51 protein-coding genes, 1 tRNA gene, 1 other RNA gene and 2 pseudogenes are annotated in these 52,384 nt (G+C 33.9%); 11 read left to right on the top strand and 44 right to left on the bottom strand.

Annotated features, from left to right (window positions below; translation table 11 throughout):
* Nucleotides 1-568: 568 nt before the first annotated feature.
* The 13 genes and pseudogenes from IDG63_RS11285 to gltB all read right to left on the bottom strand — a co-directional run bounded on the left by IDG63_RS11285 (nucleotide 569) and on the right by gltB (nucleotide 15,518).
* Nucleotides 569-674, bottom strand: a pseudogene (locus IDG63_RS11285) (hypothetical protein).
* A 204-nt stretch (nucleotides 675-878) separates the two neighbouring features.
* A complete protein-coding gene (recR, locus tag IDG63_RS11280) occupies nucleotides 879-1,475 on the bottom strand; it encodes a recombination mediator RecR (RefSeq protein ID WP_000559159.1) in 597 nt (198 codons plus the stop codon).
* A gap of 6 nt (nucleotides 1,476-1,481) precedes the next feature.
* The gene (locus IDG63_RS11275; RefSeq protein ID WP_001213992.1) at nucleotides 1,482-1,799 is read right to left on the bottom strand and encodes a YbaB/EbfC family nucleoid-associated protein; all 318 of its coding nucleotides are present in this window, start codon (nucleotides 1,797-1,799) and stop codon (nucleotides 1,482-1,484) included.
* Nucleotides 1,800-1,888: 89 nt separating this feature from the next.
* A complete protein-coding gene (gene dnaX, locus IDG63_RS11270) occupies nucleotides 1,889-3,586 on the bottom strand; it encodes a DNA polymerase III subunit gamma/tau (RefSeq protein ID WP_086095882.1) in 1,698 nt (565 codons plus the stop codon).
* 68 nt (nucleotides 3,587-3,654) lie between these two features.
* Nucleotides 3,655-4,179, bottom strand: coding sequence for a GNAT family N-acetyltransferase (locus IDG63_RS11265; RefSeq protein ID WP_001167828.1), 525 nt, complete (start codon nucleotides 4,177-4,179; stop codon nucleotides 3,655-3,657).
* A 137-nt stretch (nucleotides 4,180-4,316) separates the two neighbouring features.
* Nucleotides 4,317-4,418 carry a hypothetical protein gene (locus tag IDG63_RS11260; RefSeq protein ID WP_001790661.1) on the bottom strand — a complete coding sequence of 34 codons (102 nt, stop codon included), beginning with the start codon at nucleotides 4,416-4,418 and terminating at the stop codon, nucleotides 4,317-4,319.
* 72 nt (nucleotides 4,419-4,490) lie between these two features.
* An RNA gene (ffs, locus tag IDG63_RS11255) (signal recognition particle sRNA large type) lies at nucleotides 4,491-4,760 on the bottom strand.
* Between the two features lie 61 nt (nucleotides 4,761-4,821).
* Nucleotides 4,822-5,550: a trehalose operon repressor gene (treR, locus tag IDG63_RS11250; RefSeq protein ID WP_001118671.1), complete on the bottom strand. Its 729-nt coding sequence runs from the start codon at nucleotides 5,548-5,550 to the stop codon at nucleotides 4,822-4,824.
* 24 nt (nucleotides 5,551-5,574) lie between these two features.
* A complete protein-coding gene (treC, locus tag IDG63_RS11245; RefSeq protein WP_000031512.1) occupies nucleotides 5,575-7,215 on the bottom strand; it encodes an alpha,alpha-phosphotrehalase in 1,641 nt (546 codons plus the stop codon).
* A 63-nt stretch (nucleotides 7,216-7,278) separates the two neighbouring features.
* Nucleotides 7,279-8,706 carry a PTS system trehalose-specific EIIBC component gene (treP, locus tag IDG63_RS11240; RefSeq protein ID WP_000279374.1) on the bottom strand — a complete coding sequence of 476 codons (1,428 nt, stop codon included), beginning with the start codon at nucleotides 8,704-8,706 and terminating at the stop codon, nucleotides 7,279-7,281.
* Nucleotides 8,707-9,176: 470 nt separating this feature from the next.
* A tRNA-Ser gene (locus tag IDG63_RS11235) sits at nucleotides 9,177-9,269 on the bottom strand.
* 268 nt (nucleotides 9,270-9,537) lie between these two features.
* Nucleotides 9,538-11,001: a glutamate synthase subunit beta gene (locus tag IDG63_RS11230; protein ID WP_000503596.1), complete on the bottom strand. Its 1,464-nt coding sequence runs from the start codon at nucleotides 10,999-11,001 to the stop codon at nucleotides 9,538-9,540.
* A 17-nt stretch (nucleotides 11,002-11,018) separates the two neighbouring features.
* Complete coding sequence (gene gltB, locus IDG63_RS11225; protein ID WP_000551369.1) at nucleotides 11,019-15,518, bottom strand: glutamate synthase large subunit; 4,500 nt, start codon at nucleotides 15,516-15,518, stop codon at nucleotides 11,019-11,021.
* 180 nt (nucleotides 15,519-15,698) lie between these two features.
* On the opposite strand from gltB, the gene gltC reads away from it, so the two are divergent.
* From gltC to IDG63_RS11210, 3 genes are all read left to right on the top strand, one after another.
* Nucleotides 15,699-16,583 carry a glutamate biosynthesis transcriptional regulator GltC gene (gene gltC, locus IDG63_RS11220; protein ID WP_000403916.1) on the top strand — a complete coding sequence of 295 codons (885 nt, stop codon included), beginning with the start codon at nucleotides 15,699-15,701 and terminating at the stop codon, nucleotides 16,581-16,583.
* Nucleotides 16,584-16,697: 114 nt separating this feature from the next.
* Nucleotides 16,698-17,816 carry a YibE/F family protein gene (locus IDG63_RS11215; protein WP_001794550.1) on the top strand — a complete coding sequence of 373 codons (1,119 nt, stop codon included), beginning with the start codon at nucleotides 16,698-16,700 and terminating at the stop codon, nucleotides 17,814-17,816.
* The gene (locus IDG63_RS11210; RefSeq protein ID WP_000994683.1) at nucleotides 17,813-18,595 is read left to right on the top strand and encodes a YibE/F family protein; all 783 of its coding nucleotides are present in this window, start codon (nucleotides 17,813-17,815) and stop codon (nucleotides 18,593-18,595) included. Before IDG63_RS11215 ends, IDG63_RS11210 begins: the two co-directional genes overlap by 4 nt.
* Before the next feature lie 168 nt (nucleotides 18,596-18,763).
* Here IDG63_RS11210 and IDG63_RS11205 read toward each other — a convergent pair whose 3' ends face one another.
* Both IDG63_RS11205 and IDG63_RS11200 read right to left on the bottom strand, forming a co-directional pair.
* Nucleotides 18,764-19,249, bottom strand: a complete 486-nt coding sequence (locus IDG63_RS11205; protein ID WP_000183659.1) for a GNAT family N-acetyltransferase — start codon at nucleotides 19,247-19,249, stop codon at nucleotides 18,764-18,766.
* Nucleotides 19,239-19,634, bottom strand: a complete 396-nt coding sequence (locus IDG63_RS11200; protein WP_000588532.1) for an NUDIX hydrolase — start codon at nucleotides 19,632-19,634, stop codon at nucleotides 19,239-19,241. Before IDG63_RS11200 ends, IDG63_RS11205 begins: the two co-directional genes overlap by 11 nt.
* A 148-nt stretch (nucleotides 19,635-19,782) precedes the next feature.
* Here IDG63_RS11200 and IDG63_RS11195 point away from each other — a divergent pair, with 148 nt between their 5' ends.
* Nucleotides 19,783-20,052 carry a hypothetical protein gene (locus IDG63_RS11195; RefSeq protein WP_001129473.1) on the top strand — a complete coding sequence of 90 codons (270 nt, stop codon included), beginning with the start codon at nucleotides 19,783-19,785 and terminating at the stop codon, nucleotides 20,050-20,052.
* 184 nt (nucleotides 20,053-20,236) lie between these two features.
* On the opposite strand, the gene aaa is transcribed toward IDG63_RS11195, so the two are convergent.
* From aaa to IDG63_RS11145, 10 genes are all read right to left on the bottom strand, one after another.
* Nucleotides 20,237-21,241: an autolysin/adhesin Aaa gene (gene aaa, locus IDG63_RS11190; RefSeq protein WP_001170264.1), complete on the bottom strand. Its 1,005-nt coding sequence runs from the start codon at nucleotides 21,239-21,241 to the stop codon at nucleotides 20,237-20,239.
* Between the two features lie 331 nt (nucleotides 21,242-21,572).
* Complete coding sequence (gene gmpC, locus IDG63_RS11185) at nucleotides 21,573-22,415, bottom strand: dipeptide ABC transporter glycylmethionine-binding lipoprotein (RefSeq protein WP_000825541.1); 843 nt, start codon at nucleotides 22,413-22,415, stop codon at nucleotides 21,573-21,575.
* 36 nt (nucleotides 22,416-22,451) lie between these two features.
* Nucleotides 22,452-23,111 carry a methionine ABC transporter permease gene (locus IDG63_RS11180; protein WP_000467995.1) on the bottom strand — a complete coding sequence of 220 codons (660 nt, stop codon included), beginning with the start codon at nucleotides 23,109-23,111 and terminating at the stop codon, nucleotides 22,452-22,454.
* Between the two features lie 3 nt (nucleotides 23,112-23,114).
* Nucleotides 23,115-24,140 carry a methionine ABC transporter ATP-binding protein gene (locus IDG63_RS11175; protein ID WP_000569265.1) on the bottom strand — a complete coding sequence of 342 codons (1,026 nt, stop codon included), beginning with the start codon at nucleotides 24,138-24,140 and terminating at the stop codon, nucleotides 23,115-23,117.
* 293 nt (nucleotides 24,141-24,433) lie between these two features.
* The gene (locus tag IDG63_RS11170) at nucleotides 24,434-25,576 is read right to left on the bottom strand and encodes a bifunctional cystathionine gamma-lyase/homocysteine desulfhydrase (protein ID WP_001036646.1); all 1,143 of its coding nucleotides are present in this window, start codon (nucleotides 25,574-25,576) and stop codon (nucleotides 24,434-24,436) included.
* Complete coding sequence (locus IDG63_RS11165) at nucleotides 25,560-26,474, bottom strand: PLP-dependent cysteine synthase family protein (RefSeq protein WP_000634094.1); 915 nt, start codon at nucleotides 26,472-26,474, stop codon at nucleotides 25,560-25,562. The genes IDG63_RS11170 and IDG63_RS11165 overlap by 17 nt, the downstream gene beginning before the upstream one ends.
* A 216-nt stretch (nucleotides 26,475-26,690) precedes the next feature.
* Entirely contained in the window at nucleotides 26,691-28,028 is a 1,338-nt protein-coding gene (locus IDG63_RS11160) for a sodium-dependent transporter (protein WP_000828722.1), read from the bottom strand.
* Nucleotides 28,029-28,192: 164 nt separating this feature from the next.
* A complete protein-coding gene (locus tag IDG63_RS11155) occupies nucleotides 28,193-28,306 on the bottom strand; it encodes a hypothetical protein (RefSeq protein ID WP_000510432.1) in 114 nt (37 codons plus the stop codon).
* 177 nt (nucleotides 28,307-28,483) lie between these two features.
* Nucleotides 28,484-29,218, bottom strand: a complete 735-nt coding sequence (locus IDG63_RS11150; protein WP_001220812.1) for an alpha/beta hydrolase — start codon at nucleotides 29,216-29,218, stop codon at nucleotides 28,484-28,486.
* Nucleotides 29,219-29,254: 36 nt separating this feature from the next.
* Entirely contained in the window at nucleotides 29,255-29,929 is a 675-nt protein-coding gene (locus IDG63_RS11145) for a phosphatase PAP2 family protein (RefSeq protein ID WP_000565813.1), read from the bottom strand.
* Nucleotides 29,930-29,966: 37 nt separating this feature from the next.
* On the opposite strand from IDG63_RS11145, the gene IDG63_RS11140 reads away from it, so the two are divergent.
* Nucleotides 29,967-30,383, top strand: a complete 417-nt coding sequence (locus tag IDG63_RS11140) for a hypothetical protein (RefSeq protein ID WP_001789536.1) — start codon at nucleotides 29,967-29,969, stop codon at nucleotides 30,381-30,383.
* A 228-nt stretch (nucleotides 30,384-30,611) separates the two neighbouring features.
* Here IDG63_RS11140 and IDG63_RS11135 read toward each other — a convergent pair whose 3' ends face one another.
* The 3 genes from IDG63_RS11135 to IDG63_RS11125 form a co-directional block, all read right to left on the bottom strand.
* Nucleotides 30,612-30,974: a Na-translocating system protein MpsC family protein gene (locus IDG63_RS11135; protein ID WP_000831496.1), complete on the bottom strand. Its 363-nt coding sequence runs from the start codon at nucleotides 30,972-30,974 to the stop codon at nucleotides 30,612-30,614.
* 161 nt (nucleotides 30,975-31,135) lie between these two features.
* Nucleotides 31,136-33,841: a DUF2309 domain-containing protein gene (locus tag IDG63_RS11130; protein ID WP_000211531.1), complete on the bottom strand. Its 2,706-nt coding sequence runs from the start codon at nucleotides 33,839-33,841 to the stop codon at nucleotides 31,136-31,138.
* Between the two features lie 12 nt (nucleotides 33,842-33,853).
* Nucleotides 33,854-35,338, bottom strand: coding sequence for an NADH dehydrogenase subunit 5 (locus tag IDG63_RS11125; RefSeq protein WP_000948292.1), 1,485 nt, complete (start codon nucleotides 35,336-35,338; stop codon nucleotides 33,854-33,856).
* 520 nt (nucleotides 35,339-35,858) lie between these two features.
* Here IDG63_RS11125 and IDG63_RS11120 point away from each other — a divergent pair.
* The 4 genes from IDG63_RS11120 (at nucleotide 35,859) to IDG63_RS11105 (ending at nucleotide 36,267) form a co-directional block, all read left to right on the top strand.
* On the top strand, nucleotides 35,859-35,924 hold the full coding sequence (locus IDG63_RS11120) for a phenol-soluble modulin PSM-alpha-1 (protein ID WP_014373781.1): 66 nt from the start codon (nucleotides 35,859-35,861) through the stop codon (nucleotides 35,922-35,924).
* A gap of 31 nt (nucleotides 35,925-35,955) precedes the next feature.
* Nucleotides 35,956-36,021 (top strand): phenol-soluble modulin PSM-alpha-2, encoded by a 66-nt coding sequence (locus tag IDG63_RS11115; protein WP_014373780.1) that lies wholly within the window; start codon nucleotides 35,956-35,958, stop codon nucleotides 36,019-36,021.
* Between the two features lie 51 nt (nucleotides 36,022-36,072).
* Nucleotides 36,073-36,141: a phenol-soluble modulin PSM-alpha-3 gene (locus tag IDG63_RS11110; protein WP_014373779.1), complete on the top strand. Its 69-nt coding sequence runs from the start codon at nucleotides 36,073-36,075 to the stop codon at nucleotides 36,139-36,141.
* Nucleotides 36,142-36,204: 63 nt separating this feature from the next.
* On the top strand, nucleotides 36,205-36,267 hold the full coding sequence (locus tag IDG63_RS11105; protein ID WP_014532416.1) for a phenol-soluble modulin PSM-alpha-4: 63 nt from the start codon (nucleotides 36,205-36,207) through the stop codon (nucleotides 36,265-36,267).
* Nucleotides 36,268-36,925: 658 nt separating this feature from the next.
* Here IDG63_RS11105 and IDG63_RS11100 read toward each other — a convergent pair.
* Nucleotides 36,926-38,128, bottom strand: coding sequence for a GTP-binding protein (locus IDG63_RS11100; RefSeq protein WP_001062992.1), 1,203 nt, complete (start codon nucleotides 38,126-38,128; stop codon nucleotides 36,926-36,928).
* Between the two features lie 131 nt (nucleotides 38,129-38,259).
* Between IDG63_RS11100 and IDG63_RS11095 the strand changes: the two genes are divergently transcribed.
* Nucleotides 38,260-38,520, top strand: coding sequence for a hypothetical protein (locus tag IDG63_RS11095; RefSeq protein ID WP_072398156.1), 261 nt, complete (start codon nucleotides 38,260-38,262; stop codon nucleotides 38,518-38,520).
* 289 nt (nucleotides 38,521-38,809) lie between these two features.
* Here the strand turns inward: IDG63_RS11095 and IDG63_RS11090 are convergent, their stop codons facing one another.
* The 12 genes and pseudogenes from IDG63_RS11090 to lpl1 form a co-directional block, all read right to left on the bottom strand.
* The gene (locus IDG63_RS11090; RefSeq protein ID WP_029258562.1) at nucleotides 38,810-39,109 is read right to left on the bottom strand and encodes a hypothetical protein; all 300 of its coding nucleotides are present in this window, start codon (nucleotides 39,107-39,109) and stop codon (nucleotides 38,810-38,812) included.
* 27 nt (nucleotides 39,110-39,136) lie between these two features.
* The gene (locus IDG63_RS11085; RefSeq protein WP_000971504.1) at nucleotides 39,137-39,460 is read right to left on the bottom strand and encodes a hypothetical protein; all 324 of its coding nucleotides are present in this window, start codon (nucleotides 39,458-39,460) and stop codon (nucleotides 39,137-39,139) included.
* Nucleotides 39,457-40,779 (bottom strand): lipase family protein, encoded by a 1,323-nt coding sequence (locus tag IDG63_RS11080; RefSeq protein WP_000166024.1) that lies wholly within the window; start codon nucleotides 40,777-40,779, stop codon nucleotides 39,457-39,459. Before IDG63_RS11080 ends, IDG63_RS11085 begins: the two co-directional genes overlap by 4 nt.
* Nucleotides 40,772-41,584 carry a tandem-type lipoprotein gene (locus IDG63_RS11075; RefSeq protein ID WP_000455736.1) on the bottom strand — a complete coding sequence of 271 codons (813 nt, stop codon included), beginning with the start codon at nucleotides 41,582-41,584 and terminating at the stop codon, nucleotides 40,772-40,774. The genes IDG63_RS11080 and IDG63_RS11075 overlap by 8 nt, the downstream gene beginning before the upstream one ends.
* Nucleotides 41,585-41,765: 181 nt before the next feature.
* Nucleotides 41,766-42,548, bottom strand: coding sequence for a tandem-type lipoprotein (locus IDG63_RS11070; protein ID WP_001641316.1), 783 nt, complete (start codon nucleotides 42,546-42,548; stop codon nucleotides 41,766-41,768).
* An 18-nt stretch (nucleotides 42,549-42,566) separates the two neighbouring features.
* The gene (locus tag IDG63_RS11065) at nucleotides 42,567-43,346 is read right to left on the bottom strand and encodes a tandem-type lipoprotein (protein WP_000667960.1); all 780 of its coding nucleotides are present in this window, start codon (nucleotides 43,344-43,346) and stop codon (nucleotides 42,567-42,569) included.
* A gap of 69 nt (nucleotides 43,347-43,415) precedes the next feature.
* The gene (gene lpl6 / locus IDG63_RS11060) at nucleotides 43,416-44,207 is read right to left on the bottom strand and encodes a tandem-type lipoprotein Lpl6 (protein WP_000456134.1); all 792 of its coding nucleotides are present in this window, start codon (nucleotides 44,205-44,207) and stop codon (nucleotides 43,416-43,418) included.
* A 31-nt stretch (nucleotides 44,208-44,238) separates the two neighbouring features.
* The gene (lpl5, locus tag IDG63_RS11055) at nucleotides 44,239-45,009 is read right to left on the bottom strand and encodes a tandem-type lipoprotein Lpl5 (protein ID WP_000835990.1); all 771 of its coding nucleotides are present in this window, start codon (nucleotides 45,007-45,009) and stop codon (nucleotides 44,239-44,241) included.
* Nucleotides 45,010-45,027: 18 nt separating this feature from the next.
* Nucleotides 45,028-45,831 carry a tandem-type lipoprotein Lpl4 gene (lpl4, locus tag IDG63_RS11050; RefSeq protein WP_000971990.1) on the bottom strand — a complete coding sequence of 268 codons (804 nt, stop codon included), beginning with the start codon at nucleotides 45,829-45,831 and terminating at the stop codon, nucleotides 45,028-45,030.
* 45 nt (nucleotides 45,832-45,876) lie between these two features.
* Nucleotides 45,877-46,684 (bottom strand): annotated as a pseudogene (locus tag IDG63_RS11045) (tandem-type lipoprotein).
* An 18-nt stretch (nucleotides 46,685-46,702) separates the two neighbouring features.
* Nucleotides 46,703-47,503 carry a tandem-type lipoprotein Lpl2 gene (gene lpl2, locus IDG63_RS11040; protein ID WP_001269761.1) on the bottom strand — a complete coding sequence of 267 codons (801 nt, stop codon included), beginning with the start codon at nucleotides 47,501-47,503 and terminating at the stop codon, nucleotides 46,703-46,705.
* Between the two features lie 30 nt (nucleotides 47,504-47,533).
* Nucleotides 47,534-48,307, bottom strand: coding sequence for a tandem-type lipoprotein Lpl1 (gene lpl1 / locus IDG63_RS11035; protein WP_049873750.1), 774 nt, complete (start codon nucleotides 48,305-48,307; stop codon nucleotides 47,534-47,536).
* Nucleotides 48,308-48,674: 367 nt separating this feature from the next.
* Here lpl1 and spn point away from each other — a divergent pair, with 367 nt between their 5' ends.
* A complete protein-coding gene (gene spn / locus IDG63_RS11030) occupies nucleotides 48,675-48,983 on the top strand; it encodes a myeloperoxidase inhibitor SPIN (protein ID WP_000669519.1) in 309 nt (102 codons plus the stop codon).
* A gap of 103 nt (nucleotides 48,984-49,086) precedes the next feature.
* Here the strand turns inward: spn and IDG63_RS11025 are convergent, their stop codons facing one another.
* The 3 genes from IDG63_RS11025 to IDG63_RS11015 all read right to left on the bottom strand — a co-directional run.
* Nucleotides 49,087-50,574 (bottom strand): FKLRK protein, encoded by a 1,488-nt coding sequence (locus IDG63_RS11025; RefSeq protein ID WP_001208897.1) that lies wholly within the window; start codon nucleotides 50,572-50,574, stop codon nucleotides 49,087-49,089.
* 18 nt (nucleotides 50,575-50,592) lie between these two features.
* Nucleotides 50,593-51,294, bottom strand: a complete 702-nt coding sequence (locus tag IDG63_RS11020; RefSeq protein ID WP_000769139.1) for a superantigen-like protein SSL11 — start codon at nucleotides 51,292-51,294, stop codon at nucleotides 50,593-50,595.
* A 401-nt stretch (nucleotides 51,295-51,695) separates the two neighbouring features.
* The coding region (locus IDG63_RS11015; RefSeq protein WP_206154466.1) for a restriction endonuclease subunit S at nucleotides 51,696-52,384 on the bottom strand (689 nt) is incomplete at its 5' end.

Genomic DNA, 52,384 nt, shown 5'->3' with positions numbered 1-52,384 from the left:
GGATCAAACTCTCCATAAAAATTATGATGTTTGATTAGCTCATAAATACTAAATAATGTTTGTAACTTATAGTTACGTTTTTTGGAATTAACGTTGACATATTGTCATTCAGTTTTCAATGTTCATTTTTCTTACCGACAAGAATTAATTATACATTTTATTAACATTTAAGTCAACAACTTTTTAAAATTAATTTTCGTTAGTAATTCAAGTTATTTCTTAAGTTGAGTTGTTTTGTTTGCCTCAACAAATAAATACTATACAGGCTTTCAAACTGCTTAACAACAGTAAAAATTACACCTTTGTCATCTGTACTGAACGCCCTTATCCTAAAAATCGAACTTAAAAAATCCCCACTTATAAATAGTACGTTTTTTAGAACAAGAAACAGATTTTTCTCTAACCATATCAATCAAAAAAACCGCAAAACAGAACGTTATTTTTTTACCAGAAATTAAAAATAAATTTACAAGTTTTAAATAACCTCTCAAAACACCGCTATACAGGCTGATTTAATAAACTTTAGACCAAAGAAGTACAACTACTAAGCCAGCATCTATCATTTCAATTACAAAAGAATTTCATTTGCATAGTCATTAACCATCAACCGCATTTATCAAATTAATAGCACCAACACACCATAACCGTAGATCTAATTCGATAATCCAATTCACATCATTACTATTAGAAGTAACAAATCACAACCAACGGCTTGCTTCCTAAAGATTACCCATCCCTCAGTAAAACTAGGTAAACCATACCACCGCCACACCGCAAATAAAGTAGTACATCACACCACAGCATAAAAAAAGCCACAATGATTACACTGTGACTTTTCTTACTATAGTATTAAATTCAAAAATGTTTAATAGAAGACATTACATTTCTGTTCTACCTGCGATTGCTTTAGATAAAGTTACTTCGTCAGCATACTCTAAATCGCCACCTACCGATAACCCTTGTGCTAATCTCGTCACTTTGATACCTATAGGCTTAACTAATCTAGAAATATACATGGCTGTAGATTCCCCCTCTAAGTTCGGGTTCATAGCTAAGATTAATTCGCTAACTTCATCGCTTTTTAAGCGTTCAATCAATGAAGGAATATTAATATCTTCTGGTCCAATGCCATCCATAGGCGAAATAGACCCATGTAAAACGTGATATAAACCTTTGTATTCTCTCATTTTTTCCATAGCTATGACATCTTTGTCATCTTCCACAACACAAATAACTGAACGATCTCTTTGCTTATCTTCACAAATATAACATGGATCATTTTCAGTAATGTGACCACATACGCTACAATATGTTAATTCTCTCTTAACATCTACTAATGCTTTGGCAAACTGAACAACATCGTCTTCTTTCATATCTAAGGTATGAAAAGCCAGACGTTGGGCTGTCTTTGGACCAATGCCTGGCAATTTCATAAAGCTATCAATAAGTTTTGATATAGGTTCTGGATAATGCATCTATGATCACATTCCAGGGATGTTTAAGCCTTGAGTATGTTTACCTAAACGTTCTTGAGTAAGCTCATCAGCTTTATTCATCGCTTCATTAGTAGCTGCTAACACTAAGTCTTGTAGCATTTCAATATCATCTGGGTCTACAGCTTCTTCTTTGATTTCAACGTCGACAACTTCTTTATGACCAGTTACAGTAACTGCAACCATGCCACCGCCAGCTGTTCCTACAATACGCTCTTCTTTAAGTTTTTCTTGTTCTTGAGCCATTTTCTTTTGCATTTTTTGCATTTGTTTCATCATTTGTTGCATGTTTCCGCCACCGCGCATATTCCATTTCCTCCTTGAAAATCAATAAATATTTATCAATAAAATGATGTTTCTTTCATTATACATACGATTATATCGCTTGTCATGTATCACTCTTCATCTATCACATGTACAGTTTCTTCACCGAAAAGATCTTTTGCTTTTTGAGCAATATCTGTTTGTTGCGCTTGTTGCTTTGGCATATCATCACCTTCGTTTTTACGATTTTGTAAATACTCCGTTCGAACTCTTTGCCATTGATCTGATGGTACACCAACAACTTTAACGTTTTTATTAACGATATTACATACAACACTTTCTATGCTACTACGTTTCTCGTCGTCTTTATTGACGATTTCACAATGGATCTCTTCCTCAAATTTCACAAGTACGTGATCTTCACTTGCCGCCACAGGTTCCGAATTTTCCAATAAACTAACGAGTGATTTTTTATCATTGTTTTTGGCATGATCAATCACTTCTTGCCAATGATCTTTCAACAATTTGATATCTGCCTTATTCGCTTTATCTAGCACTTTTGCAATTTGTTGCATTGAAAATGCATTTTTAGATTTTTGTATGCCTCTCGCAGGCTTTTTCGAAGATTTTTGAGCAGGAGCGACACTCACTCCTTGTGCTTTTAGTGTTTTTAGTTCTTGCTCTAACTGTTCCATACGTTGCAACAATACATCTGTGTTTGGCGATGAAGCAATTTGTGCTGGTTCAGCTACATTCGCAATCACTTGTGGTTGACCCTTAATCTGCTCAGCTAATTTTACTAACAACACTTCAAAATGAACGTTTTGATTCACACTAAAACGAATCGACACTAATGTATCATTAATAAGATCAATCATTTGATATAACATATCTAATTCTAAGTTCATCAGTGCTCGATACTCAGTATCTTTCTCAGATGTTTTATTCATAATCGTATCTCTGACAAAATAAATCATATCATTTATTAGGCGATTCACTTCTTTACCCTCTGTTATAAACTGATGGTATTTTTTAAAAGATGCTTGTACGTCACCTTGTACAATATCATCAAACAAGTGATCCAACGCTTCATCATGTACGCTACCTGTGACATTCAACGCATCTTGCAATGTTAACGTACCATCACCAAATGCAATAGCCTGATCCATAATACTTAATGCATCACGCATACCCCCTTCAGACGCTTTAGCGATAAATGCCAAGGCTTCATCTTCACATTCAATTTGTTGTGCATCTGCTACAAATTTTAAACGTTCAACAATTTGATCTAGGCTAATTGCTTTAAAATCAAAACGTTGTGCCCTAGAAATGATTGTTGGAGGGATTTTATGTGGTTCTGTCGTTGCCAATATAAAAATAGCGTGTGCTGGAGGTTCTTCTAACGTCTTTAAAAGGGCATTAAAAGCACCTGTTGTTAGCATGTGCACCTCATCTATAATATAAACTTTATATTTCGATTCACTTGGTGCATATTTAACTTTGTCTCTAATATTTCTTATTTCATCAACGCCATTATTACTAGCAGCATCAATTTCTATCACATCTGAATTAGTCCCCTGCGTAATGCCTTTACAAATATGACATTCATTACAAGGTTCTCCATCAGTGCTATTTAGACAGTTGATTGCTTTAGCAAACACTTTGGCAATACTCGTTTTCCCCGTACCTCTCGGACCACTAAAAATATAAGCATGCGACTGTTTTTCTTTCGAAATCGCATTGCGCAATGTCTTCGTGACATGTTCTTGTCCGACGACATCCTCGAAACTTTGGGGTCTGTACATACGATATAAGGCTTGATAATTCAAGTTAGCACCTCCATAAACAATTACCTCTCATTATAGCATGATAATACCTTTACTTCTTAATTGAACAATTAATAAAAATGTTCTGGAAATTTTACGATTCCGTGTGGTGCATCCGTCAAATTATCCCATAAATATTTTACAAGTAACGGTGCATCACCAGATTCTAATTTAATGTCATGCTCAGCAGCATTTTGATAACCCAACTTTTCAAAGTAGTCAAAACAATGGTCTACAACAACCGTACTATACTCTTGTGCTTTGGCACGCTCTTCTACTGCTTGAACCAAGCCACGACCTAATTTTTGTCCACGTAATTCAGGATGAACTGATAAAGAGGCAATCGCCAAACCATAATACGTCTTATCATCACTATTAATTTCTACTTCAATTAATAAAACGTGTCCAACGACATCGTTATTTTCATTTTTCGCTATTACTTCTAATTCAAAATTATAGCAAGGAGATTTTCTTAAATGTTTTACTTTCGCACGTGCTTGCCAACTCGTTTCAGGATTATCATCAAAACTTTCTTCAATACTATTTAAAGATTTATCATAATCTAACTCTGTTAAAGTACTTAAATATATTTGCATATGTCCTCCGTAGGCATTTGATTGTCAATAATCATAACGTATCTCATTAATAATTCTATTGTAAGATACTCCCCCTCATTTCACCATCATTTCTTTATCATCAAATTATAACTTCTTACTTTTCATTGACACAAAAATCATTCAAACTGCACATCGAGTTCACTTGAATCAAACTTCACATATAAAAAAGCTACTTCCCACAAACATGTTCCACGTATAATACGCTGAATTGTCTTCAAGAAAGTAGCTTCTATAAATAAATATATATTTTCAACTCTTAATAATCGGTTTAATATTTAAAAAATAAAAAACCGTGCACCTAAGCATCGAACGTAATTCACGAACGTAACCAAAGTCGTTAGCTAAATCTCGGCTACCCTACGGCACATATGATGATCCACTTAATGCTGCTTCCGTCAGGACCTGACATGGTTCATGGGTTCATATTGCATAGGACCGAAATCTTCAAACACTACGTGCTTTGGGCAGACTTCGCAAAAATACGGCCTCAACAAAGGAATTAAGCCTCGCATAAAGCGGATTTCGAGTACAGGGAACCGCTACCTCCCCACCTAGCACGGCAAGATATATATTACTATATTTTAATAGTTAATTGCAAGTATAAATCATTTATATCATTGTTTACTTTATACGACGTCTTGAGAAGTCGTTAAATTTAAATTCATTTGCAAGATGTTTTGAAATATTATATTGAAACGGCATTGTATTTTCTAAATACACAATACTTCGAACTGTTGCTGAATAAGCCACCGATACATCACCAAACAATTGATATGCTTGTTCATCAAACGGTTCAAAAGTAATAGACTTACTTGAATAACTAATATTAAGATTTAATACCTTTTCCAAATAATCATAAATAGAATCACTCGCAACATCATTACCTATATCTGAAACAATCGACTTTAGAAAATAATCTTCATCAACAATCTTCACATGTTGGTTAAGCCGACGAGTTCTAACAATATGAATGAGGGATTCACTAGAATTGATGTTTAAAGCATGTTGAACTTCTGGAACTTCATGCGCTTCAACAACCTCATTCAGAACAACTTCAGTTAAATATGCGACGCCCATTTCTTCTTGCATTTCTTTAAAACTCACAAGTTCAGAAAATGGAAACTCTGTAACCTCCTGATAAATGACAAGTGACCCTTTACCATGAATCTTTTGAATCATGCCGTCTAATGCCAACAAATCTAATGCCTTACGCACGGTCTCTCGAGATGACTGGTACAATTGCACCAAATCATGTTCAGACGGAATTTGTTCACCATATTGAATCTGCCCGTTTAATATATCTTCTTTCAACGCCTCATAAATCTTCATAAACTTTTTTTGTTTCGCCATATAAACGCATCCACTCAATTTATTTTACGCGTTTGTTTCGATTACAATTGCACCAAACCCGCTTATCGTATTATTTTCCACTGTGCCTGTTTGAATCACAACACGACCTTCGCTAGTCAATCCTTCTGGCAAATCAACCGCCGATGCTGAGAAATTCGCAATTACTAGCCATTGTTGATTCTTATAATGACGTTCATAAACAAATAAATGATCATGATCCATAAAACGTGGCACAATGTCTCCATACGTAATAATATCATGCGTATGTCTTAATTGTATTAATTTTTGATACGTATAGAAAATAGACTCTTTATTCTGAAGTGCTTGTCTAACGTTGACCTGATGATAATTTTCCGAAATATCAATCCAAGGCTTACCAGCTGTAAATCCAGCATTAACATCATCACTCCATTGCATAGGCGTTCTCGAATTGTCTCGTGACTTCTGTCCTAAAATCGCTAATACATCCGCTTCAGCATGCCCTTCACTTAACAACTGATGGTAGGCATTAATCGATTCAACATCACGATATTGTGCTATTGATGTAAAACGTGGGTCCGTCATACCAATTTCTTCACCTTGGTAAATATATGGCGTCCCTTGCAACATATGCAGTGCGATAGCTAACATTTTAGCACTTTGTATCCTCATCTCTTCCGACGTATCATCACCAAATCTAGACACTACCCGTGGCTGATCATGATTACACCAAAAAATCGCGTTCCATCCGCCACCGTCATAAATACCTCGTTGCCATTGCATCAGAATTTCCTTTAACTTATGGAAATCAAGCTTCGCATTTGTCCACTTTTCACCATCAACATAATCAACCTTTAGATGATGAAAATTAAAAACACTATTCAATTCTTGACGTTCTGGCTGTGTATACTTAATACAATTTTCAATCGTCGTCGAAGACATTTCTCCTACAGTCATCATGTCAGTGTTACCAAACGTTTGACGATTTAATTCATGCAGAAACTCATGCACTCTAGGACCATCCGTATAAAATTCTTTACCTATTTTGTCAGAGTCCTTAAATTCACCTTTAGAAATTAAGTTAATGACATCAAATCGAAAACCATCAACGCCGAAGTCTATCCAATGATTGACTATGCGATATAACGATTGACGTACTTCCGGATTATCCCAATTTAAATCAGCTTGACTGACATCAAATAAATGTAAATAATATTCATCTGTCTCAGAATCATACTTCCATGCATTACCACCGAATTTAGAATGCCAATTTGTTGGCGGCCCGTCTTCAGATGATCTGAAAAAGTAATAATCTCTATAAGGGTTATCTTTAGATTTACGGGCTTCTTTAAACCATTCATGCTCCGTCGACGTATGATTAATGACAATATCTAACATCACTTTCAAGTCTTTTTGATGAGCAACTTTGATTAACTTTTCAAAATCATCCATCGTTCCAAAGTCTTCATTGATTTCTAAATAATTGCTGATATCATAGCCATTATCATTCATAGGTGATTCATACACTGGTGTTAACCAAATATAATCAACACCCAATAACTTGATATAATCCAATTTTTCTATAATTCCGTTGATATCTCCTATACCATTCCCCGTCGTATCATTAAACGACTTAGGATAAATTTGATATACAACGGATTTTCTCCAATCTATTTCTTTCGACACACAATTACCACCTTATAACGTAATAAAGGACGTCCAAATAACGAACGCCCCTTTTTTATTTTATTAATCTTCAACAATTTCTTTCGCTTTTTGTTTACTAAAATGAGACATCACAATTGTTAGTATACATGGTACAACAATAGCAATAGCTGTCACAATAAGATATACTGGCCAAAATTCTTTTTGAATTGAAATGAATGCTGGCACGCCACCAACACCAACTTTTCCAAGTACGTTATTCATACCAACGATTGCCCCCAATACACAAGATGTTGATATCGCAGCGATAAATGGATATTTCAGAGGTAAGTTCACACCAAACATAGCTGGTTCAGTAACACCTAACATACCAGAAATACAAGATGTTAATGCCAAGCCTTCTTCTTTAACCATTTTACGACGTTTATAGACAAACCATGCTCCAAATGCTGCAGAGCCCTGACAAATATTGGAAATCGCAACGATTGGCCATAAGTACGTACCACCTAAGCTGCTACCCATCAATTGGAAATCTACTGCTAAAAACATATGGTGTAGTCCTGTAATTACAAGTGGTGCATATAACAATCCATATATTGCTCCGCCAAGCCATCCTGCATGTTGGAATATAAATGTAACACCAGATGTAATACCTGTACCAATCAATAACGCAACTGGTCCAATGATAATAAATGCTAAAAATCCAGTAACTAAAAGCGCTACGGGGCCAACGACCAACATTTTTATCGAATCGTGAACGACTTTATTTAATCCTTTTTCAATTTTAGCTAGAACATAAGCTGCAATTAAAACAGGCAACACTTGACCTTGGTAATTCAACTGCTTAATCTCTAAGCCAAATAAGTTCCACGTCGGAATATTCCCTTTTGCCAAATCATACTGAGATACTAATTGCGGATGCATTAAAATCAAACCTAAGACTATGCCTAGAATCGGACTACCACCAAATACACGCATACTACTCCAACCAATTAATGCTGGTAAGAAAATAAATGCCGTACTCGCAATCACATTAATGATGTTTGAAATATCAGCAATTTGCGGATACATCTCAATAAGTGCTTTTGGACCAAATAAACCTTTCATTGTAAGTAAATTATTGATCCCCATTAACAAACCAGCTGTCACAATCGCAGGTAATATTGGTATAAAAATATCCCCTAACAATTTGATCAAACGTTGTACTGGATTCCCTTTTTGTGCAGCTGCTTGTTTCGCTTCATCTTTCGAAGCTTCTTGAGCACCTGTTTCATCAATAAACTGCTTATACACTTCATCGACTGTTCCTGGACCAATGACAATTTGATATTGATGGTCTGCTTTAAACTGCCCCTTGACCAACGCGTTATTACTTAATGCGTCTTTATCAACTTTACTTTCATCCTTCAGCACTAAACGTAATCGTGTTACACAATGCGTTGCAGCTTCAAGATTTTCTTTTCCCCCAATAGCGGTTACGATGGCTTTTACATCTTCTCTTTTTACAGCCATATATTTCACTCCCTTAATGTCTTAAAACGAGTATAACTTGTCTAGACAAGTTATGTAAAGGCTTTCAACAAAATATTTTTATTTTGTCACAATTATCTGGGGTAGCCATTTCAGAAAATCAATGAGCCATAACGACATATGTAGCAATAACTCCTCGCTACAATTGCGTTATTAACAATACCTCACCACGCTCTCACCATTATAAAGTGTAGATGCATGGCCAACTCCTAAATTGAAAAATGCATATCTATAAATAGCAAACTTGTCCACACAAGCCATCCATCATATTTCACAAAACAAAAAAGACATTTAGCTATGTATATTGCACAAGCCAAATGCCCTTCCAATCTCAATGCCTTATCATTTCTATTATCAAAAATTACGAGCCATTCAAAGACAAATAAAAAAGGTAAATACTCAAAATTTGAGCACTTACCTTCATTATATATAGAATTTAATATAAATATTGATGGCGGAGGAAGAGGGATTCGAACCCCCGCGAGCCGTTAAGCCCCTGTCGGTTTTCAAGACCGATCCCTTCAGCCGGACTTGGGTATTCCTCCTAAACACAATATTTATCATATATGAACGTTCTGTAAAAGTCAATATTGTTTTTAAGCATTACATGATTACCACAAATCATTGTCTTCCACTACAGTTGACCTATAAACGAATGTAAAAAATCACTACTTATAATTAATCTATTTGTTGTCTTACAAACCTTTGTTTTTAGGTTACAAAGATAGCATGTGACGTTGATAGATACTAGATTATTTCAAACTCGATTCAGCATGCCACAACGTCAACGTAACCACCATTTCCATACAAAGATTATACACAAACTTTACTCGCTAAATACTGATCTACTGCTTTCGCTACGCCTCTACCTTCTTTAATCGCCCATACAACTAAACTTTGACCACGTCTAGCATCTCCAGCAGCAAATACTTTTTCATTATTAGTTTGATAGTTTGTATCATCCGCCACGATTCGATTTCTATCCGTTTTAATGTTAAAAGCATTCGGTACAGTTGGTTCTGTACCTTCGAAGCCGATTGATAATAATACAAGGTCAGCAGGCCAAAATCTTTCAGGTCCTTCTTTCATGACCATACCATTTTCGCCTTGCTCTAAAATTTGAGTATACAAACCACGTATGTGTCCTTTATCGTCAACATCGTAACGCATTGTTTGAACACCATATGCACGTGGTTCCTTACCAAACTTAGCTTCGTACTCTTGGTGTGCATAATCCATTTTAAATACTGGCATCGCTAATGGCCAAGAAGCATTTTCTTCAAATGTAATAGCTTCAGGTAATTTCGTATACTTATTGAATTGAACAATCGATTTACAGTTTTCTCTTAATGCCGTTGCTACACAGTCTGCTCCTGTATCACCAGCACCAATAATGATGACATTTTTATCCTTTGCTGTAATAGTGATATCATCAATTTCACCATTTAAAAGTTGTGTTTGTTCAGTCAGATAGTCCATAGCAAAATGTATACCTTCACCCATGCGACCTTCCAAAGGTAAATCCCTACCTTTTTGTGCCCCAGTACATAATATAATAGCGTCATACTCAGATTCTAAAGTTTCTTTATCAATATCAACACCTACTTCAACGCCGTTAATGAAAGTTATGCCCGCTTCTTCCATTAATTTAATACGACGACGAACGACATATTTATCAAGCTTCATATTTGGAATACCATACATTAATAAACCGCCTGATTCTCTAGCACGCTCATAAATTGTCACTTGGTACCCTAATAAATTCAGTTCTTCAGCGGCAGTCAATCCTGCAGGACCACTACCAATGATTGCAACTTTTTCATTTCTACGATGACTTGGAATTTTCGGCTCAACCCAACCATTTTCAAAAGCTTCATCAATAATCGTGCGCTCAATCCCTTTAATCGCTATCGATTCTCTATTAATCTTCATTACACAAGCACTTTCACATGGTGCAGGACACACACGTCCTGTAAAGTCAGGAAAGTTATTTGTTTCGCTTAAGCGTTCATAAGCAGTTTTAAAATCTTGATGATACACTAAGTCGTTCCATTCAGGAATGTAGTTTCCAATTGGACAACCTATTGTTTCCCTACCATACTGTTGTCCGGTTTGACAAAACGGCGTTCCACAATCCATACATCGTGCACCTTGGATAGAGGCATCTTCTTTAGTAAATCGTTGTTGATATGCTTTATGATGCTTCAAACGGTCTACCAGTGATAATTCACCTAAGTACTGTTTGTCATACTTCATAAATCCTTTAAATTCACCCATCGTATCTCCCCCTTTCCTTAATACACAACGGCTGGTTTATGTTTAGCGTCGATTGTTTTACTGTCATCGTAAAATGCAGCTAACATCGCTTCATCTTCATTGTCATGTAATGATTTGTGCAAATGAATTTTTTGCATCATTAATTGATAATCTTTTGGAATAACTTTAACGACGACATCTTCAATGCGATCAAAATGTTTTAACACATGAATCGCTCTCGTACTATTCGTGTGTGACACATGTTCTTCCAGCATTTGCTTAATGAATGCTTTTTCTTCTTGGTGTTTAATCTTTGTAAACGAAAGCGTATCTAGTTGATTATTTTCAACAAAAGCTTCTACATCAGACGGGATAACGTAAGCAATACCACCACTCATACCTTGACCGAAGTTCTTACCTACATCCCCTAAATTAATGACATGTCCACCAGTCATGTACTCTAATCCATGGTCACCGATACCTTCAACGACAACATCTACACCACTATTTCTAATACAGAATCTTTCTCCTGCACTACCGTTAATAAATGCCTTACCACCTGTCGCACCATAGAATGAGACGTTACCAGCAATAATTTCATTTTGTCGTTCTTCAAAAGGTGCTTTGACAATGACCGTACCACCAGATAATCCTTTACCAACATAGTCATTCGCATCTCCAGTATGATGAATCATTAAGCCTTTCGGTGCGTATGCTGCAAGACTTTGACCAGCATGACCATTCGTATAAACATTAATTGTATTTTCAGGAAGTCCTGCTTCTCCATATTGTTTCGAAATCTCACTACCTGTAATAACTCCTACATCACGTTGTTCATTATTTACTGTAAAGCTACCTGTATAGCGACGTCCTTCAGCAATATATGGCTTCGTTACTTCATATAAATTTGTTAAATCAAATCCATGCTCAAGATTATGATTTTGTTGAATTTCTTTTGTGTTTGGCCCATCGAAAGGACATAACAGTTTTTCAACATCAATACTAGCCGCTTTGCTATTCGCTTTTAATGTTGATGATCGTTGTAATAAATCAGTTCTTCCAACTAAGTCTTCTACACGTTTCAAACCTAAAGATGCTAAAATTTCTCTTAATTCTTGTGCAATAAAATGCATAAAATTAACAACATGATGTGCTTTACCTCTATATAAAGCACGTAAATCTTTGTTTTGAGTTGCAACTCCTACTGGACATGTATCTTTATGGCATACACGCATCATAATACAGCCCAACACCACTAATGGTGCAGTTGCAAATCCAAATTCTTCCGCTCCAAGCGCACATGCGTACGCTACATCTTTACCAGTTAATAACTTACCGTCTGTTTCTAACTTAACACGACTTCTTAAGTCATTTAGTTTTAATGTTTGATGTGTTTCTGCTAAACCAATCTCCCAAGGAACACCGGCATGCTGAATACTCGTTTTAGGTGAAGCCCCTGTACCACCATCGTAACCACTGATGACAATTTTATCTGCAAATGCTTTTGCCACCCCAGATGCAATGGTACCAACACCTGTTTTCGAAACTAATTTTACCGCGATATCTGCATCTTTATTCGCATTTTTCAAATCATGTATCAGTTGCGCTAAATCTTCTATTGAATAAATATCATGATGTGGCGGTGGTGAAATCAGACCGATACCTGGCGTTGACCCTCTTGTCTTCGCAATCCACGGATATACCTTAGTACCAGGTAATTGACCACCTTCACCAGGCTTTGCACCTTGCGCAACTTTAATTTGAATTTCTTTGGCATGTTGTAAATAATCACTAGTTACACCAAAACGCCCAGAAGCAACTTGTTTAATCGCACTTACTTTGTTGCTTCCATCAACTTGTACTTCATAACGTTTTGCATCTTCGCCACCTTCACCACTATTACTCTTTCCACCTAATTGGTTCATGGCTTGTGCTAACGTTTCATGTGCTTCCGCTGAAATCGATCCATAACTCATCGCCCCTGTATTAAAGCGTTTGACAATGTCACTTACCGGTTCAACTTGGTCGATGTCAATCGGTGTACATGCTTTAAATTCAAGTAAATGTCTAATGTGATCTGTTCTATTTTTGTTCACCGCTTCAGAGTATGCTTTAAATTGCGCATAGTCATTTTCTTTACATGCGTGCTGCAATAAGAAAATAGATTCCGGATTAAAAGCATGATGTTGACCTTGTTGTCTCCATTGAAATGTACTACCTGATGCAAGATAATTATCATCACTTTGTTGACGTGCTTTATTTTCAGCATCAATTTGATCAATCGAAATACCCGATAACTTAGACTGTGTTCCAGTAAAATAACGATCAATCACATCATGAGACAAGCCAATCGCTTCAAATATTTGTGCACCTTGATAACTTTGCACTGTCGAAATTCCCATCTTAGCCATTACTTTAATGACACCTTCTGACAATACATCCGTATATGTCTTAACATTATCGACAACGGTGCCTTGTAACCCTTCTGTCAATGTCAGTTGTTCAACTGTACGTTGCGCTAGGTATGGCACAATTGCATTCGCGCCATATGCGAGTAAACAAGCAACATGATGCACTTCTCGTGTCTCACCAGATTTAGCGACTAAACTTGTAGACATACGTAAATCTGCTTTAATAAGTAATTGATGCACATGACTTATTGCGAGTAACATCGGCATTGCAAAGCCATTGCTATCAACTAATCCACTATCATCTAACACTAGAATTTGAGCGCCTTGCTTTACAGCATCCACTGCTTCTCGTCCTAATGCTTCTAACGCATCTTCCAAATCCCCTTCATATACCGTTGATAAATAAGTTAATTTAAAATGTTCCTGATTAATCGCTGCTAAGTGTGATTCATTCAATACCGGCCTTTTCAATTGAATACGATCTAAAACCGTTTCGTCAGGTGCTAGTAAGTTACCTTCGCCACCTAAATAAGAAAGTTCACTCGTTACGATTTTTTCACGATACGCATCAATTGGTGGATTCGTAACTTGTGCAAACAGCTGTTTAAAGTAATTAAATAGTGATTCTGGTCGCTCGTTCAACACTGCAATTGGCGCATCATATCCCATTGCACCGATAGGATCCTTCTTACCTTCTACAAGTTCCTGAATATACTTATGAATCTCTTCTTTCGTGTATGCAAACTGACGTTGTAATTTAAATAACGTCTCATCTTTCCATTGCGAATCTTGATATTGTATATTTTCAAAATCAAAGTCAACTTTATGGTTATCAATCCACGCTTTATATGGTAATTCTCCAGCAATCGCACCTTTTAAATCATTATTTTCAATGACTTTATTCTGTTTAAAATCAACAAGCAATAACTTTCCAGGATTCAATTGACCTTTAAAAGCAACATTACTTTCAGGTACGTCCACAACACCCACTTCAGATGAAAAGACAATAAAGTTATCTTTAGTAATCGTATAACGACCTGGACGTAATCCATTTCTATCTGTAAGCGCGCCAAGTTTGTCACCGTTACAGAACGAAATCATTGTAGGACCATCCCACGGTTCCATTAAATAACTATAAAATTCATAAAACGCACGTACATTTGCATCATTCGCTTCATTATATAACCAAGGTTCAGGTATGAGTAGCATCGCTGCCTTTTCTGGCTCCATGGCTAACGATAAGAACTCTAGCGCATTATCTACAATAGCAGAGTCACTACCATCCTCATCGACAATTTGAAACACTTTATGTTGATCCTCGCCAAATAATGTTTCGATTAATTTATGTTGGCGTGCTCGCATCCAGTTTACATTACCTTTAATCGTGTTAATCTCACCATTATGCATTAACATACGGTTAGGATGTGCCCTTTTCCAACTCGGGAATGTATTCGTACTAAATCTCGAATGCACTAACCCTAGCTTTGATTGATATAAATCATCCGATAAATCTGTATATAGTTTTTTAATTTGGTCTGATCGTAACCAACCTTTATATACAATTGTTTTGCGTGATAAGCTCGTAAAATACAATTCTAAATCGCACTGAGTCGAATAGAACTCTAATTGTTTTCTCGCTAAAAACAAACGCTTTTCAACATCTTCAATGTCCCTAATATCAATAAACACTTGTTGAATGACTGGCATCGTATCTGCTACATGTTTAGCAATGGCATCTTTATTAACTGGTACATTACGATAACCAAGAATTGATAACCCTTCGCCTTCAAAATATTTTTTAAAAACTACTTCATGTTCAGAACCTAAAATGCGTTCTTTGGAAAAAAATAACCCCACGGCATATTCACCTTCACCTGGGATATCAAAGTCCGTTACATGTTGTTTGAAAAATGCAAAAGGTATTTCAGTCATAATACCTGCGCCATCACCAGTGATGCCATCTGCGCCGACCCCGCCCCTATGATCTAAGCGTCGCAACATTTCAAGCGATTTATCAATGATGTCGTGAGACCTTTTATTATCCATATTCGCATAAAAACCAATACCACACGCATCATGTTCCTCACGATAGTCATATAAGCCTTTAATTAATTTCTCATTGTGCATGATGCACACCCCTTTTTTAGAATATTCTGATATTAGTTATTAATGATAATTACTATAATCTAAAAAATTTATCTGTTCAATATATAAAATAGAAGATATTCATCTAAAAAATAGAACATTTATCAATAATATTGCTATAATAGTTACAAAACACTCATTTTTGGAGGTGCCTATATCGCTATGGAAATTAAACAATTAAGATATTTTATCGAGGTCGCTAAAAGAGAACATATCTCTGAAACAGCACTTGAACTAAACATTGCTCAATCAGCGATAAGCCGTCAAATTACATTATTAGAACAAGAACTTAATGTGTCTTTATTTAAAAAGCAAGGACGCAATATTACGCTCACATCTGAAGGGAAATTATTATTTAATGAAGCTCTGCGTATTATTGAACATTTAGATAGCACGATTGAACAATTTCAAAGCCATGGATTAACTAAAAATAAAAGTATCTACATTGGCTATGATGAGAGTGACGTATCCCACATGTTACTACCACTTATCCAAACGTTTCATTTACAAAATGATACACATGTCATACCGAGCTTATTAGAACATGACACAATTATAAATAGCGTATTAAATGGGAATATAGACATTGGTTTCACGGAACTTACACCAGAAATACGTAAACACAAACAATTACATATGCTACCTTTATTCGAAGAGCACTATCATTTATATGCGCCTTCAGACGATCCAATTACGATGGCGACACACCCACCATTAATTCAGTTTGAGCATAGTCATATTTATTGCTTGGCACCATTTGCCGAAACTGTAAAAAAACAATTGCGCAAGATTACTAAATCAGATGTATACACAATCAGTAGCCAACCACTTGCGCAGTATCTCCTTCGTCAAAAAGAAGGTTATATCATTTCATCACAAAATATACATTTACCAGAATCTAAATCATGGATAGATATAAAATTAGATCATACTGAATTAAAAAGAACGATATGTGCTATTACAAAGGAGCCTTATACAAAGAGTGATATTGGTATCTTATTAACACTTATTCAGCAATTAATGACTAAAACGTCTACATTCCATTAAGTAATTCGACTTTATCAATGATGATTTTCGTTTTACACTTAGCAGTAATATCTTTGAAAATAAAAAATTAAGGGCGTATAATCACCATATTAATTCATTCATAGAATTGGGGTTTTGTTTTTGAAATATAGAAATTTATTTACAAAGCCATTTAATATAATTTTAGGTTTGTTCTGCATCGCATTCATTGGTGCTATTTTATTTACATTCAATAATGAGAACTTTTACAACAAACCAATTGGTCAAATTATAGATGTCAAACATGTTTCTTCGACACCTACAAAAGATGCACAAAATAATCGTGATATTAAATATAAAAATCAATTAAAAGTCAAAATATTAAATGGTCAATTTGCTGGAGAAACGACGACGATTAATCATCAGTACGTCAAATCGCAAGCAGATTCTGAGGCATTTCGCACACACGAAAAAGTATTATTACATATTTCTAACAAGCCGAGTGATGCTTATATTATAGAAAAGAAGCGTGATACCTTAACGGTTATCATCACTGGTTTGTTCTTATTAACTGTATTATTGGTTGGTCGCAAAGTCGGACTGCAATCGATTTTATCGTTAATCTTGAATTCTATTGCCATATTAATCGCAATTTACATTCATATTCAACATAGCAATATTAATTTATTCTTACTCATGACCATTGCCATGATCTGTTCAACAATACTCACTTTATTGCTCGTTACAGGCTGGCATATGCGTACACTCATTACCATAGCCAGTACAATTATCGGAACTTTTTTGAGTATAGGTTTAACAGAATTAATCATATATATGACAGATGGTAAAGGCATTAAATATGAAACGATGAACTTTTTATCATTACCACCGAAAGATATCTTCCTAGCCTCAGTGTTAATAGGTTCACTTGGCGCTATTATGGATGTTGCAATTACAATTGCTAGTGGTATGCATGAAATTTTACAGCGTACGCCGCACATTTCAATGAGGAGATGGGCGCTTGCTGGGCGAAACATAGGCCAAGATATTATGGGAACAATGACTAACATCTTATTATTCTCATATTTATCCGGTGCACTACCTATGTTTTTAATCTTTTTAAAAAATGCCAATACAGTGACTTATACTATTTCGATGAATTGGTCGTTAGAAATTGCGCGCGCACTAACAGGTGGTATAGGTATCGTACTTACAATTCCTATCACAATATTGTTTATGGAAATATTTGAAACATTAAGGAGGGCGAAACAATGAATGCTGTATTTATATTGGCGGTATTGCTCCTCTTTCTGATGATAATTTTCGGAGGTAAAAAGGGATTCATCTCTTATTTAACCCTATTTTTAAATTTCGCTATTTTAATTATTAGTATTGTGTTGATTATTTTTGGCGTACCGATTTATGTCGTCACATTCTTTTTCTGCATTATTATTGGCGCTTGTAATTTATTCGTACTCAATAGTTACAATGTTAAAACACAAGCTGCATTTATCAGCACTATCGTTACAACAATATTGTTGATTACACTCATTTATTTATCGGTCTACTTCGGTCATCTACAAGGCTTTTCAACCGAACAACAAGATGAAACATATGTGTATTCAATGAATATTGGCATTGATATGGTTCAATTTATGGTGTTCACTATTATTCTTGCTGTTATTGCAGCTGTGATAGATTTAACGATTACCATTAGTTCACCCATTTATGAATTGCATCAAGTGAATCCAACACTTACGCAATACGAATTATTCCAATCTGGCATGCGTGTTGGTAGAGAAATTTTAGCGACATCTGCGAACACGATTTACCTTGCCTTTTTTGGTGGCCAACTTGCTTTATTTATTTGGTTTTTCAAACTTAAATATTCATTTGGTCATATTATAAACTCGAAAATATTTGCCCAAGAATTTATTTCTATTATTTTAGGCGGTATTGCCGTTGCAATCAGTATTCCGATTACGGCTTGGATTACGGCATTTTTAATAAAAAGACCATCTCGACAGCGCAAAAATGATGAGTCTATCAATTAATCGCAACTAGCAATATAACTTAAGTTAAGCGACCTGTGGATATATGTCAATTGTTCACTAGGTCGCTTTTTACTATAGTAAATTGTCCGATGATCTATAACAAAAAGCACCTTTATTCATCATTAATTGTTGTGGTCGACGATGAGTAAAGATGCTTTTAAATTTAATTTATTTTATAGTTAACGCCATAATATGAACAGGTCTTCCGATGAACATACTATCTCCCATATATTGATATCCTTGTTGGCGATAAAGTGCCATGGCATGTGGATTGTCAGTATTAACCGTTAACACAATCTCATTAATATCCTGAAATGTTGAAGTGATAAATGACGCCAATTTTTCCATTACCACTTTACCTATTCCTCTATTACGATAACGTTGATCAACACTAAATGACCTGAAAAATACTGCATCTTGGTTATCGCTAAATGGTGCGACCCCTTTTCCACGATGTAATGTAAAAAAGGCCACACATTGCTTGCCATCCATTACAACGATGGGATACCTTTCATTATCAGACATTGCAGCTGTAATATTTTCCTCTGGCGTTTTAACAAACTTCAAATCACTTTCACTTAATTGAAAAGCTTCTAACATCGAATAATCTTGTGGGACATAATGTCGTAACATGATGGTGTCATTATTTGTCATGTTTACCACCATACGTTTCAATCCAAACTTTGACAGCAGGCGCAATCAACGCATCATTATCTTTATCAATCCAGCGTATATCCGTAATTTCATTATTGATAGTTACGTTTTCCCAATTGATTTTGGTTAATGCGCGAAATCCATTTAACTCAGTTAACATATCCTGTTGTGGATATGCAGGACCTACAATTGTCCCGATATATTCAATTTCATCCATTGTTAATGTTAAATTTAATTCTTCTTTTACTTCTCTTAACAGCGCTTGTACTCGTGATTCCCCTTCTTCTATTTTACCACCTGGGAAATAATACTTTTCGCGATTCCTTACTTGAACAAGTAATATTTTATCAGCTGTTTCTTCAACTAAACAGACACATTTAATCATCTTTGACACCCCAACTTTGTGAAATCAATTTTTCAAATTATACTGTACAATTATGTTATCATATATGAGTAGTTATAGCGCAAAACGTTAGCAATTCAGCGCACCCAATTTTTCATATAAACAGAAGATACTAGGGGGAATTATTATTATGGCAAAACGTTCCAAATCACAACGTTTATCAAGTTTACTAAATGTCGCAGGTTTCATAGTCGACGGCTACAATGGCTATAAATATCATGCTAAAAATAAAAAATTAGTATATCTTTCATTAGGTTTAAGCACTGTAGGAACCGTGTTAGACTTTTACATTTCAATTAAGTCACCACGTAAGTTCAAAAAAGCAGTGGCAGTTGTTACTTTAATAACAAACGGTGCTAGATTATTTACAAGCATTCGCAAAGTAAAGCATGAATACTAATTCAGAAAAGGATTGGTCGAACATAGAACATGAAGTTCATTCGACCAATCCTTTTTCTTATACAAAAATTCCTATTACAACAATCACGACTTTGATAGCCCCGCCATAAAGTTTAGGATTCAATCCAACTTTTCAGCTTGTGAAATGTAATAGGAATTCATTATATATTTATATACGTAAGACTTTAGTGAATATATCTATAATTATTTACTTGGTAAGCTGGTACCGTTCTGTAAGTTAAAATACCTGGTGCAGCTGAATAGTTCATTTCTGAAACTAAAATACTACCATCGTTATTTACACGTTCTACAAACATAACATGACCATAATAACCTACATCTGTTTGAGCGATAGAACCTACAGTAGGTCTATTGTCGATAGTGTAACCATCTGCTGCCGCTGCGTTATCCCAGTTATTAGCATTCCACCAATAAGTACTAATACCTTTACCAATTTCAGCACGACGATTAAATACATGATATGTACATTGACCCCATGTATATAAGTTTTGGTGACTGAATACTGGTGTATTGTAACCTCTATTTGTCGTTGTTGCAGATCCTGAGTTCGTAGATGCATTACCAGTTACTTTTAATTTTTGACCCGGATATATAAAGAAATTATTTAAGCCATTTAAGCTCATAATTTTTTGATAAGTTGTACCATATTTTGATGCGATTAATGACAATGAGTCACCTGCTTGTACTGTATAGTATGATCCGCCACCTGAGTTCGTTGATGGACGGCTACTATTGCTCGCAGCGTTACTTGAGCTAGCAGTACCTGATACTTTTAATTTTTGACCTGGATAAATAAAGAAATTATTTAAACCATTAAGTCGCATAATGTTTTGGTAAGTTGTACCATATTTTGATGCGATTAATGATAATGAGTCGCCTGCTTGTACTGTGTAGTATGATCCGCCACCTGAGTTCGTTGATGGACGGCTACTATTACTCGTAGAATTACTTGAGCCAGATACTTTTAGTACTTGGTTTGGGAAAATTAGATTAGATGTTAAATTGTTTAATGACTTTAATTTAGCAATCGAAATCCCATACTTATTTGAAATTGCCCACACTGATTCACCCGGTTTTACTGTGTGAGTTGTAGCCGCATTTGCTTGAGTTGCCGCAACAGCGCTAATCGCGCTTGTCCCAATAATAGCTGCAATTACTTTTTTTTGCACTTTAAAATCCTCCTCTTGCTTAACTTTCCTAACATTCTTTTATCCGAATTTATGAATACTACATCATTATACGATTTTATTATGTATAATAGGTTGATGTTTGATGACATTATGATTACAAAAAAATCATATACTGTATCATCAAATTTTATAATTACCCCTTAAAATTATTACAACTTATTAGATTTTACAATATCTAAATTATTACAATTTCATAATATTTCACTATAAAATGATTACATTCCCTTTCTCTATTGGAAATAATTTTGTTGTCAAACAATAACGCCCTACAAACATAAGCATGAACTTTGCTTGTAGGACGCAATATAATTTATTTTGCTAATGACGTTTCTATTGCCTTAATCTCATCTTTAGATAAATTAACAGGTTTCTCTCCATCTTTGACATCTTCCTGCAACGCTTTTTGAGCTTCTTTTGAATGATACAATTCTACGATTTTAGCATATGTTTTGTTATCCAAGTCTTTGTCATTAACTGCAACAATATTAATATATGGCTTTACAGCATCTGAATTTGATTTTTCTAAAAATATCGGATCATTTTTAGGATCTTTACCCGCTTTAGTTGCTACACCATTATTAATAACTGCAATATCGACATCAGATAAAGCACGCGCAGTTTGTTGTGCATCTACTGCAGTAATTTTTAAATGTTTTGGATTTGACGTTATATCTTTCACCGTGCCTGCCAAACCGAAATCTTTTTTCAGTTTTATTAAACCAGCTGCTTCTAATAGTTTAAGTGCACGTGCTTGGTTTGATACATCATTTGGAATGACAACTTTAGCACCATCTTTAACCTTTTTGACATCTTTAATTTTATCTGAGTAAATGCCCAACGGTGCTAAAACTGTTGTACTCAATGCTGAAATCTTTGTTCCTTTATGTGCCTTCTTATACTGATCTAAAAATGCAAAATGTTGGAATGCATTCATATCAATATCACCATCGTTTAATGCTTTATTCGGTAAATTGTAATCGGAGAAGTGCTTAATCTCCAGATCAATATCATCTTTTTTAGCTAATTCTTTAACCTTCTCCCAAACCTTAGTATCATTTGATGCGACACCAATTGTTACTTTTTTATCATTGTTACTACCACACGCTGCTAATAATACAAGTGCTACGATAACTAACCCAATCAATCTTTTCATTCTATCAATTCCTTTCAAAATCTTCACTATATATCATTAATGTCTACGTATGAGTCTAGCTAGGACATTCCCTAGCGTTTGAATCACTTGGACAATAATGACTAATACAATAACGGTAATAATAATGACCGTCGTATCAAATCTTTGATAACCATACACTAAAGCTAAGTCTCCTATACCACCACCGCCAACAGCTCCTGCCATCGCCGTACTTCCAATAAGTCCAATAATCGCAGTGGTAATTGCTAATACTAATGAACCTAACGCTTCAGGAATTAAAAAATATCTAATGATTTGTAGTGGTGAAGCGCCCATCGCTTTCGCCGCTTCAATAATCCCCTCGTCTACTTCCAATAATGAGTTTTCAACAAGTCTTGCAATGTAAGGTGCCACATATACAGTTAAAGGCACGATGGCAGCAGTCGTACCAATTGAAGTACCTACTACTAATTTTGTGAATGGCACAATCGCAATTAACAAAATAATAAATGGTAGTGATCTTAAAATATTGATTAAAGGATTTAAAACTTGATGTATCACTATATTGGGCCATATGCCTTGTTTTCGAGTAATTACCAATAAGACACCTAATGGAATACCAATCACTGCTCCTAAAAATAAAGCAATAGATACCATATATAGCGTTTCGTATAATGCTTGTAATAACTGTGCACTGTCTAAATCAGAACCAAACATATGTTAATGCACCTCCTCAAATTGAATATTTTTCTCTTTGAAATATTGATTTATTGCCGTGTCATCAAATTGTTGATCCATATTAAATCGAAGCCACATATAACATACGGTGTTACCTTGTATTTCTGACATAGATGAAAATAAAATTTTAACCTCTCTACCACAAATTTGAATCAAGTCATTTATAATCGGTTGTGTCACCTGAGTTTCCTCGACGAAGATTTTATAATCTTTAAAATCGCCAACTTGTTCGTCATTCAATCGACGAATCAATGATGGGCTCGGCTCAGTTTGAATAACTGTAGACACAAAATTTTGAGCAATCGTCGTTTTAGGGTGACTAAATACCTCTTTAACAGTCCCTGTTTCAACCACTTGCCCCTTTTCCATTACAGCAACACGATTACAAATGTCTTTAATAACGCGCATTTCATGTGTAATCATCATAATTGTAATGCCAAAGGTTTGATTGACATTCTTTAATAACGTCAATATCGAAGCAGTCGTTGCTGGATCCAATGCGCTTGTTGCTTCATCGCATAGGAGTATTTTCGGATTAGTAACAAGCGCTCTTGCAATAGCCACCCTTTGCTTCTGCCCACCAGATAATTCATCAGGAAATTGGTCTTTTTTATCACTCAATCCTACAAATTCAAGCATTTCCGTTACTCGTTGCTTAATTTCTGTTTTGCTTTTCTTACTTAAAATGAGTGGCATTGCTACATTTTTAAATACCGTAGCTGAATTTAATAAATTGAAATGCTGAAATATCATACCGATATCTTTCTTAATATCCCTCATCATTTTATCGCTATAATTCGTAATATCATGTCCATCTACAATCACTTGTCCATTCGAGGCAGCTTCAAGATGATTCACGAGTCTTACCAACGTACTTTTTCCTGCACCACTATATCCAATCACACCAAAAATATCATTGCGATTGACCGTAAATGATACGTCCTTCAAAGCATCTATTGTTTGCTTTTTCTTATGAAATGATTTACTAACTTGTCGAAACTCAATCATCATCGCCCCTCCTACAAATTCTTATTAATCCACTAGGAATAAGAGCATTATATGTAAAATTGCATATATCGTCAATACAATTTGCCGAATTTTCTAAAAAATTAAAAAATAAGTAATTCATGAGACAATGACGAATTGTGAGACTACTATGACATTTATCAAATTAAATCCATAAAAATGTCCACCAAACCTCCACAACGCAATTACTAAATATTAGCATCGCACAAAAAAGCACTAGCATTTTCAAAATCAATTTAAGTTGATCTTAAAATATATGCTAGTGCTGCTATTATTTATAGCGTATCTAGTGCTTGTTTTAAATCATCGACTAAATCTTCAGTATCTTCAATACCTACAGAAATTCTTACAAGTCCGTCTGTAATACCTTCTTTAGCTCGAATATCTGCTGGAATGGATGCATGTGTCATCAATGCAGGTACTGAAATTAAACTTTCCACTGCACCTAAACTTTCAGCTAATGTGTAATACGATGTTGCTTTAATCAATTGTTTGGCACTTTCTGTATCTTTCACTTCAAATGCAATCACACCTGTATGGCCATCCGCTTGAGCCATATGGACATCATGATTTAAATGACTTTCAATACTTGGGTGGAACACTTGTTGCACAGCTGGATGTGCTTGTAACATTTTAATAATTTCAATAACACTGCGATTAATTTGTTCCATACGTAAACCTAATGTTTTAATACCCCTCACAAGTAAATAGCTATCTTGAGGTCCTAAAATACCACCTGTTGAATTTGAAATAAATGCTAAACGTTCTGCAAGCTTGTCATCCGATGTTGCAACTAAACCAGCAACGACATCACTATGTCCACCTAAATATTTCGTTGCAGAATGTAAGACAATATCGATGCCTAAATCTAATGGATTCTGATAATAAGGTGTCATAAATGTGTTATCAACGACTGAAATCAAACCGTGTTCTTTCGCAATTTCAGCAGACTTTTTAATGTCAGTAACACGTAATAATGGATTAGAAGGTGTTTCAATAAACAACATCTTTGTTGTTGGGCGTATCGCTTGTACAATTGAATCTGTATGCGTTGTATCTACAAAATCCACTTCAATGCCAAATCGTGTAAATACTTTTGTCAATGCGCGATAAGTACCGCCGTATACATCTGAATTTAAAATAATATGATCACCTTTGTCCAACAGCATAACAACTGCACTGATAGCTGCAACACCTGAACTAAACGCAAAGCCATGTTTGCCATTTTCTAATGCCGCAATAACGCTTTCTACAGAACTTCTTGTTGGATTCGCAGTACGAGAATATTCATATCCTTGACGTAAATCACCAATATCATCTTGTAAATATGTACTTGTTTGATAAATTGGTGTTGTAACGGCACCTGTATAATCGTCTGTTGTGTGCCCACCATGAATTAATTTAGTTTTCTTGTTCATTATTATTCTCCTCATATTCAAATATTTGTTTAGACATATAGCGATCACTACCATCTGGAAATACGACAACAATCGTACCTTCAGTTAGTTGCGCTTTTAAATTCAATGCACCTTGTAATGCTGCACCTGAAGAACTGCCTACTAACAACCCTTCATTTATAGCCAAACTTTTGACATTTCGAAAGGCATCTTGATCTTTAATCGTAAATATCCCATCTACAAGACGTCTCTCTAAAAATATCGGCCATTTCTCAGAACCGATACCTTCAGTGTCATGTGCATGAGCTGGCCCTCCATTTAACACGGACCCTTCTGGCTCAACGGCAAAACATTGCACGTGATGTTGCTTTAAATAACGTGCGGTACCTGTAAATGTACCGCCAGAGCCAATACCAGCCACAAAATAATCAATTTGCTGTAATGCTGAAGTCAATTCGGGTCCCAATGTATGAAAATATGTATCCGGATTATGTTCGGATTCAAATTGATTCATATAAACGGCACCATATTTTTCAGCATAGGAACGTGCAGCTAATTGTGCCCCATGCATACCTTCAGACTGACTCGTCCTTGAAACATCTGCACCAAGCGCTATCATAATATTAATCTTTTCTTCTGAAAAACCATACGGCGCAAAGATCTTACATTTCAAATGATGTCTATTCGCTGCAATAGCTAACCCTATGCCTGTATTACCAGCAGTCGCTTCAACAATAGTTTGACCTGCACGCACACGCCCTTCTTGAATTGCCTTCTCTACTAAATATTTCCCGAGTCTGTCTTTAACACTGCCTCCAGGATTCCATTGTTCAAGCTTGGCATAAATTTTAACTTTATCATCACTATAATGTTCTAACAGTACTAATGGTGTATTGCCAATTAAATCATAAGTAATCATAGATGCACCCTCATCTGACATGCCGATCAAATGAATGAAACCTTTCTTCATGTCTCAATTTTAATTCTTACTTTTTAGATAAGAATTATAAACGACATTTTGTTATTTTGCAATTATCTAAGTTTCGATTAATTCAGAACCAGTACTAACTTTTCAATTCCAAACAAAAAAACACCTGAGCAACACAAATACTTGTGTGTCAGATGCTTCTATATATTAACTAAATAATTGCACGATAAAGACTAAAATAATAACGACAGGCATCGCATACTTAATTAAGTAATACCAACCACTGAATAATCTAAATCGATCTTTACCAAAATATTGTTGTAATAATTTTTTATCTAATAATTGTCCTACGACAAGCGTAGTACCTAATGCGCCTAATGGCATCAATACATTCGAAACGATGAAATCCATATTATCAAAAATCGTTCCCGCACCGAATCTTACATCTTTTAAGATACCAAAAGATAAGGTTGCTGGAATACTAATGATAAATACTAAAATACTACCGATCACTGCGACTTTTTTACGTTTTGTATTGTCATTCTTCGTGAAGTTAGAAACATTTAATTCTAATAAAGAAATAGATGACGTTAAAGCCGCAAATAAGAACAGCACTAAGAATCCCAAATAGAATAATGTGCCTAGATGCATTTGACTAAAGACCATTGGTAGTACTTTAAATAATAATCCAGGCCCTTCTTGTGGTTCATAGCCAAAACTATGTAACGCCGGAAATATAGCTAGACCTGCCAATACAGATACAAAGATATTCATAACAACGATAGAAATAGCTGATGACTTAATCGTCATGTCTTTAGAGGCATAACTCGCATAAGTAATCATACCTGTAGTTCCTAATGATAACGTAAAGAATGATTGGCCTAGCGCAAACAAGATACCGTCAGCAGTAATCTCTGATACTCTTGGTTGTAAAATAAATTTCACACCTTCTAAGGCACCATCTAATGTTAAAGACTTAATCACAATGATGATTAAAAAGACAAACAGCAATGGCATCATAACTTTCGATGCCTTTTCTAATCCTTTTTCAACACCTAACATGACAATAATCATCGTAGCGAATATAAATATACCTTGCCCTAGAACGGTTAACCAAGGATTTGATATTACCGCTTCAAAATTCATTTCTTGGAGATGATTGATGCGTTGAAATATAACTAATTGCCATAATACTTGTCCGATGTAAATGACAATCCAACCACCGATAACACTATAGAAGCCAAATAAAATAAACACTGCCAAATTACCGTTCCAGCCAATGATATTGAGCCATTTTTTACCAGTTAATTTACTATATATTTGTGTTGTATATGTCCGTCCCATTTTCCCAACAGTGAATTCCATAATGAGTAATGGTAACCCAACAAAAATGGTGAATATTAAGAACATAGCTAGAAAGGCACCGCCGCCATAAATCCCTGCCATATATGGGAATTTCCACATGGCACCAAGACCGATTGCAGAACCCGCACTAGCTAAAATAAATCCAGTTGATGACTTCCATTGTGATTGTTGTCTTTTCATCATTCACATCTCCTTTAAAGCGTTAAAGCGTCTACGTGTTTAAGTAACACTCTAACATGTATGTAAATAACATGCAATACACCTGCATCAAAATTGTTTCATTAATACGGTAGCGCCTGTATTTATCATAATATAGTCAACTCTTGTAATGTGTTGTCATTACGCTACATTAAAATTTCTGGTTCAACGCTGTATACGTGCGCCAATATCTCGCCACATACAACACCATCTATATCCCCAACATCTCGCCACATAACAACTTCAGGTGCAATGCCCATAAAATTTCCACGACATTACAATACAAATCAACTTCTGGTATAACTCCATAATATTTCCACGACATTACAATACAAATTAACTTTAGCTAAGTTCCCTATACTATCACGCCACAAAAAACACTCAAATGACAAATATAATAACATCGTCACTCAAGTGTTAATTTTTAAAATCTTCAATTATCTTAAAGCATTGAAAAAGCGAATAACATTTTCTTCTAAAATATCTCTGCCTTCTCCATGCGTCATTAAATGATGCGAATCCTTCAGACCATTTAATTCTTTGTCTACTGATCCTAAATGTTCATAAATAAAGTGTGCACTTGTTTCATAGGATGGCGCATCTTTACCACCAAATAATATATTAGCTGGCATTTTAATAACATTTAAATTTGTCATGATATCATCAATAAAATGTTGAAACTTCGTAATTTCACCTTCATAATCATCAATTGCTGCTAATTGCGCACTCGATGCTTGCTGATCTAAATTTAAAATATTCGACATGCGTTGACTATAATAAACTAAATGTTCTATTAAGCCATCGTCACTCTTTTCCTTTGGTGCTGACATGACAGCGATACGTTTCAAAGGATAGTGTTGCGCCAATTTTAATGTCATTAATCCACCTAAAGACACACCCGTTGCACTGATAGATTCATAACCTTCATTGACTAAAAATTGGTAAGCTTTCTCAACTTCTTCCCACCAATCATCTACATTATATGTCATGAAATCTTTCAACAATAAACCATGACCTGGATAATTCGGTGCATAACAACTAAATCCTTGGTCATTTAACTCAGCTGCAAGATGCTTCACATCCCGATTTGTACCTGTAAATGAATGTAATAATAATATCGCATGTCCATTTGTGCCTTTTAAATAAGATGGACTCGGTGTTTTAATTCTCATTTTTCTATATACCTCCACTATGTCTAAAGATGTTTGCTAAACGCGTTGTCGTCGATGATTAATAAAGTATGGGTATACCATTAAGAATAACGCTACCCAAATGATTGCTAGTGACGTGCCGCCAATGACATCTGAAAAGTAATGTGCATGAAAATAAAGGCGACAAAATAATATGCTAAGCCATAATATTCCCATAACCAACGCACTCAACACTTTTGTTATTGTCTTAGCAGCAACTGAAATAATAATGATCATTAAGGCGAAATATAATAATGTGCTGGCGTTGGAATGTCCACTCGGAAATGAAAAGCCTGTATCAACGGCTAAATGATTATATGGTCTTGGACGTAATACAGTATCTTTAATTAATTTGTTCATGATGACACCTGAAACCAAATATGTCACAAACCAAACCGCTAAATGCCTCTGTTTAATAAACAGTATGATTGTGACGATAATGGAAATCAACACGACACCTTTGACATCTCCAATTTCCGCACTAAACGTCATATAGTAATTAAACAAATTGTTAACATACTGACGTTGTGGCTCACCGAAATAATCTGTAAACCATGTTAATGATCCCATATCTATATTTTTAAGCCATTCTTGATTTGTCACTACACCGTAAAACATACCTATAAATACAATCAGCGCGATTAAAAATAAAGGCACGGTCATTTTCGGTGATGTTAATTTTTTATCTATCATCTTACTATCTCCTCGTATCATCATTTTTATTTTACAAATGTTATCCATAATATCAATGTGCCACAAATTTCACTTTACCGACAATATCAAAATTATAAAGTTCATATTGTTATGTATATTGCAAATAAAACATTGTATAATTGAAATAACAATATTTTGCTATTTTCAATTTAGTACGATTTATATTTATTATACAGAGGGGGTAAGGCGTATCAATAGAGTTATTTTTGTCTATATAGCGTTAATCATTACATTAGTTAGATTCTTTACCCCTATTCATCCATCGTTTTCAAATTTGATTTACTGGATATTTGTATTATATTTTATTCCTATTATACTATGCGTTATCGGTTTCAAGGCCGAAAAACTTATTGCAACAATGGTCATTATACCTAATTTTTTAGGAATACTTTATCGATTATATGCCTACGTCACACATATACTCTTTATGTAAAAGGATAGTGGGCATGTCTCGCAACAAATATGCTTGCGTTGACTTGTCACCATTCGCAAATTTTATGACATACGCCTTTCACGGGCTATATTCAGACCCACGCATTCATCCACGTAATAAACACATCATATAATAGAAAAACAGCACACCCAAATATATGGCGTTGCGCTGTTTAACCAAACATACTTCTATAGCTTTAATAAGCCAGCAGAAGCATACCTAACCTTCTTAAATATGCTTTTCCAAATTATCCTCAAGTTTGAATACGATAATACGTTCACCTGTAACTGTACTTAAATCACTGTGGAAGCTCATCACTTTGATACCTGTAATTTTAAGAATGATATCATTCAAATCTTGCTCACCGGATTCAACTAATTCAGAACGTGTTCGTTTAATATTTAGTAATCCTTCATTCGTACTACACACACGATATTCTGCTGGCGTTAAGATACCTTGTAAACTAATAATCACCATATCTCTTAAAATGTCTGATTTAACCGACAAGGAACCTCTGCCAAGGAAATCTTTTTCCCATTGCGTAATGGCTTTACTGATTTCAGCTTCGATTTCACCTTTCGTTCTTTTCATATCACTAACTCCAATAATATTAAAATTGATTACTTCATCTTTGTATCGTTATCACGACATCAACTATTACATTAAGTTTATCATTTTTAGTATATTTTAAGAAGCTAGAACATTGTAAATATGATGATATATTAGTTACTTAGCATCGCAACATATCATCGTTAAATCCAACTTTTAAAACGCCCTTCCTCATTAACGCTCATTAAACGCAGCCAATGATTAGACACCTTCCTAGCGAAATGCTCATTATTCGCGAGTAGTCTAGCTACAACATAGTCGGGTGCCTGAATAACGACAAGCAAACGAATTGGCGAATGATACATCGTTCGATCAGCAGCCATAACAGATTGCCATGATAAGCCATACATCAGATCACTCGCATTACCTTGCATGACACCAACACCTGACGTGACGGTTTGTGTCGCTTTATTCCCACTTCCGTAAAAATGCGGCGCAACTGTCGACGCATAATATTGTAAATTAATCCATTGTGCCACAAGTGCCGGACCAGAAATGATGGTATTTAATAATGTGCCATCTTTATCTTTACGCCAATCATAATTGTGTAAAAATGTCCGCCCTTCTAAATCAATGCCTTTTGTTAATTGGCGTCGTCCAATTATAAATGATGCATTTTTAGCCAAGCCCCATTCTGGACGTACCTCACTCCAATCACTCGCAAACCGCTGTGCTTCTTCCACTGGATGATTCACACGACCAATCGTTGGCAGTTTGTCCAAACGTTCGCGATTCGCGTGTTCAGAAATCATCGGCATCGCGTCATTCAATGATTCATATGCATCTAGAGCTAAAGCTGATAATGTGTCTGGCACATATACCCATGCCAACGTATCAGTAGACGTATGATGTTCTGCTGCCGCAAAAACAGTTGTCTCTGGAATATACACACCTGATTGTTTTAATCCTTGTCTGACATTTGGACGATTACATATCATCGCTAATAACTTAGCATTAAAACCGCTTGATGCGCCACCACAAGCCCCACATTCAAGTGATGCATGATGTGGATTATTGTGAGAATGACTAGCATGACCTGCTAACACAACGAACGGCGCAAATGCTTCGGTTAAATCCATCAATTTCAACGCTTGTAACGCGAAATCAATTTGCTCTTGCTCAGTAAATCCAACAGGTAAGTCTGATGTTCGGTCAAACTCACGATCAATCGTCAACTTTGTTTCAGGCTTTTTCAACCATTTTTGTTTTATCTTTTGTAAAGACGCGCGACTTTTTCTAGGCATAATCGAATTGACAATGGTACTCAAGCTTAAAAATGGCCCACTTAATTCAGGCAATAACAGACTAGGCATGACATTATTTTTCATCAATTTAAATGTGTAAAACATCGATGACATTGTCTGTTGCTGTTGTCGATAAACATTCATATCGTAGCGGTCTGCAAATTCTTTAATGCGATATGCCGGCGGTACCATGACAGGTAATGAATCATGTTTGAATTGTTCGTCTACGGCATCTTTTTGAATAGGTAATCCAAAGAAACCTGCAATACCAATCGTTTCAAAGGGACCTGCTGCTTCGATATGTCTACGAAATGGTTCTGAACGAACATCTATACAAAATGCAATTTGCACTTTCGTTGATGTGCCCACCTGATTTAGCTCGCTATTATTTTCATCAACTGCTTGTGTATCATTTAACGATACTGAATGTAACTGATTAGCGTTGTCATTTTCCGAAACATTTACTTGATTTGCATCTAATGCGCCCGCCACACTTTCATGACCTGCTTTAATTTTTTGTTTTAACTGAGATTCGTATGTCATTTCCCAGGCAATTAGCCATAAATTTTTAAATACATTTTTATTCATAGTTGCTGCAAAATGAATAAACGTTTGAATTTCATTGACGTCATGTTGTAGTAATACATCGCTAGGCATATCACTGTAGTAACACCATGATGCAACAGTTTGCTTAAACCAATTTTCCGATCTACTTTCACAATCTTTAGCGACTGACTTAAACTCATCACCAACTAGCAATTGTTCGACAACTAATCGAATTGCCAAATAATCCGTTAACAAATGTTGTTCAAAGTGATGCTGTTGTGAACGGTAATACAACATACCTGCCCAACCCGGTAACGCCAAAAGATGTCCTTCAACATAAGCTTGGTAGTCTTCCTGATCTATTGAAAAATGAGTTAATACTGACTCTATCGTCATTTCAGGATCATTGGGTAAGCCTTTAATCACTTGGCGCTGTGCTTTAGTAAAACTATGGTCATGTTGCGCTAAATGCAACCATGCATGGTAAAAACTTTGCTCTCGCTTCGGCATTGTCCAACTCGATAGAAATTGATCGATATAAAGTTTCGTCCATTTAATCATTTGACGATTCACTTGTTCGCTAAGTGGCTCACCTTGTTCATCTATTATTGCATCACTCATCGGACGTACATCATAGTGATGATATGAATCAGCCATATCACGTTTTGATTTTTCTAATAGTAGATCAGCAACAACATCAACATTTGAATGATTCATATATGATGCAGGTACGTCTTTTAATGTTTTAATGTTATCAATATAAAGATTGATGTAGTGTTGCGGGATATTGTAGTGATGTTCAAGTAACATATCAGTAACAAGTTGATTAAAGACACTTTCATCTAATTCACCACGTGCCACAGCACTTTCTATTAATGCTTTATTTGGGAAAATATCCACATCTCGAACATCACGTAACCATTTTGCGACATCTTCAAACGTATCCGCTTCTAATCCTTCCCATGGATTTCGTGCTGCAAAAATCGAAATCGGTGATAATGGTGTAATAACACGTTTCGCATTTTCAATGACTGAATTGATATTTAACTGCGTTGTCATACCTTTCACCTCCTATAAATACTTCTTCAAATAATTCGGATGACTTTCTATCGCTTTCGAGCGTGCTTCACCTAGATTAACTAACCACACGTACAATACCGCAAAAGTCTTAGAGTATCGATGACGCGCTACCCAGATACTCAATAAACTACCAAATATTAATATGACAACACTAATGATGACACTAATTGTAGGCGGCGTTGTCGCATGTGTTGTTATATTTTGTAATACATCGTAAAAATAATTATGTGTGATGATGTAGATAAATGTCACAATTGAAATCAAAATCATGCCAACCAGACGTGCCATACGCCCTTTACTAAAGGCTACCATTTGATTCCAAGATACAAGTAATGACCATGCTAGAATGAGTGCACTTAACACTTCATATGCACTTCTGTCACTACTCATCCAAAACAGAAATGCCACGATAATAGCTAATACACGCCCCATGACAATCCAGCCATAAGCGTCTTTAGCAGATGCTTGTTTTGGAATATTGAATCGCTTCACGATAGAACCTGATTGTAAAAATAATGTTGCTTTAAAAATACCGTGCAATATTAAATGTATAATCGCTGCTGAATATACACCAAGTGCGCATTGAACTAACATAAAGCCCATTTGACTCATCGTAGAGCCCACTAATTGGCGTTTATAGTCAACTTGAACCAAGCTAATACCCGATCCTAACAATACAGAAATACTAGAAAGGATAAGTAATAATGATAATGCAAATCCATTATCAAATATCGGCGCAAAACGAGTTAGAATAACACCACCTGCATTCACAATTCCTGCATGCATAATTGCCGATACTGGCGTTGGTGCTGTTACAGATTCAATCAACCATCGATGAAATGGAAATTGTGCTGCCGGTATCATGACAGCTAATACAAGTAGTACATTCGTCAACAATGACCATGTCGGATGCGCTATATGTTGTGGTACCCGCCACTCGCCAGTCGCAATATAAATAGTTACAATTGCTCCAACGAATGCAAGCCAACCACATAAAAATGTCATACTTGATAATTTCGCAGACTCACGTGGCACTTTCCAAAAACGATTAACGTTCATCAGCAATGTTAAACATAATAATGTCATACCCCAGCAGAGTGCCATCAGTCTTAAGTCTTCAGACATCCATGCTAAAGATGCAAACGACGTAATCGCAGTGAACAATGGAAAGTAATGTCTATAATGATGATCACCTAGTAAATATCGCATTGAAAACTTTTGAATAATAAAGCCAAGCGCCATTACAAAGCCAGCTAATAACCAAGATAAACGATCTATTTTAAATGGGCCTAAGACATGTTGACCATGAATACCGAAAAAGCCAATGACTGCAAATAATACTGGCATGACTAGTATGTATAAATGTAATTTAATATATCTCATTGGCATAACTGGTGCTAAAAACAACAAACCACTTATCAATGCAATGATAAGCGCAATAACAAACAGTGAAAATAGCAATTGAAAACTTAACACTGCATAACCTCCTTATTTCTAATCTCTCGCATAATTGCTTATGTATAAAAATAAAAACCTACAATAGTAGATTCTGTACATAATGGCAGAAAATTTACTATTGCAGGTTTCAGTTTAACTAGACACTGCATCACGGTACGTTGATATACCTTGTTGCAGTGTTCTCTTTAAGCGTGCTCCCATGCACATATGTATATAAAATGTTACTTCTGTCTGTTCAATTCATCTTCATAAATATGCTTTGCCTAGACGAGACCTAACGTGTTATTCGTTTTAAACTTATAACATAAAATATAATTAAATTTCTGCTTCATGTCAAATTCATGAGCTTAACCTCTATTAAACCAATGATTGTAAAGATTTTGTAAATGCACCTGTACAGTTAGGCAGTATTTCCCGTCCTTTTAAAATAAAAAATTCGCAGTTATGACCATAACAATTCAAGTTAGGAAAAAAATCAATTACGCACAAGATAACTATGTACAATGAAGTTAACTCATAAGCAAAGGAGGTAATCTTAATGGGTATCATCGCTGGCATCATTAAAGTTATCAAAAGCTTAATCGAACAATTCACTGGTAAATAAGATTTCATAACAAACAAAGGAGGTCTTTCACATGGGTATCATTGCAGGAATCATTAAATTCATTAAAGGATTAATTGAGAAATTCACTGGTAAGTAAGTTATAAAAATCTCATAGATATGAACATCTTATTTGAAGGGGGCCATTCACATGGAATTCGTAGCAAAATTATTCAAATTCTTTAAAGATTTACTTGGTAAATTTTTAGGTAACAACTAATCTCAAACATTAACGATCAACAACTCATCACTATGTTAAATCAACATACAGGAGGACAAAACGATGGCTATTGTAGGTACTATCATTAAAATCATCAAAGCAATTATCGACATTTTCGCAAAATAATTTAAGCGAATTGAATACTTAAAATTCTCAGGCCACTATACCAATAGGGATGGTGGCTTTGCTTTGTGTTGATTTATTGATGTGAGGTAAGTCTTGTTAGTTTGTTGCAAATAAATGGTCTTGGTGTTTTTTGTATAGGACGTTCTTAGTGGGACATACGGAATATTCGTAATCTTTGTAGTCTGACGCGTTATATTTTTGTGGCGTGTTTTATGTTTGATACTCGAGGTCTGAGACATTCATGATTTGGCGTGCGAAATCTTAATGATTTTCATGATCTAGCGCAAGATATATTGGCCACGTGCGGAATTGCGTTGCACGTTTAGACTGAAACACTCGTGTGACCGTAAGCGGTAATAGTACATTGATAGCTACATTTACTCCACTCATTTTTATGAACGTTAAACAATGATTGTACCTTCATTTGACAGTTGGTACGATGGTTTTATCATTTTTCATCAACGCAAATATAAAAAGGACTAAGACACATACATGTCCTAGCCCTATGGATAAAATGCAAATTTCTGCTTTATCAAAACTATCACACTTTAGATAGATTGAAAACAAAAAGATCCTAAGAACATCTTAACTTTTTATTAATTGTCATAAATTGCAAACAATTAAGCCACAATTTAAAAATGATTACACTTCATTCAACTTATCGTGCCGGTCTAATTTGCCATTGATATGGATCTTCAAATTGTTGCCAATCTGCATCAATTTCTTGCGCATTGACTAAGCATGCGTCGAGTTCTTTTGTTAATTTTTCTTCATCTAATTCTGTACCAATAATGACAAATTGTGTATGACGATCGCCATATTCTGGATCCCATTCAGCTGCGACATCTTGACGTTCTGCTAATATTTGTGTTTGTTGCGCTTCAGACATACTAGCCACCCAATATGTAACTGGATGAATATTGCAAGATGACCCTGCTTGAGATAATAAACATGCTACGTGATTGTATTGTGCTAGCCATACGATACCTTTTGATCGAACGACATTATTTGGCATGCTTTCTAACCAATCATTGAACCTTTTAGCATGGAAAGGTAGACGACGTTTATATACAAACGATGATATACCATATTCTTCTGTTTCAGGTGTATGCGATGCATGCCCACCAGACTCAAGTTCTTTGATCCATCCTGCTGACTCGCTCGCTTTTTCAAAATCAAAACGCTGCGTATTCAAGACTTCTTTTAAATCTACTTCAGAATTTGTTGTCTTAATGATTTTAGCAGTCGGTTGCAATGCACTTAACACTTTTTCTAACTTCGCAAGTTCTTCTTCACTGATTAAATCAATTTTATTAATAATCAATACATCACAAAATTCAACTTGGTCAATTAATAAATCAGCAATCGAACGTTCATCTGTTTCATCAACGCTTTGATCACGATCCATCAATAAATCTTCTGAGTTGATGTCATGTACGAAGCGGTTAGCATCCACAACTGTAACCATTGTATCTAAACGGCAAATCGCTGTAAGATCAATGCCAAGTTCATCATCAATATATGAGAAAGTTTGTGCAACAGGTACTGGCTCTGAAATCCCTGTTGACTCAATAACAATTTGATCGATGCCACCTTTTTTCACTAAACGCTCAACTTCTTTTAATAAATCGTCTCTAAGTGTACAACAGATACAACCATTAGAAAGTTCGACTAATTTTTCGTCTGTGCGCGATAGTCCCCCACCATCTGCGACAAGATCTTTATCGATATTGACTTCACTCATATCATTTACAATTACCGCAATACGTCGACCTTCTCGATTTTGTAAAATATGATTTAACAACGTTGTTTTCCCCGAGCCTAAATAACCACTTAATACCGTAACTGGAATCTTAGCCATATATATACCCTCACTTCAATTTATTTGTTTCGTTCATTTGCAAATAGGAATAATTCCGTTTTACATTATATAGGAGCATTTCCTCTTTCGCAATCTTCGATAATAAAAAAATAGTATACTTAATTAAATTATTGAGCGCTTTACTTTATAATGGAAACAAAGATATATCTCACGAAAGAGAATCGAGGTGTATAAACATGCTATTTGTCATTTTAGTTTTATATATCATTGGTATTGCATTTATTCTACTCAGTGTTTTTGGTTCAAAGACTGAAGGATTATCTACGAAACATACATTATATACCATTGGTAGTGCTATTATAACGATTGCTATTTTCATTTCAATTGGCTATGCCATTCAATACTTAACTGCAGCGCTTTATGGTTTGTAAGGTGAGGATGATTAATGGCAAGTAGTTCGGTCGATGTTGACTTGCGTTGATTTTGATAAAGTGGTCATAGCTTTTGGTACTTGAGGATTTTTATTGTTGCTGTTACGAATGTGGTCATGTTTAATGCGGGACAGTAATTTAAGTTGTTTTTTTACAATTGAGAGTGTGATATGTCCATTCGGTTCGAATTACTTTACATGGGAATAAAATAAATTAAAAAGAAGCGGCCTAGAGTCAGTTGTGAATATACTGAACATTGGTCGCTTTATTTAGTAGTATGATATGTAGTTTAGCTATTAATTTTTTTCAGGTCATCCTTAATGCTGTCAATCTCAGACATAGCACTTTTAACCCAATCTCCTTGAGCTGCGCCTTTAAAATTAGCTTTAAAAGCCTCGCAATGCTGTGCCATTTGTTCAATTAATACTTTTTCTTCACCTTTTAATCCGTTTTCAATATCTTTGTATTTATGCTTATGTTCAGGTGCAATAACTGTGCGAATATTTTCTTTTTGAGCATTCTTTATCATTGACTTTATATCCGGTACTATATCCGGTACTATATCCGGTCCTATAACTGGTCCTATCATTGGACTCATTTAATCTCCTCCAAATTATCAATCACTTAGTTTATCTAACTGCTTTTCATAAGATTTTTTTAAGTCTTCTTTATATTCTTCTAATTTCCATTCTTGCTTTCTAATTATCTCATTGATTTCTTGCTCATACGCTTCTATATTTCTCGTCATTTTCCTTTGGGCATCTTCACTATAATTCATTTCGTGTTTCAAATATTGAAAAACATCATAACTACGTTCATTTTCTTTTCGAGTTCTGTGTCTAAGTTCATTCAAATTTTGCAGTTCATTCTCTATACGTTTTTTCTCAGAATTATATGATACTTCTAATTCATTTTTATTATTAATTTGATTAAACATCATAGTAATCCACCTATTTGCGATGCAAGTGCTTGATCTTTATCAACGATTTCATTAATACTAGATCTAACTCTTGTAATATAATTTGATATAGATGAACCTATTGTTGAAAGTTGTTTTTCTTTTGCAGATATCATTTGTTTAGGTTCCCCTACCATACTACTTTCATTCACATGACCTTCATCTAAAGCTTCTAGCACTTCATTCACGGTTATATCTTTACCTACAGCGTTTCCAGCTTTTTGCGCGTCTTCCCAATTTTTTTCAAATTTCTTTTTCTTTTCATTATACATTTTTTTGATTTGATTAATTTCGTCCTCTATCAGTTGATTGAATGACTGCGCAATTGTTAAAGCTGTTAAACTTTCTAAAACTTTCTGTTGCGAAGAAGATAACCAACCACCATTTGTAGTCATCATATTGGCTCTAAGTAATTCTATACTAGCTAATTTAGACATAGCATTATTAGAATTTTTTACGAACGACTTATTATTTTCTTCTACATAACCTTGTACTTTTTTAAGTTCTTTTTTTATAGCTTTTTGTTCTTGTTCAGTTAAAAATCCAGCCATATCATGTGACTTGCCGTTATGAACCACAATTTCATTACCGAAATAAGTATAATTCGTATATCCCTTTATAATATTAGTTAACCAATCCTTATCAGATACAATTCTAGTAATGTTACCTTTATAACCTTTATATAGTTTAAATAATCGGGAGTTATGATTTAAATACCTAGCTGCTATAGGAGCTGGATTATAAACAACAATATTCGGAATACCATTACTCATTCCTAATATTACCGCTTCTCTACCACCTAATGAATGCCCAGTTATAAAATCAATATCATACTTATTTTTTATTTTTTTGATGAACTCTTGTGTTTCTTCAAAATGTTTACTGTTATCAGAAGGAGGGAATGTTCCAATTTGGGCATCGGAAATTAAATCCTTTTTAGTCTCAGCTGAGTCAATTCTATCCTGTTTTGTTGTTGCAAAATCTGGTAGCAAAAGTTGCTTCGCAAGAGCTTCCTTTTTGAAATTTGTACCAGTCATGCCAATAATCACTTTCCCAGTATCTTTGTTTAGGAAAGCTGATGCTGTCACACCGTGTTTTTTATCTGTGTGACTATCTATATACTCAAGATTAGAAGGGAATTTTCCCCGTTTTTTTAATACTTCAAATTTTGTTTTCAATTCTCGATTTGATATTTTATTATTATTTGCATTTTCAACCTCATAAGCTAATTTTGAAACAGCACTCGTTGCTTCTGTTTCACTATTTAGTTTGCCATAATCCACTTCAAATTGTTTAGTCATTATTTCCACCTTTAGTTGGTCCGAAATTTAGAAAATCACTCATAAAAGTCTCATCCTCTTTATCCTTAGAAAACTTGTATTCTATCTGTTTATATCCAACTGAGCTACCTTTAATATCTCCGTCTATATGCAGTTTTAATATCGGAGACTTTTTGGCTGTAATTGGGTAATTTTCTCTAAGTTTTTTTACATTTCCATCACTATTATTAATTTTGTACTCTGCCTCATAATATGGAACATTTTCATTGATGGTTATTCTTCCATTTTTATAATTTTTCAAGTCTTTAAAATCGGCATATTGCCCGAAAAATTTAAAATTCTCTATTTTATGTTTAAGGTTTTCATCTTCTACTTTATCTAAAAGTACTATCTTATTATTTTTAAGTTCAACACGATAATTTTTTTCGCGTGTCATCTTACCCACTTCATCATAAGTTGTTCTTATAGTATAATACCCAGTTGCCGTCCTCGTATTTCTATTCAAATGCAGTACCATACCTTCACTATCCATTTCACCCGGTTTGTTGCTTTTAGCAAAATCTGTTGATATCGTCCACGTACCTTTATCGCCTTTTTTAAACTCACCATCTCGATATCCTTCTTTGTCATATAGATCCTCGAGATTCTTAATTGGATACATATCTAACGTTTTCGCAAAACTCTTTTTGATTTGCTCTTCTTTTGAATCTGTTTTATTCGTTTGTTCCTCTTTTTTCTGTTCATCTTTCATATTTCCACATCCCCCAATAAAAATGATTAAAAGTAATACACTCATGTACAAAGCAATTTTTTTTATATACTCCATCATTTCACATCTCTCTGTTTTAATTTTATAAACATTTGAATATTTCATACAACTTATTAAAATAGTGATTATTCAACTTTTATGTTATCAAACAAAACTAACTTATTCAATTTAATACATGTAATTCATTTAACTTTATTATTAAATGTTCTAACGTTATTTTTTATATTAGTAATTATATTTATTTATCCTCGCTTGGATTAAAGTAGACACTATCTGTGAAGTAAATATTTTCTCCCTTATTTTCAACAAAGGTAAATTCAATATTTTTATATCCAACTGATGAGCCTTTTAGATTACCTGACCCTTTCAATAATAATTTAGGCGCTTTTTTCGTCGGGATATTATATCGCTTCCTTAATTGTTCAACATTGTAATCACTGTTTTTCAATTGATATTGAGCAGAGTATATTGGTACTTCTGGGTTATATGACACTTCACCATCTTTATAGTTTTCCAATTCTTTGAAATTCCCGTATTGCACAAAGAATTTAAATTCTTCAATTTCTTTTTTTACTTTTTCGTCATCGATTGGTTTTAATGGAATGATTTTATTCTTTTCCATTTTTACAGGATACATTTTTGTATGATTGTGTGTCATTCCATCGCTATCTTCAACAACTTCTCTAACAATATAATTCCCTTTAGCCGTTCTAGTATTTCTGTTAATTTCTAAAACTACTCCCCTAGATTCCAGGTTTTCTCCTTTTAATTGGATTTTCATTTCAGATCTAATTAGCCAAGTCCCTTTATCATCTTTTTTAAATTCTCCATCTCGATATCCTTCTTTGTCGTATAAATCCTCGAGATTCTTAATTGGATACATATCTAACGTTTTCGCAAAGCTCTTTTTGATTTGTTCTTCTTTTGAATCTCCCATGATCTTATTACCACCACAAGATGTTACAAAAATGATTAAAATCAACAGACTTATGCACAATCCAATCCTTTTTATAGACTTCATTGTTACACACCATCCTCATCATTCATCATCTTCATCTACCTTCGCCGGCTGGAAATTCAAAGAATCTATTACTGACAAATCGCTTTTTCCACCTTTTGAAAAGTCAATTTCCAACTTTTTATAACCCACAGAACTTCCTTTCAAATTACCATCAATATGCATTTTTAATACCGGTGCTTTGTCAGTAGGAATATTATAACGACTTCTTAATTGCTTAACATTTTCATCTTTATTGCTCATTTTAAATTTTGCGTCATAACTTGGAACATTCTCATTAATTGAGACATCACCATTGTTGTAGTTTTTCAATTCTTTTAGGTTTGCATATTGTCCGAAAAATTTAAAGTTTTCTATTCTCTTTTTTAGTTTTGGATCTTCTACCTTGTCTAATAAGATAATTTTATTATTTTTCATTTCAACTTTATATTTTTTTCTATCTGGGAATTTATCCTTTTCATAAAATGTCTTAACAAAATAATGTCCCTTTGCTGTCCGTGTATTTCTATCTAAGTATAAGACCATACCTTCATTACTCAATCCACCTTGTTTATTACTTTTGGCGAAATCTGTATATATCGTCCACGTCCCCTTATCGCCTTTTTTAAATTCGCCATCTCGGTATCCTTCTTTGTCGTATAAATCCTCTAGGTTCTTAATTGGATACATATCTAATGTTTTCGCAAAGCTCTTTTTGATTTGTTCTTCTTTTGAATCTTTGTCATCATTATTACTTTCGCATCCTGCCATTAATACGATTAAAATTAATATAAATATGTATAATTTCTGAAAAAACTTCATCTTGTCACATCTCTTTGCACATTTTTTGATATTTGATCATTTCATCTAACCACACATTTTAATTTAACTTTACTTACTTGGTATGAATTCAACACTATCGTTAAAATAAATATTCTCACCTTTTCTTTCAACAAAAGTAAATTCAATATCGTTTTGACCAACTGAGGAATTTTTTAAATCTCCTCCACCTTTCAAAAGTAACTTCGGTGTTTCTTTTGTTGAAATGTCATATCTTTTACGTAGTTGCCTTACATTGTAATCATCGTTGTGTAATTGATATTTAGCCGAATAGATTGGTGCTTCAGGATTATATGAAAACTCACCATTTTTGTATTTTTCGAAATTTTTAAACTTTCCATATTGCACAAAAAACTTGAAGTTTTCAATTTCTTTTTTTATTTTCTCGTCATTAATTTGTTCAGTAGGAATAATTTTATTTCCTACCATTTTCACTTCGTATTTTTCCTCCTTATCTTTATTTACACGATTATTATTTTCACCTATTTCTTTCAAAACAAAGAAACCTTTGGCTGTTTTGGTATTTCTATTAATATATAATTGCATACCTCTTGTTTTCATCACTTTGCCCTTTGGCTGTTTAACTATTTCAGATCTAATTAGCCAAGTACCTTTATCATCTTTTTTAAATTCTCCATCTCGATATCCCTCTTTGTCATAAAAGTCTTCTAGATTTTCAGTAGGATACATGTCTAACGTTTTTGCAAAACTCTTTTTAATTTGTGCTTCTTTTGAACCTTCCTTTGGATTTTCTGCAGTATCGCTTTGACTATCACAACCCATTATAAAAATGGTCAAAATAATAACACTTATGAACAATGCAAGCCTTTTTAGATATTCCATTCCTTCACACCCTAATATTTAATTATCAGTACTATTTTTTCGCTGGCTTATAACTTAAATAATCAATGACTGAAATATCCCTATCTTCTTTTGAAAAGTCTATTTCTAACCTTTTATATCCAACAGAACTACCTTTTAAGTCACCGTCAATATGCATTTTTAACATTGGAGCTTTATCAGTAGGAATGTTATAACGACTTCTTAATTGCTTAACATTTTCATCTTTATTGCTCATTTTATATTCCACGTCATAACTTGGAACATTCCAATTTATCGACACGTCGCCATTGTTGTAATTTTCCAAATCCTTAAAATTTGCATATTGCCCAAAAAACTTAAAATTTTCTATTCTTTCTTTAAGGTTTGGATCGTTTACTTTGTCTAATAAAATAATTTTATTGTTTTTCATTTCAACTTTATAATTTTTTCTATCTGAAAATTTATCCTTTTCATAAAATTTCTTAACAAAATAATATCCCTTAGCCGTTCGAGTATTTCTATCCAGATTTAAAACCATACCTTCATCATCCAATTCGTCTGATTTATTGCCTTTAGCAAAATCTGTATATATAGTCCACATTCCTTTGTCGCCCTTTTTAAATTCGCCATCACGGTATCCTTCTTTATCATATAAGTCCTCGAGATTCTTAATTGGATACATATCTAACGTTTTCGAAAAGCTCTTTTTGATTTGTGTTTCTTTTGAATCTCCAGTGATCTTATTATCACCATCGCAAGATGTTACAAAAATGCTTAAAATCAACAGACTTATGCACAATCCAATCCTTTTTATAGACTTCATTGTTACACACCATCCTCATTATTCATCATCTTTATTAGTTTTCGCTGGCTGGTAATCCAAAGAATCTATTACTGATAAATGGCTATTTTCACGTTTCGAAAAATCAATTTCTAACTTCCTATCTCCAACGGAACTTCCTTTCAAATTACCATCAATATGCATTTTTAATACCGGTGATTTATCAGTAGGAATATTATAACGACTTCTTAATTGCTTAACATTTTCATCTTTATTACTCATTTTATATTTCACGTCATAACTTGGAACATTCTCATTAATTGAGACATCACCATTGCTGTAGTTTTTCAATTCTTTAAGATTTGCATATTGACTGAAAAATTTAAAATTTTCTATTTTTTGTTTAAGCTTTTTATCTTCTACTTTATCTAATAAAATGATTTTATTATTTTTCATTTCAACTTTATAATTTTTTCTATCAGGTAATTTATCCTTGCGATAAAACGTCCTGACAAAGTAGTACCCCTTAGCTGTGCGTGTGTTTCTATCTAAGTACAAGACCATGCCTTCATTACTTAGTTCACCCGGTTTATTACTTTTGGCGAAATCTGTATATATCGTCCACATCCCTTTGTCACCTTTTTCAAATTCGCCATCTCGATAGCCTTCTTTGTCATATAGTTCCTCGAGATTCTTAATTGAATACATATCTAACGTTTTCGCAAAACTCTTTTTGATTTGTGTTTCTTTCGAGTCTTCTTTTGATTTTTCTGCAGTATCGCTTGATTTATCACAACCTATTATAAAAACACTCATAACCATAATAACTATATACAATACAAGTCTTTTTAAATAACCCATCATTTCACAACTCTCTTTATTCTCAATATTTGCTTTTGTTGACTAATATCAACTTTTTGTCATTTTGTTACTTGGAACGAACTCAACGCTGTCAACATAATAAATGCTTTCTTCTTTACTTCTACTAAATATGATTTCTATTTCCTTATATCCTACAGAAGACCCCTTTATATCTCCAGATCCCTTAAACAATAATTTTGGTGTCTTGCTAGTTTTTAGATTAAATCTCTTTTTCAACTGTTGAATGTTTCTGTCATTTTTCTTCATTTTATATTCTGCAGAGTAATTGGGAGCATTAGGATTATATGAAATATTAGTAATCTCATTCCGATCAAAATGATTAAAGTTTCCATATTGTGAAAATAATTCAAACGACTCTATTTCATTTTTTTAACTTTTTGTCTTTAACATCTTTTATCAAAACTATCCTATTATTCACCAATTTCACTGGATATTTCTTTTCATTTTTTTGAACATCATGATTTTTATCTTCTTTCAATTCTCTAATAATATAACTTCCTTTAGCAGTTCTCTTATTTCTATCTAACTTTAATATCATTCCTCGTGATTTTAAACTCTCGCCTTTTGGTTGTGATACCATAGCTGAATACAATACCCACGTCCCCTTATCGCCTTTTTCAAACTCACCATCACGATATCCTTCTTTGTCATATAAATCCTCGAGATTCTTAATAGGGTACATATCTAACGTTTTCGCAAAGCTCTTTTTGATTTGTTCTTCTTTTGAGTCTTCTCTTTGATTTTCTGCATTATTGCTTGAACTATCACAACCTATTATAAAAACGCTCAAAATTATAACATTTGTGTACATTCCAATTCTTTTTATTGACCACATTGTTTCACATCCTCCCTATCATTCATCATCTTTATTTTTTTTGGCAGGCTGAAAATTTAATGAATCGACTACTGATAATTCGCTATTTTCTTCTTTTGAAAAGTCTATTTCTAACTTTTTATATCCAACGGAACTGCCTTTTAAGTCCCCATCAATATGCATTTTTAATATTGGAGCTTTTTCAGTAGGAATGTTATAACGACTTCTTAATTGCTTAACATTTTCATCTTTATTACTCATTTTAAATTTCGCGTCATAACTTGGAACATTACTATTAATTGAAACGTCGCCATTGTTGTAACTTTTCAAACTCTTGAAATCGGCATATTGTCCGAAAAATTTAAAGTTTTCTATTCTTTCTTTAAGTTTTTGATCTTCCACCTTGTCTAATAAAATAATTTTATTGTTTTTCATCTCAACTCTATAATTTTTACTATAAGAGTTTTCATGATTGTCATATATAGTATCTACAAAATAATATCCCTTGGCCGTACGTGTATTTCTATCCAAATTTAAAATCATACCTTCATTATCTAATACACCCGGTTTATTACTTTTGGCGAAATCTGTATATATCGTCCACATCCCTTTGTCACCTTTTTTAAATTCGCTATCTCGATATCCTTCTTTGTCATATAAGTCCTCGAGATTCTTAATTGGATACATATCTAATGTTTTCGCAAAGCTCTTTTTGATTTGTTCTTCCTTTGAATCTTCTTTTGCTTTTTCCCCAGTATCGCTTGAACTATCACAACCTATTATAAAAATGCCCAAAATAATAACACTTATGAACCATGCAAGCTTTTTTAGATATCGCATTTTTTCACACCCTAATATTCCTTATCAATACTATTTTTTCGCTGGTTTATAACTTAAAAATTCAATGACTGATAATTTGCTGTTTTCACGTTTTGAAAAGTCAATTTCTAACTTTCTATAACCTACAGAACTGCCTTTCAGGTCCCCATCAATATGCATTTTTAATATAGGTGATTTTTCAGTCGAAATATTATAACGACTTCTTAATTCCTTAACTATTTCATCTTTATTGCTCATTTTGTATTCAACATCATAACTAGGAACATTTTCATTAATTGAAACATCACCATTATTATATTTTCTCAATTCTTTAAGATTTGCATATTGACCGAAAAATTTAAAGTTTTCTATTTTCTGCTTGAGCTTATCATCTTTTACTTCATCTAATAAAATAATCTTATTATTTTTCATTTCAATTTTATAATTCTTTTCATCTGGTAGTTTACCATTCCGGTAAAATGTAGTAACAAAATAATGGCCTTTAGGGGTTCTAGTATTCCTATCCAGATTTAAAACCATACCTTCATCATCCAATTCACCCGGTTTATTACTTTTGGCGAAATCTGTATATATCGTCCACATCCCTTTGTCACCTTTTTTAAATTCGCTATCTCGATATCCTTCTTTGTCATATAAGTCCTCGAGATTCTTAATTGGATACATATCTAATGTTTTCGCAAAGCTCTTTTTGATTTGTTCTTCCTTTGAATCTTCTTTTGTTTCATTACCTTTGCCACAACCTGCTATCGCAAATATTAAAATCATAACGCTTATGTACAATGCAAACCTTTTTAAATATCCCATCGCTTCACGTCTCTCTGTTTTATACTTCATTTATATTCTCTTTTCATATAAATAATTAATTATTTTGTATATTTCTCTTTTACGTTACCAAAATATACATATACAATCAATTTAATTTCTTAATTAAATTTGTACTTATTATTATATTGCGTCATTTTTTTATTATTGTTTCATTTGATTTAAACCCTTTTTGAAATCAAGGTTTTATTAGGAAAAATCCTCAAGCATCGTATTAAAGATTAATTGCATTTAAACAATATTTGTCACTTTAACTATTTATTAAAAATTATTAAATCGACTTAATAAACGTAATTTTCTTAATATTCAGTGTTATGATGGAGTTACAATTTTTAGAGGAGTGATAGATATGAAATTTAAAAAGGTTTTAGTAGCTACGGCAATGGTAGGTGTTTTAGCAACTGGCGTTGTTGGATATGGTAATCAAGCAGATGCGAAAGTTTATTCTCAAAATGGACTCGTACTACATGATGATGCAAACTTCTTAGAACATGAATTAAGTTATATTGATGTGTTATTAGATAAGAATGCTGACCAAGCTACAAAAGACAACTTAAGATCATACTTCGCCGATAAAGGACTACATTCAATCAAAGACATTATCAACAAAGCTAAACAAGACGGCTTTGATGTTTCAAAATATGAACACGTAAAATAAATTCAATAATGCTTTGTAACAAAGCACAAAAAAACAGCTCAATGACGTAGAAGTCAGTGATTAACTCACTAATTTCATTACATCATTAAGCTGTTTTATTTAATTATTTTTCTAATTTTGGTGCCTTACGTTCAACTTTCTTTTCACCTAATGGATAAAACCAGGTAATCGGGAATCCGTTAGTATCGTAGCCGACAATTTTATCACCATGTAATTTATGATATGCAGGTGTGTTTTCCATTCTTTCATCAAACTCACGATCTGCTTTTTCTTCAGGAGATTCATAAATATCTATGTTTTTAGAAACAAAATTTCCACTTAATAATTCACCTGTAATAGGATCAACTACTGTGAAGTTTAGTGTTTCTCCATTTTGTAATCTAAATCCAGCATGATCTACATCAAAGCTGAATTCACCTTTTTCATCGACTTGCAAATCAGGGAATTCTTGACCTTCACCTAGTTCAGAGTCTACCTTCACAACTGCATTTGCGAATTTAGTCTTACCTTTAATTACTTTAGTACCTTCTTTATCAAGAATACCTTTACCTTTTTCTGTATGATATAAGCTTCCGTAAATTTCATCTACATGTAAATCTTCTTTAACATCTTTCAATACTTTTACTTTTTCCACTTTAGTATGGTCATATTTAGTTTCTGCTTTATCAATATCTTCTAAACTCGTTACCTTAGTTTTGAAAATTAATGACTTCAATGCCTCATCTTCGTCATCAGGTGCAAATGTTAATGAGATCTCATCATTTTTCTTTAACTCTAAATCATCGAAACGTTTCGTTTTGAAGTCAAAATTAAAGTATCCTTTGTCATCAATAGGCATCCAGATTCCTTCTGATCCAGATTTCGCTTCTTCTTTATTTGGACCACCATTAGCATTTGTCTCAAAGTTAATAAATTTATTATTAATAGATAGAGCAACTTTACCTTTTACAGAGGTATGGCCTTTAATAATACCTGAACCTTCAGTAATAGGTTCGATGAAAACTTGATGATGTCCATTTTTCTTATCTAATTGCTTTTCAGGCACTTTATAGGCATTTTCATATCGAGGAGTAGTATATGTAGCTTTAGCTTCTGTACTTTCTTCCTCAGCACCAGCTTTTTCAGTTGAAGATTCTTCCACTTCTTCATCCTCTTCGTCGTACAAGCCATCCATTGAAGATGACGTTACTTCTATTTCTTGATTATGTACTATCTTTCGATCATTTAAAGGATATTCAAATGTTCCATCTCCTTTAGACATAACAAAATCACTTGTTCCACTATCAACAGAACTCACATCTTTTTTATCAATACTTAATAAAATCAATTGATTTGGTAATGTAGTTCCTGTTATCTTTTGAGCTCCAGGTTTAATAGTATCTAATTTAACAAAGTTCTTATTAGATTCTGCTGTTTTTGTTTCTTTTGAATTTTGTTCAGTCTGTGAAACAGCTTTTGATTCTTGATTTGTACTTGGCTTCTCATTAGCCTCTGATGCTTCTGCTTGTCCGTTTGTCATAATATATAACATTGTAATTGCAACAGACACTAAACCGACTTTCATTTTACGTAACTTAAAATTTTCCCTCATGATAAACTCCCTCGAATATTAATATAAATCGACTTCAATTTTTTCTATATTTCTACCATCAATTACATCGCCCATACGATGAGGCTGTAATTTTTTATTTAATTCAAAAGTATAGTAGCCGCCACCTTTCATAGTAATTCTAATTTTACCGTCTTTAGGCTCTGTCTTATAAAGCTCATGTTTATCAATTAAATGTTTTCTTAATTTGAAATCTAATTCTTTTAATGAAATTTCTTCTTTATTAATTCTATAAGTTTCTGCTTGTCTTGTTGCTGTATTATGTCCTGTTGGTTTAGTTATTTCTAGACCTACATTATTTACGAAATCTTTATAATCGTTTTTATTCGTCTTGGTAATTCCACCTATTGAAATATTTTCAGCTTGTTTACCTGATCCTTCTCTGACTACAAAGACATCTAACCCTTCATAATCATAGTCATAATCTTTAAACGTTTCTTTATCTGAACCAAGTAACGAAATTACATTAAGTTGCTGTCCAACAATAACATTCATTTTATTTTCTTCTCTATAACCACTCACATTTTGAAAATTAAATCCTGTTCCACTATAATAACCCTTTAATTCTTGTGTATCTTTTGAAGTAACTGATAATCTGCTACTAGTTTCGTCTGCTTTTACTGGCTGAGCAGTAGTTGTAATCATCCCTGTTGTTAAAATCCCTAGTGCTAAGCTTGCTTTAGCAATATTTTTTAATTTCATAATTCTATGCTCCCAATTTTTAGTCTATTTGATTTATTCTATTACGCAATACGAACAATCCTCATTCATTATAATGAGCAATGGTCGTGCTTCACATTAAACTTACTTTAACTAAAAATTAATCATTATTAAGTAATTTAATAAATAGTTAACTAATATCATTCAATTCCTATCGATCTACTCTCTTTTATTTACGAATAACACTTTATCTCAACTTAATCTTTATTTGACCACTTATTCTGTACACAATTTCGACACAAAAAAGACACTGTGCTATCACAGTGCCTAAATTTAATGTTCGTATTTGATTTACGTTGATTTTATAATTTTGGTAATTGAAACCAATTGTTAAGAGTATAAGAAAAACACCACTATTACTTTTAAAACAAGATCCAGTAGACTTAAATAAACATCTTTTGAAGTAATGCCTTTTTGCGTTGTTTAAGTAATTCAATCACTTGTTTCTGAATTTTTGTTTTGTTGTCTACTCTTTTAATGAATTGACCGATTTTTTTTTGTTCTATATAAATAGGACGCGGTACTTTCATATTAGCAATCATGTCTTTTCTAACTGAATCAACTGATGTCTTCGCACTATATTTCTTTGTTTCTTTTAAAAAGTTTTGTGAAAAATAATAAAATAACAATAGTCCATAATAATTCTTAAAGTCAGATATTTTGTATACTCTTTGATGATAATCAAATTTCCCATTTACATAGTGGAAAACTTTACCTACGCCAACTCCATCTCCTACAGTTAAAATAGCCTCTCCTTCATAACTAAAAGTATTAATTTTATAAACTATCGGAGATCTAACGTAAAAATCATAACTCCCATTAGTAATGGCATCTTTTGTATCTTTCTTTCCAGTGTTAATTTGAGCAATTTCTTTTATAGTAGTTTCTTCCCACTCCGGATAATCATTTCCATTCTCATCCTTAAATCGCAATTCTTGCGAGAAGATTTTCTGCATATAGCCTTTTTTCTGTTGTTGAAGCAATTCAAGTTTTTGTTCTTCTAACTCGATTTGGCGGTCAATTTTTCTAAAAAAGGTTCCGATTTTTCGCTGTTCTTCAATTATATTTGTAA

Origin of the sequence: Staphylococcus sp. EG-SA-14, from assembly GCF_017151935.1 — a bacterium.
In the GTDB taxonomy this organism is placed as follows: Bacteria; Bacillota; Bacilli; order Staphylococcales; family Staphylococcaceae; genus Staphylococcus; species Staphylococcus aureus.
The sequence above is the reverse complement of the archived record's forward strand: the minus strand, read 5'-3'. Positions and strand labels throughout refer to the sequence as shown.

Bases quoted from the DNA above. Each gene is read 5' to 3' on its own strand.
- IDG63_RS11155 (WP_000510432.1), bottom strand. From the start codon at position 28,306: ATGGGCATTGCACCTGAAGTTGTTATGTGGCGAGATGTTGGGGATATA.
- lpl6 (WP_000456134.1), bottom strand. From the start codon at position 44,207: ATGGAATATCTAAAAAGGCTTGCATTGTTCATAAGTGTTATTATTTTG.
- lpl4 (WP_000971990.1), bottom strand. From the start codon at position 45,831: ATGATGGGTTATTTAAAAAGACTTGTATTGTATATAGTTATTATGGTT.
- IDG63_RS11025 (WP_001208897.1), bottom strand. From the start codon at position 50,574: ATGAGGGAAAATTTTAAGTTACGTAAAATGAAAGTCGGTTTAGTGTCT.
- IDG63_RS11140 (WP_001789536.1), top strand. From the start codon at position 29,967: ATGTTATCCATAATATCAATGTGCCACAAATTTCACTTTACCGACAAT.
- IDG63_RS11170 (WP_001036646.1), bottom strand. From the start codon at position 25,576: ATGAACAAGAAAACTAAATTAATTCATGGTGGGCACACAACAGACGAT.
- IDG63_RS11080 (WP_000166024.1), bottom strand. From the start codon at position 40,779: ATGACTAAACAATTTGAAGTGGATTATGGCAAACTAAATAGTGAAACA.
- lpl2 (WP_001269761.1), bottom strand. From the start codon at position 47,503: ATGCGATATCTAAAAAAGCTTGCATGGTTCATAAGTGTTATTATTTTG.
- IDG63_RS11150 (WP_001220812.1), bottom strand. From the start codon at position 29,218: ATGAGAATTAAAACACCGAGTCCATCTTATTTAAAAGGCACAAATGGA.
- IDG63_RS11085 (WP_000971504.1), bottom strand. From the start codon at position 39,460: ATGATGTTTAATCAAATTAATAATAAAAATGAATTAGAAGTATCATAT.
- gltC (WP_000403916.1), top strand. From the start codon at position 15,699: ATGGAAATTAAACAATTAAGATATTTTATCGAGGTCGCTAAAAGAGAA.
- IDG63_RS11135 (WP_000831496.1), bottom strand. From the start codon at position 30,974: ATGAAAAGAACGAAAGGTGAAATCGAAGCTGAAATCAGTAAAGCCATT.
- IDG63_RS11275 (WP_001213992.1), bottom strand. From the start codon at position 1,799: ATGCGCGGTGGCGGAAACATGCAACAAATGATGAAACAAATGCAAAAA.
- IDG63_RS11160 (WP_000828722.1), bottom strand. From the start codon at position 28,028: ATGAAAAGACAACAATCACAATGGAAGTCATCAACTGGATTTATTTTA.
- IDG63_RS11265 (WP_001167828.1), bottom strand. From the start codon at position 4,179: ATGCAAATATATTTAAGTACTTTAACAGAGTTAGATTATGATAAATCT.
- IDG63_RS11205 (WP_000183659.1), bottom strand. From the start codon at position 19,249: ATGACAAATAATGACACCATCATGTTACGACATTATGTCCCACAAGAT.
- IDG63_RS11130 (WP_000211531.1), bottom strand. From the start codon at position 33,841: ATGACAACGCAGTTAAATATCAATTCAGTCATTGAAAATGCGAAACGT.
- IDG63_RS11065 (WP_000667960.1), bottom strand. From the start codon at position 43,346: ATGAAGTTTTTTCAGAAATTATACATATTTATATTAATTTTAATCGTA.
- IDG63_RS11090 (WP_029258562.1), bottom strand. From the start codon at position 39,109: ATGATAGGACCAGTTATAGGACCGGATATAGTACCGGATATAGTACCG.
- IDG63_RS11020 (WP_000769139.1), bottom strand. From the start codon at position 51,294: ATGAAATTAAAAAATATTGCTAAAGCAAGCTTAGCACTAGGGATTTTA.
- IDG63_RS11195 (WP_001129473.1), top strand. From the start codon at position 19,783: ATGGCAAAACGTTCCAAATCACAACGTTTATCAAGTTTACTAAATGTC.
- IDG63_RS11100 (WP_001062992.1), bottom strand. From the start codon at position 38,128: ATGGCTAAGATTCCAGTTACGGTATTAAGTGGTTATTTAGGCTCGGGG.
- gmpC (WP_000825541.1), bottom strand. From the start codon at position 22,415: ATGAAAAGATTGATTGGGTTAGTTATCGTAGCACTTGTATTATTAGCA.
- lpl5 (WP_000835990.1), bottom strand. From the start codon at position 45,009: ATGAAGTCTATAAAAAGGATTGGATTGTGCATAAGTCTGTTGATTTTA.
- lpl1 (WP_049873750.1), bottom strand. From the start codon at position 48,307: ATGGGATATTTAAAAAGGTTTGCATTGTACATAAGCGTTATGATTTTA.
- gltB (WP_000551369.1), bottom strand. From the start codon at position 15,518: ATGCACAATGAGAAATTAATTAAAGGCTTATATGACTATCGTGAGGAA.
- recR (WP_000559159.1), bottom strand. From the start codon at position 1,475: ATGCATTATCCAGAACCTATATCAAAACTTATTGATAGCTTTATGAAA.
- IDG63_RS11200 (WP_000588532.1), bottom strand. From the start codon at position 19,634: ATGATTAAATGTGTCTGTTTAGTTGAAGAAACAGCTGATAAAATATTA.
- spn (WP_000669519.1), top strand. From the start codon at position 48,675: ATGAAATTTAAAAAGGTTTTAGTAGCTACGGCAATGGTAGGTGTTTTA.
- treR (WP_001118671.1), bottom strand. From the start codon at position 5,550: ATGGCGAAACAAAAAAAGTTTATGAAGATTTATGAGGCGTTGAAAGAA.
- IDG63_RS11165 (WP_000634094.1), bottom strand. From the start codon at position 26,474: ATGATTACTTATGATTTAATTGGCAATACACCATTAGTACTGTTAGAA.
- IDG63_RS11075 (WP_000455736.1), bottom strand. From the start codon at position 41,584: ATGGAGTATATAAAAAAAATTGCTTTGTACATGAGTGTATTACTTTTA.
- IDG63_RS11070 (WP_001641316.1), bottom strand. From the start codon at position 42,548: ATGAAGTCTATAAAAAGGATTGGATTGTGCATAAGTCTGTTGATTTTA.
- IDG63_RS11180 (WP_000467995.1), bottom strand. From the start codon at position 23,111: ATGTTTGGTTCTGATTTAGACAGTGCACAGTTATTACAAGCATTATAC.
- IDG63_RS11210 (WP_000994683.1), top strand. From the start codon at position 17,813: ATGAATGCTGTATTTATATTGGCGGTATTGCTCCTCTTTCTGATGATA.
- IDG63_RS11145 (WP_000565813.1), bottom strand. From the start codon at position 29,929: ATGATAGATAAAAAATTAACATCACCGAAAATGACCGTGCCTTTATTT.
- IDG63_RS11230 (WP_000503596.1), bottom strand. From the start codon at position 11,001: ATGGGTGAATTTAAAGGATTTATGAAGTATGACAAACAGTACTTAGGT.
- treP (WP_000279374.1), bottom strand. From the start codon at position 8,706: ATGGCTGTAAAAAGAGAAGATGTAAAAGCCATCGTAACCGCTATTGGG.
- IDG63_RS11175 (WP_000569265.1), bottom strand. From the start codon at position 24,140: ATGATTGAGTTTCGACAAGTTAGTAAATCATTTCATAAGAAAAAGCAA.